Annotated in this window: 53 protein-coding genes (1 of these 53 cut by a window edge); 32 read left to right on the top strand and 21 right to left on the bottom strand. The window is 70.1% G+C overall.

Annotated elements, in window-relative coordinates:
- The 3 genes in view from AC1RTC_RS16650 to AC1RTC_RS16640 are tightly spaced (each overlapping or abutting the next) and all read left to right on the top strand, a layout consistent with a single transcriptional unit that may run on beyond the window.
- Positions 1–509, top strand: partial view of a TIGR03364 family FAD-dependent oxidoreductase gene (locus AC1RTC_RS16650; RefSeq protein WP_493157641.1) — the 3' end only. Its footprint begins 580 nt before the window's first position; the window shows 509 of its 1,089 coding nt (coding positions 581–1,089); the start codon falls outside the window, past its left edge; it ends in the stop codon at positions 507–509.
- Entirely contained in the window at positions 506–1,174 is a 669-nt protein-coding gene (locus AC1RTC_RS16645; RefSeq protein ID WP_493157639.1) for a phosphonatase-like hydrolase, read from the top strand. Before AC1RTC_RS16650 ends, AC1RTC_RS16645 begins: the two co-directional genes overlap by 4 nt.
- Positions 1,171–2,298, top strand: a complete 1,128-nt coding sequence (locus AC1RTC_RS16640) for an alcohol dehydrogenase catalytic domain-containing protein (protein ID WP_493157637.1) — start codon at positions 1,171–1,173, stop codon at positions 2,296–2,298. The genes AC1RTC_RS16645 and AC1RTC_RS16640 overlap by 4 nt, the downstream gene beginning before the upstream one ends.
- A gap of 158 nt (positions 2,299–2,456) precedes the next feature.
- On the opposite strand, the gene AC1RTC_RS16635 is transcribed toward AC1RTC_RS16640, so the two are convergent.
- Together AC1RTC_RS16635 and AC1RTC_RS16630 are read right to left on the bottom strand one after the other, a co-directional pair.
- On the bottom strand, positions 2,457–3,050 hold the full coding sequence (locus tag AC1RTC_RS16635; RefSeq protein ID WP_493157635.1) for a nucleoside/nucleotide kinase family protein: 594 nt from the start codon (positions 3,048–3,050) through the stop codon (positions 2,457–2,459).
- Positions 3,047–3,775 (bottom strand): SGNH/GDSL hydrolase family protein, encoded by a 729-nt coding sequence (locus AC1RTC_RS16630; protein ID WP_493157633.1) that lies wholly within the window; start codon positions 3,773–3,775, stop codon positions 3,047–3,049. The genes AC1RTC_RS16635 and AC1RTC_RS16630 overlap by 4 nt, the downstream gene beginning before the upstream one ends.
- Positions 3,776–3,822: 47 nt before the next feature.
- Between AC1RTC_RS16630 and AC1RTC_RS16625 the strand changes: the two genes are divergently transcribed.
- From AC1RTC_RS16625 to AC1RTC_RS16605, 5 genes are all read left to right on the top strand, one after another.
- Positions 3,823–4,098, top strand: coding sequence for a hypothetical protein (locus AC1RTC_RS16625; protein ID WP_493157631.1), 276 nt, complete (start codon positions 3,823–3,825; stop codon positions 4,096–4,098).
- 67 nt (positions 4,099–4,165) lie between these two features.
- Complete coding sequence (locus tag AC1RTC_RS16620) at positions 4,166–4,915, top strand: YidC/Oxa1 family membrane protein insertase (RefSeq protein ID WP_493157629.1); 750 nt, start codon at positions 4,166–4,168, stop codon at positions 4,913–4,915.
- Positions 4,916–4,961: 46 nt separating this feature from the next.
- Positions 4,962–5,975: a serine hydrolase domain-containing protein gene (locus AC1RTC_RS16615; RefSeq protein ID WP_493157628.1), complete on the top strand. Its 1,014-nt coding sequence runs from the start codon at positions 4,962–4,964 to the stop codon at positions 5,973–5,975.
- A 106-nt stretch (positions 5,976–6,081) separates the two neighbouring features.
- Complete coding sequence (locus AC1RTC_RS16610; RefSeq protein WP_493157626.1) at positions 6,082–7,083, top strand: response regulator; 1,002 nt, start codon at positions 6,082–6,084, stop codon at positions 7,081–7,083.
- Positions 7,084–7,143: 60 nt separating this feature from the next.
- Positions 7,144–8,244: a serine hydrolase domain-containing protein gene (locus AC1RTC_RS16605; protein ID WP_493157624.1), complete on the top strand. Its 1,101-nt coding sequence runs from the start codon at positions 7,144–7,146 to the stop codon at positions 8,242–8,244.
- Here AC1RTC_RS16605 and AC1RTC_RS16600 read toward each other — a convergent pair.
- From AC1RTC_RS16600 to purD, 6 genes are all read right to left on the bottom strand, one after another.
- On the bottom strand, positions 8,241–8,576 hold the full coding sequence (locus AC1RTC_RS16600) for a hypothetical protein (protein WP_493157623.1): 336 nt from the start codon (positions 8,574–8,576) through the stop codon (positions 8,241–8,243). The genes AC1RTC_RS16605 and AC1RTC_RS16600 overlap by 4 nt on opposite strands.
- Positions 8,576–9,028, bottom strand: coding sequence for a hypothetical protein (locus AC1RTC_RS16595; RefSeq protein WP_493157621.1), 453 nt, complete (start codon positions 9,026–9,028; stop codon positions 8,576–8,578). Before AC1RTC_RS16595 ends, AC1RTC_RS16600 begins: the two co-directional genes overlap by 1 nt.
- Positions 9,029–9,032: 4 nt before the next feature.
- Positions 9,033–9,893 (bottom strand): VOC family protein, encoded by an 861-nt coding sequence (locus AC1RTC_RS16590; RefSeq protein ID WP_493157619.1) that lies wholly within the window; start codon positions 9,891–9,893, stop codon positions 9,033–9,035.
- A 410-nt stretch (positions 9,894–10,303) separates the two neighbouring features.
- Positions 10,304–10,765, bottom strand: a complete 462-nt coding sequence (locus AC1RTC_RS16585) for a GNAT family N-acetyltransferase (protein WP_493157617.1) — start codon at positions 10,763–10,765, stop codon at positions 10,304–10,306.
- Positions 10,762–11,598, bottom strand: coding sequence for a phosphoribosylaminoimidazolesuccinocarboxamide synthase (locus AC1RTC_RS16580; RefSeq protein WP_493157615.1), 837 nt, complete (start codon positions 11,596–11,598; stop codon positions 10,762–10,764). Before AC1RTC_RS16580 ends, AC1RTC_RS16585 begins: the two co-directional genes overlap by 4 nt.
- A complete protein-coding gene (purD, locus tag AC1RTC_RS16575) occupies positions 11,595–12,839 on the bottom strand; it encodes a phosphoribosylamine--glycine ligase (protein ID WP_493157613.1) in 1,245 nt (414 codons plus the stop codon). The genes AC1RTC_RS16580 and purD overlap by 4 nt, the downstream gene beginning before the upstream one ends.
- 47 nt (positions 12,840–12,886) lie before the next feature.
- Here purD and AC1RTC_RS16570 point away from each other — a divergent pair, with 47 nt between their 5' ends.
- Genes AC1RTC_RS16570 through AC1RTC_RS16560 form a run of 3 tightly spaced genes read left to right on the top strand, consistent with a single transcriptional unit; the run spans position 12,887 to position 13,989 of the window.
- On the top strand, positions 12,887–13,342 hold the full coding sequence (locus AC1RTC_RS16570; RefSeq protein WP_493157612.1) for a hypothetical protein: 456 nt from the start codon (positions 12,887–12,889) through the stop codon (positions 13,340–13,342).
- Between the two features lie 9 nt (positions 13,343–13,351).
- Entirely contained in the window at positions 13,352–13,714 is a 363-nt protein-coding gene (locus AC1RTC_RS16565) for a sterol carrier family protein (protein ID WP_493157610.1), read from the top strand.
- A complete protein-coding gene (locus AC1RTC_RS16560) occupies positions 13,711–13,989 on the top strand; it encodes a hypothetical protein (protein ID WP_493157609.1) in 279 nt (92 codons plus the stop codon). The genes AC1RTC_RS16565 and AC1RTC_RS16560 overlap by 4 nt, the downstream gene beginning before the upstream one ends.
- A gap of 193 nt (positions 13,990–14,182) precedes the next feature.
- Here the strand turns inward: AC1RTC_RS16560 and purF are convergent, their stop codons facing one another.
- Complete coding sequence (gene purF, locus AC1RTC_RS16555; protein ID WP_493157607.1) at positions 14,183–15,640, bottom strand: amidophosphoribosyltransferase; 1,458 nt, start codon at positions 15,638–15,640, stop codon at positions 14,183–14,185.
- Positions 15,641–15,781: 141 nt separating this feature from the next.
- On the opposite strand from purF, the gene purM reads away from it, so the two are divergent.
- The gene (purM, locus tag AC1RTC_RS16550) at positions 15,782–16,882 is read left to right on the top strand and encodes a phosphoribosylformylglycinamidine cyclo-ligase (protein ID WP_493157606.1); all 1,101 of its coding nucleotides are present in this window, start codon (positions 15,782–15,784) and stop codon (positions 16,880–16,882) included.
- Between the two features lie 26 nt (positions 16,883–16,908).
- Here purM and AC1RTC_RS16545 read toward each other — a convergent pair whose 3' ends face one another.
- Positions 16,909–17,163, bottom strand: a complete 255-nt coding sequence (locus AC1RTC_RS16545; RefSeq protein WP_493157604.1) for a DUF3073 domain-containing protein — start codon at positions 17,161–17,163, stop codon at positions 16,909–16,911.
- Between the two features lie 157 nt (positions 17,164–17,320).
- Between AC1RTC_RS16545 and AC1RTC_RS16540 the strand changes: the two genes are divergently transcribed.
- The gene (locus AC1RTC_RS16540) at positions 17,321–18,427 is read left to right on the top strand and encodes an NAD(P)-binding domain-containing protein (RefSeq protein WP_493157602.1); all 1,107 of its coding nucleotides are present in this window, start codon (positions 17,321–17,323) and stop codon (positions 18,425–18,427) included.
- Here the strand turns inward: AC1RTC_RS16540 and AC1RTC_RS16535 are convergent.
- The gene (locus AC1RTC_RS16535; protein WP_493157600.1) at positions 18,424–20,451 is read right to left on the bottom strand and encodes a glycogen debranching N-terminal domain-containing protein; all 2,028 of its coding nucleotides are present in this window, start codon (positions 20,449–20,451) and stop codon (positions 18,424–18,426) included. The genes AC1RTC_RS16540 and AC1RTC_RS16535 overlap by 4 nt on opposite strands.
- A 215-nt stretch (positions 20,452–20,666) precedes the next feature.
- On the opposite strand from AC1RTC_RS16535, the gene AC1RTC_RS16530 reads away from it, so the two are divergent.
- From AC1RTC_RS16530 to AC1RTC_RS16505, 6 genes are all read left to right on the top strand, one after another.
- Positions 20,667–21,785, top strand: a complete 1,119-nt coding sequence (locus tag AC1RTC_RS16530) for a LacI family DNA-binding transcriptional regulator (protein WP_493157598.1) — start codon at positions 20,667–20,669, stop codon at positions 21,783–21,785.
- Positions 21,782–23,005: a sugar ABC transporter substrate-binding protein gene (locus AC1RTC_RS16525; protein ID WP_493157596.1), complete on the top strand. Its 1,224-nt coding sequence runs from the start codon at positions 21,782–21,784 to the stop codon at positions 23,003–23,005. The genes AC1RTC_RS16530 and AC1RTC_RS16525 overlap by 4 nt, the downstream gene beginning before the upstream one ends.
- A gap of 93 nt (positions 23,006–23,098) precedes the next feature.
- Positions 23,099–24,160, top strand: coding sequence for a carbohydrate ABC transporter permease (locus AC1RTC_RS16520; protein WP_493157594.1), 1,062 nt, complete (start codon positions 23,099–23,101; stop codon positions 24,158–24,160).
- Positions 24,157–25,059: a carbohydrate ABC transporter permease gene (locus AC1RTC_RS16515; RefSeq protein WP_493157592.1), complete on the top strand. Its 903-nt coding sequence runs from the start codon at positions 24,157–24,159 to the stop codon at positions 25,057–25,059. The genes AC1RTC_RS16520 and AC1RTC_RS16515 overlap by 4 nt, the downstream gene beginning before the upstream one ends.
- A 231-nt stretch (positions 25,060–25,290) precedes the next feature.
- Positions 25,291–25,839, top strand: a complete 549-nt coding sequence (locus AC1RTC_RS16510) for a signal peptidase II (protein WP_493157590.1) — start codon at positions 25,291–25,293, stop codon at positions 25,837–25,839.
- A 4-nt stretch (positions 25,840–25,843) separates the two neighbouring features.
- Entirely contained in the window at positions 25,844–26,995 is a 1,152-nt protein-coding gene (locus tag AC1RTC_RS16505) for an AAA family ATPase (RefSeq protein ID WP_493157588.1), read from the top strand.
- Between the two features lie 118 nt (positions 26,996–27,113).
- Here the strand turns inward: AC1RTC_RS16505 and AC1RTC_RS16500 are convergent, their stop codons facing one another.
- From AC1RTC_RS16500 to AC1RTC_RS16490, 3 genes are read right to left on the bottom strand one after another with little or no spacing between them, the layout of a single operon-like run.
- Positions 27,114–27,461, bottom strand: a complete 348-nt coding sequence (locus tag AC1RTC_RS16500) for a fluoride efflux transporter FluC (protein WP_493157586.1) — start codon at positions 27,459–27,461, stop codon at positions 27,114–27,116.
- On the bottom strand, positions 27,458–27,877 hold the full coding sequence (locus AC1RTC_RS16495) for a fluoride efflux transporter FluC (protein ID WP_493157585.1): 420 nt from the start codon (positions 27,875–27,877) through the stop codon (positions 27,458–27,460). Before AC1RTC_RS16495 ends, AC1RTC_RS16500 begins: the two co-directional genes overlap by 4 nt.
- Positions 27,874–30,048 (bottom strand): APC family permease, encoded by a 2,175-nt coding sequence (locus AC1RTC_RS16490; protein ID WP_493157583.1) that lies wholly within the window; start codon positions 30,046–30,048, stop codon positions 27,874–27,876. The genes AC1RTC_RS16495 and AC1RTC_RS16490 overlap by 4 nt, the downstream gene beginning before the upstream one ends.
- Positions 30,049–30,111: 63 nt before the next feature.
- On the opposite strand from AC1RTC_RS16490, the gene AC1RTC_RS16485 reads away from it, so the two are divergent.
- A complete protein-coding gene (locus AC1RTC_RS16485; protein WP_493157581.1) occupies positions 30,112–30,753 on the top strand; it encodes a hypothetical protein in 642 nt (213 codons plus the stop codon).
- A gap of 54 nt (positions 30,754–30,807) precedes the next feature.
- Here the strand turns inward: AC1RTC_RS16485 and AC1RTC_RS16480 are convergent, their stop codons facing one another.
- Together AC1RTC_RS16480 and AC1RTC_RS16475 are read right to left on the bottom strand one after the other, a co-directional pair.
- A complete protein-coding gene (locus tag AC1RTC_RS16480) occupies positions 30,808–31,425 on the bottom strand; it encodes a PadR family transcriptional regulator (protein ID WP_493157579.1) in 618 nt (205 codons plus the stop codon).
- Positions 31,422–32,222, bottom strand: a complete 801-nt coding sequence (locus AC1RTC_RS16475) for a DUF4097 family beta strand repeat-containing protein (protein ID WP_493157577.1) — start codon at positions 32,220–32,222, stop codon at positions 31,422–31,424. Before AC1RTC_RS16475 ends, AC1RTC_RS16480 begins: the two co-directional genes overlap by 4 nt.
- Positions 32,223–32,778: 556 nt before the next feature.
- On the opposite strand from AC1RTC_RS16475, the gene AC1RTC_RS16470 reads away from it, so the two are divergent.
- On the top strand, positions 32,779–33,537 hold the full coding sequence (locus AC1RTC_RS16470) for a MerR family transcriptional regulator (RefSeq protein WP_493157575.1): 759 nt from the start codon (positions 32,779–32,781) through the stop codon (positions 33,535–33,537).
- Between the two features lie 90 nt (positions 33,538–33,627).
- On the opposite strand, the gene yczE is transcribed toward AC1RTC_RS16470, so the two are convergent.
- Positions 33,628–34,239, bottom strand: coding sequence for a membrane protein YczE (gene yczE, locus AC1RTC_RS16465; RefSeq protein WP_493157684.1), 612 nt, complete (start codon positions 34,237–34,239; stop codon positions 33,628–33,630).
- Positions 34,240–34,319: 80 nt separating this feature from the next.
- Here yczE and yczR point away from each other — a divergent pair, with 80 nt between their 5' ends.
- Positions 34,320–35,735: a MocR-like transcription factor YczR gene (gene yczR, locus AC1RTC_RS16460; RefSeq protein WP_493157573.1), complete on the top strand. Its 1,416-nt coding sequence runs from the start codon at positions 34,320–34,322 to the stop codon at positions 35,733–35,735.
- Positions 35,736–35,833: 98 nt separating this feature from the next.
- A complete protein-coding gene (locus AC1RTC_RS16455; RefSeq protein WP_493157571.1) occupies positions 35,834–39,151 on the top strand; it encodes an efflux RND transporter permease subunit in 3,318 nt (1,105 codons plus the stop codon).
- Positions 39,152–39,220: 69 nt separating this feature from the next.
- On the opposite strand, the gene AC1RTC_RS16450 is transcribed toward AC1RTC_RS16455, so the two are convergent.
- Together AC1RTC_RS16450 and AC1RTC_RS16445 are read right to left on the bottom strand one after the other, a co-directional pair.
- Positions 39,221–39,673, bottom strand: a complete 453-nt coding sequence (locus tag AC1RTC_RS16450; RefSeq protein ID WP_493157569.1) for a GNAT family N-acetyltransferase — start codon at positions 39,671–39,673, stop codon at positions 39,221–39,223.
- A gap of 4 nt (positions 39,674–39,677) precedes the next feature.
- A complete protein-coding gene (locus AC1RTC_RS16445) occupies positions 39,678–40,661 on the bottom strand; it encodes an alpha/beta hydrolase (RefSeq protein WP_493157567.1) in 984 nt (327 codons plus the stop codon).
- Positions 40,662–40,910: 249 nt separating this feature from the next.
- Between AC1RTC_RS16445 and AC1RTC_RS16440 the strand changes: the two genes are divergently transcribed.
- The 6 genes from AC1RTC_RS16440 (at position 40,911) to AC1RTC_RS16415 (ending at position 51,155) form a co-directional block, all read left to right on the top strand.
- A complete protein-coding gene (locus AC1RTC_RS16440; RefSeq protein ID WP_493157565.1) occupies positions 40,911–43,031 on the top strand; it encodes a DEAD/DEAH box helicase in 2,121 nt (706 codons plus the stop codon).
- A gap of 214 nt (positions 43,032–43,245) precedes the next feature.
- Positions 43,246–43,662 (top strand): VanZ family protein, encoded by a 417-nt coding sequence (locus AC1RTC_RS16435; RefSeq protein WP_493157563.1) that lies wholly within the window; start codon positions 43,246–43,248, stop codon positions 43,660–43,662.
- Between the two features lie 127 nt (positions 43,663–43,789).
- Complete coding sequence (locus AC1RTC_RS16430) at positions 43,790–48,025, top strand: ExeM/NucH family extracellular endonuclease (protein ID WP_493157561.1); 4,236 nt, start codon at positions 43,790–43,792, stop codon at positions 48,023–48,025.
- A gap of 63 nt (positions 48,026–48,088) precedes the next feature.
- Positions 48,089–49,900, top strand: a complete 1,812-nt coding sequence (gene recQ / locus AC1RTC_RS16425) for a DNA helicase RecQ (RefSeq protein WP_493157560.1) — start codon at positions 48,089–48,091, stop codon at positions 49,898–49,900.
- Positions 49,901–49,953: 53 nt separating this feature from the next.
- Complete coding sequence (locus AC1RTC_RS16420) at positions 49,954–50,583, top strand: hypothetical protein (RefSeq protein WP_493157558.1); 630 nt, start codon at positions 49,954–49,956, stop codon at positions 50,581–50,583.
- Positions 50,584–50,606: 23 nt separating this feature from the next.
- Positions 50,607–51,155: a TetR/AcrR family transcriptional regulator gene (locus tag AC1RTC_RS16415; protein WP_493157556.1), complete on the top strand. Its 549-nt coding sequence runs from the start codon at positions 50,607–50,609 to the stop codon at positions 51,153–51,155.
- A gap of 1 nt (position 51,156) precedes the next feature.
- Here AC1RTC_RS16415 and AC1RTC_RS16410 read toward each other — a convergent pair whose 3' ends face one another.
- Entirely contained in the window at positions 51,157–52,356 is a 1,200-nt protein-coding gene (locus tag AC1RTC_RS16410) for a hypothetical protein (RefSeq protein ID WP_493157554.1), read from the bottom strand.
- The gene (locus AC1RTC_RS16405) at positions 52,353–52,670 is read right to left on the bottom strand and encodes a PadR family transcriptional regulator (RefSeq protein WP_493157553.1); all 318 of its coding nucleotides are present in this window, start codon (positions 52,668–52,670) and stop codon (positions 52,353–52,355) included. The genes AC1RTC_RS16410 and AC1RTC_RS16405 overlap by 4 nt, the downstream gene beginning before the upstream one ends.
- 104 nt (positions 52,671–52,774) lie before the next feature.
- Here AC1RTC_RS16405 and AC1RTC_RS16400 point away from each other — a divergent pair, with 104 nt between their 5' ends.
- From AC1RTC_RS16400 to AC1RTC_RS16390, 3 genes are all read left to right on the top strand, one after another.
- Positions 52,775–53,581 carry an SDR family NAD(P)-dependent oxidoreductase gene (locus tag AC1RTC_RS16400; RefSeq protein WP_493157551.1) on the top strand — a complete coding sequence of 269 codons (807 nt, stop codon included), beginning with the start codon at positions 52,775–52,777 and terminating at the stop codon, positions 53,579–53,581.
- Positions 53,582–53,853: 272 nt separating this feature from the next.
- Complete coding sequence (locus AC1RTC_RS16395; RefSeq protein ID WP_493157549.1) at positions 53,854–55,917, top strand: acyl-CoA dehydrogenase family protein; 2,064 nt, start codon at positions 53,854–53,856, stop codon at positions 55,915–55,917.
- Positions 55,914–56,642, top strand: coding sequence for a lysophospholipid acyltransferase family protein (locus AC1RTC_RS16390; RefSeq protein WP_493157547.1), 729 nt, complete (start codon positions 55,914–55,916; stop codon positions 56,640–56,642). Before AC1RTC_RS16395 ends, AC1RTC_RS16390 begins: the two co-directional genes overlap by 4 nt.
- Positions 56,643–56,863: the final 221 nt, after the last annotated feature.

The following is a 56,863-nucleotide window of genomic DNA, read 5'->3' as shown; positions in this document are numbered from 1 at the left end:
CCGAACTGCACGGCGTGCTGCGCTGCAGCCTCGACATGCTGCTCGCGGAGGGCGTCGGCCTGGGCATCCCGCTGCTCACCGGCTCGTCGATGCTGCGCTACTCGGCGTTCGCGTCGACGGCGGCCGCGGTCGGGATGCGCGCCCGCTACGAGCGCGAGCACCCCGAGTTCATCGAGCGGGACATCAACCAGATGTACACCGAGCGGCCGGACGGCACCCTCGTCGTCGGCGACACCCACGTGCGCGGCACCGCGGTCTCGCCGTTCCAGGACGAGGAGTCGTTCGCCGTGCTCGAGCGCATCACCGCAGAGCTCTTCGGGCGGCCCGTGCGGGTGCGCGAGCGCTGGCAGGGCGTCTACGCCTCGGCGCCAGAGGACTTCCTCATCGAGGCACCCGCGGACGGCGTCCGGGTCGTCGCGGTGACCACCGGCATCGGAATGACCACGGGCCTCGGGCTCGGGGACTCCGTCGTGACTCAATTGTTCGGCAACCCAGGAGGAGCATCATGACCACCGCACACTACGAGCTCGTTGTGCTCGACATGGCAGGGACCACCGTCGTCGATGACGGACTTGTCGAGGGCGCGTTCGCCCGCGCGTGGGACCGCGTGCGCGCGACCGACGAGGGCCGCGAGGAGGCGATCGCCCACGTGCGCGCGACCATGGGCCAGTCGAAGATCGCCGTGTTCCGTGCGATCGCCGACGAGGAGACCGCACAGGCGCTCAACGCCGCCTTCGAGGACTCCCTGCGCCAGCTCATCGACGAGGGCAGGTGCGAGGCCATCCCCGGTGCCGAGGACACCATCGCCGTCCTGCGCGAGCGAGGCCTGAAGATCGCCTTCACTACCGGGTTCTCCCGCCCGACCACCGACGCGATCCTCGCCGTGCTCGGCTGGACCGACCTCGTGGACGTCGTCCTCACGCCCGCCGACGCCGGCCGGGGCCGCCCCGCGCCCGACCTCGCGCTCACGGCCCTCATCCGCACCGGGACGAGCGCCGTGTCGGCGATGATCGTCGTGGGCGACACCGAGTCCGACGCGGCCAGCGGCCGTGCGGCGGGCGCGGGCCTCGTCGTCGGCGTGCTCACCGGCTCGCGCGACGAGGAGTCGCTGCGCGCCGCCGGTGCCGACGAGGTCATCGCGAGCATCGTCGACCTCCCCGCACTGCTGCCGTGACCGTCGCGGCGACCGTGCGCCCCACCGCTCGAGTGAGCGGTGACATGTACGCGCTCGCCTTCCGGGGCACCGGACTGCCGTTCGAGCAGATCGCCGTGCCCGACGTCGTCCTGCACCACGGCGAGGCCCTCGTCGCGATCGAGCTCGCCACGATCTGCGGCTCCGACCTGCACACCATCGACGGGGCCCGGCACGCCGACACCCCGCTCGTCCTCGGGCACGAGCAGGTCGGCCGGGTCGTTGCACTCGGGCCCGGCCGGGCGCCGCGGACCGTGGACGGCCGCGCCGTCACCGTCGGCATGCGCGTGGTCTGGGGAGTGGCCGTCGACTGCGGCCGCTGCCGCTACTGCCGCCTCGGGCTCCCGCAGAAGTGCGCCACGCTGCGCAAGTACGGGCACGAGCGCATGCAGCGGGGGTGGGAGCTCTCGGGCGGCTTCGCGAGCCACGCGCACCTGCTGGCGCGCACGCCGATCGTCGCGGTCGCGGAGGACCTGCCCGCCACCCTGCTCGCCCCAGCCTCGTGCGCCACGGCGACGGTCATGGCCGCGCTCGCGGCGGCGGAGGGCATCCGCCGCCTCGCCGGCAGCGTGGTCGCCATCTCAGGCTGCGGGATGCTCGGACTCACCGCGATCGCCGCGGCCGCCGCCCGGGGCGCCACGGTGATCGCGAGCGACCCCGACACCGACCGCCGTGCAGACGCGCGCGCCTTCGGTGCAGCCGCTGTCGCCGACGGGACTCTCGAGGGCTGGCGCGCGGCGTTCCGCGAGGTTCCCGCCGCGCGGCACGGCTACGGCGCGGCGCTCGACCTCTCCGGCGCGCCGGCCGCGGTGCAGGGGCTGCTCGAGCTCGGCGACATCGGCGCGGTGCTCGTCCTGGTCGGCAGCGTCTTCCCGGCCGGCCGCGTGACCGTCGACCCCGAGACCGTGGTGCGGCGGATGCTCACGGTCCGCGGTGTGCACAACTACGCCCCCGAGCACCTGCTCGAGGCGGTGCGGTTCCTCGAGGGCGCCGACGCGGCGGCGTTCGCCGGGCTTGTCGGGCCGGTGCATCCCCTCGCCGACATCGGCCTCGCGCTCGCCGCCGCCCGCTCGCACGTGTCCGCGAGGACCGGCCTGGCGGGTTGAGTAGCGCGCCCTGGCGCGCGTATCGAAACCAGCCGTACGAGGTTTCGATACGGGCGCTAGAGCGCCCTACTCAACCGGCCTTACCGGGTTTCGATACGGGCGCTAGGGCGCCCTACTCAACCGGCCTTACCGGGTTTCGATACGGGCGCTAGGGCGCCCTACTCAACCAGCCGGATCACGTGGTCGGCGAGGCCCGCGGTCTCGGCGACGAGGAGCGCGTTGCGCTCGTCCGGTCCGAGGGACCAGGCGCGCGCGGCATCCGGGCTCTTGCCGAAGCGGACGTGGCGCGCGATCAGCCGCTCGACCCGCACGTCGTGGTCGACCTCCACGACGAACGTCACGTCGAGCAGCTCGCGCACCGCCGGCCAGTGCAGCAGGTAGTTCCCCTCGACCACCACGGTGCGAAATGCAGGAGATATCGCGATCGCGCCGGGCACTGGCTCCTCGATCTCGCGGTTGAAGCCCGGAGCGAGCACCGTGTCTCCTGCATTTCGTACCCGGGTGAGGGCCGCCACGAACCCGTCCACGTCGAAGGTGTCGGGCGCGCCCATCCGCTCGCGGCGGCCGAGCTCCACGAGCCGGGCCTGCGGGAGGTGGAATCCGTCCATCGGCAGCAGCACCGCACTCGGCAGCGCGCCGGCGAGCGCCTCCGCGATCGTGGACTTGCCCGCGCCGGGCGGCCCCGCGATGCCCACGAGAGACCGGCCGCTCGGTATCGCCTCGAGAACCTCGGCGATCGAGGTGAGGATCACAGCACGCCCGCCGCGGCCGCGTCCTCGATGGCGAACTCCGCCCAGTCGCGGTACCCGCTGGCGCTCGGGTGGAACAGGTCGGCCGCGAAGAACCCGGGCGTGTACTCGGGCGGCGGCGGCGACATGTGCACGCCCGGGGTGGTGGCGACTATCGCCCGCGCCTCGTCCTCGAGGCTGCGCGAGTGCAGGTAGAGGTTCCACCGCAGCGGGTTGGGCAGCAGCTCGAACTGCCCGAACGCGGGCAGCGACGACACGAGCACGAGCGGGCTCACCTCCCGGAGGCGGGTCAGCAGATTCCGGATGTCGCGCCCGAACGCCCGGCGCGAGCGCAGACCGAGGGCATCGTTGGCCCCGATGGAGAGGAACACGATGTCGACGGGCTCGGACGTGGCGTCGCTCAGGTAGTCCGAGATGAGGTCACGGGAGGTCGCGCCGTTCCGGCCCAGAGCGCGCCAGGCTACCCCGCGGCCCGTGCGGGCGGCGAGCTCCCGTGCCAGGTTGCCCGGCAGGGCCTCGTCCTGGGTCGCGGCGCCCACGCCAGCAACAGTGGAGTCGCCGAGCAGCAGAAGCCGCAGCGGCTCGGGCCCCGTGAGCTCTCCGTGCCAGGGCTGTGCGGCATCCGGCAGCCTCGGGGTGTCCCGCCGCAGCCGACGACCCTGCACGACGAGCACGGGAGCGGCGGGCACCATGGCCAGCCGGCTCGCCCGCCGCAGCACAGACTTCATCCCGTCAGAGTATCGACCGCCGACGGCGTCGGGGGTAGCGTCGAGGCGTGGGCATTCTGATGGAACGTGCCGCCGCGCTCGCGGCCGTGCTGTTCCTCGCGCTCGCGCTCACCACGGAGCCCGCCGCCATCGTCGCGGCCGTGGCCACCGTGGTGCTCCTCACCGCCATGGCGGCCCTGGTTGTCGGCTCGCGCGAGGTGACGGTCGGCTCCCGGGCGCACGCGCACCGCGAGGCGATGACGAGCCTGCCCGCGCCGGCACACCCGTCCACCGCGGGACGCCCGCGCACCCGAGCCCCTTCGACGGCGGTACCGGCCACCTAGTCCGCTCGAAAGCCGATGCGGCGTGGCCAGATGCCACCCCCATCCCTACTTTCGAAGGACTCTTCCTGTGGACCTCTTTGCCTTTCCTCCTCTCGCCGCCCTGCTCCACCTCGTCTACTCGCTCGTGGGCGGCCTCGCCGCGCTCGTAACCCCCTTGGCCGGTTCCGCGGCCGCCGCGCTCGCGGTCGTCGTGCTCACCCTCGTCGTCCGAACGCTCCTCATCCCCGTCTCCATCTCGCAGGTGAAGGCCGAGTGGCACCGCCGGCGGATCGCGCCCAAGCTGAAGGCGCTGCAGGACAGGTACAAGGCGAAGCCGCAGGTGCTCCAGGAGAAGACGATGGCCCTGTACAAGGCGGAGAACGTGTCGCCGTTCGCGGGCTTCCTGCCGACGCTGCTGCAGGCGCCCGTCGTGTCCCTGGTGTACGCGCTGTTCCTGCATCCGACCATCGCGGGCGAGCCGAACACGCTGCTCACAGCTCAGCTCGGGCCGGTCACTCTCGGCAGCTCCGCCTTCACGGCGGGCTGGCCGGGAGTGCTCGTCTTCCTCGCCCTTTTCGCCGTGATGTCCGTGGTGGCGTGGCTCTCGCGGCGCACCGCCCAGCGGCTCGCGCTGCCCGGCACGGATACCACGGGGCTCCTGCCGCGGATCCTGAGCTGGCTGCCCTTCATCAGCGTGGTGTTCGCCGCCTTCGTCCCCCTCGCGGCGGCGCTCTACCTCGCCACCACCACCGCGTGGACCCTCGTCGAGCGCGCCCTCCTGCGCCGGCGCTACTGGGGCGACCCCGGAGTCGCCGGAGCGGTGGCTCAGGCCGGTTGACCTGGCCGCCCGCGGCCGTATCGAAACCCTTGGATAAACTCCCGGCATGGATACCACCGGCCTCGACGCCTTCCTCGACGACAACGACTTCACGGGGGTCGTGCTGGTGAAGGAGGGCAATCGCACCGTGTACGAGGCGGCCCGCGGCCTCGCGACCAGGCGCTGGGGCATCCCGAACGCACTCGACACCCGCTTCGACACCGCCTCGATCACGAAGCTGTTCACCAGCGTCGCCGTGCTCCAGCAGGTGGCGAAGGGGAACCTCGACCTCGAGACGTCGATCCACCACTACGTCGACCTCGAGGGCACCACGATCGGCACCGACGTGACCCTCCTCCACCTCCTCACCCACACGAGCGGCATCGCCGACGACGCGGACGAGGAGGCGGGGGAGTCGTACGAGGATCTCTTCATACAGACACCCAACTACTCCCTGATCGAGACCAAGGACTACCTCCCGCAGTTCGCTCACAAGCCCCCGCTCGCCAAGGCTGGGGAGGACTGCCGCTACTGCAACGTCGGCTACATACTTGCGGGGCTGGCCCTGGAGAAGGTGACCGGGATGCCCTATCGCCAGTACGTCTTCGACGAGGTGTTCACGCGGTCGGGCATGAACGACTCGGGCTTCTACGACCGCCGCGACGCCGCACCGCGGGTCGCCGAGGGCTGGGACCGGGATGCCGACGGCACCTGGTTCCAGAACATCTACAGCTACCCGCCCATCGGTAGCCCGGCGGACGGCGCCCATGTCACCGCCGCCGATCTCGTGCGCTTCCTGCAGGCCGTCCGCAACGGCGAGCTGCTCGACGCCGAGCACACCGAGGAGTTCTTCGTGCCTCAGGTCGAGCACGACGAGGAGACCATGTACGGCTTCGGCCTCGAGTTCGACATGAACGAGGACGGCACGGTGCGCTCGTACTACAAGGACGGTGTGAACGTCGGCGCCTCGGGCATCGTGCGCCACTACCTCGAGGAGGGACTGGACATCGCGGTGCTCTCGAACAACGAGGACGCGGCGTGGCCCGTGGTCCGCGAGATCGACGAGCGGCTCGGGGGTTAGAGCAGAGAAGCTGCCTCTGGCGCTACGGTGCCGTTCAGAATAATGTGAGTCCATGTCATCTAATTTTCGGGAGAGTGCGCAGATCAAGCAGCATCCCAATGGCCGTGTGCTGCGCGCCGGTTTCGTCGCGATGCTCGCGGGGACGATCGTGTGCCTGCTGATCCCGATCCTCGCTGGAGTGGGTCTCTCGTGGTGGCCGTCAGTGCAGCTAGTGGCGTACATGTTGGCGGCGGGGGCGGTGTCGGGCGTTGTGGGATTCATATTCGGTGTTCCGCGGGCTCGCGCAGAGGCGGGCGGTGTACAGCCGGTCGCTGGGGACGCCAACAAGGTTCGGTTCGAAGCAAACTCAAACCTCGAGCAGATCTCCGACTGGCTGACGAAGCTTCTAGTCGGGGCAGGCCTAGTGCAACTGGCTGTTCTGCCCAGCTTCCTCCAGAAGCTCGGGGACTACTTGGGCGTATCACTGGGATTTCCCGGGGGCCAGCAAGCGGCAGTCGCTGTCGTCCTCTATGGCGCAGGCGTTGGCTTCCTCATCCTCTATTTGTGGGCGCGACTGAGATTGCGAGTGCTCCTGGAGCGAAGCGAGGTTGAGGCAAAGGACCAGTGGGAGGAGATCAAGAACGCGATTCTCACAGAGGAACGGGCCGCATTCACACCGCGCAACCCCGATGCGGCCGCGCGATCTGTCAATCATGCCTCCGTTCTCGCCAAGAACGCCTCCAGCTTCTCACCCGTTCTGTGGGTCGACGACCACCCCGAGAACAACCGCGGGCTCGTTGCCGCCCTTCGCGATTCTGGCATTGAGGTGACACAAGTCGGGACCACAGACGAGGCCGCTGAGCAGATCGAACGACGGTTCTACGGGCTCGCCATCACCGACTACGGCAGGCAGGAGCGCGGCAAGTTCATCGAGGACGCGGGACTTCGTTTCATCAAGCGCATCAAGAAGTCGCATCCTCGTCTAACAGTCGTTGTCTATAGTGGCTGGAACGGTCTCGCTCACCGTGACGACCTCATCGAAGCTGGCGCGATAGCTGTGACGGCGTCGCCCAGCGAGCTCTTCGAGTTGGTTGTCACCGCTCTCACGTCGACGTCGCGACCGGCCTAGGCTCCCGATCTCCGGGCACTTCCCGTTTCGCGGGAACTGCGTGCCCCGTAGCCTTGCCCCGTGGGGATCTCGCGACGAGCAGTGCCATTAGTGCTCGCCGCGGCCGCCGTGGTGGCTGCGGGGGCTGGTGCGATCCTGCTGCTCGCCCCGTCGCCCGCGCCCGCGGAGATCGCCGCCCGATCCCTCGCCGAGGTCGACCCGCACGCCGTGCAGTCCCGCGAGAGCAGCGAGGCCGTCACGGCGCTCGTGCCCGCAGACCAGCCGGGATGCTCGGCAGCCGTCGGCCGCAACGGAGCCGTGCTCTGGGCCGGGGCATCCGGACTCGCCGACCTCGCCGCCAAGACGCCAGTCACGACCGAGACCCGCTTCGACATGGCGTCGGTGTCGAAGCAGTTCACCGCCACGGCCGTCCTGATGCTGCAGCGCGATGGGCTGCTCAGCCTCAGCGACCCGGTCGACGCCTATGTGGACGGGCTGCCGTCCTGGGGTGCCACGATCACGCTCGACCAGCTCATGCACCACACCAGCCGCATCCCCGACTACTGGGTGGAGCTAGACGACATCGGCATCGGGTTCTCGGACGCGGCGGACCAGGCCGCGACCGTCGACGCGATCCGGCGAGAGGACGAGCTCGAGGAGGGCGAGGGATACGCCTACTCGAACTCCAACTACGTGCTGCTCGCCGCTGTCGTCGAGCGGGTGAGCGGCCAGTCGCTCGCAGACTTCCTCGCGGAGCGGATCTTCGGCCCGCTCGACCTCGACATGGTCCTCGCACCCACTCTCCACGCGCCCGACATCGCCCTGTCGTACGACGACGACCTCTCGCTGCAAGAGTCGGGCTGGACGTCGTACGGCCACACCGGCATCATCACTACGCCGTCGGATCTGGCGCGCTGGGGCGACCAGTACCGCGCCGGCACCATCATCCAGGACGACCACGAGACCGGCGCCGTGGTGAACAGCGCGGAGACCGGTGAGCGGTACGGCGCCGGCATGTACATCACCGTGGCGGGCGGCCTCAACCACCAGGGGCGGATGGGCGGGTTCATCTCCGACTTCCAGGTCTCGCCCGACCGACACACCACGATCGCCGTCATGTGCAACGGCCACTTGTCGAACCGGAACGGCCTAGCGAGCGCCCTCTGGGAGATCTGGGGCTAGCGCGCCCGCTTCCACTCCGCCCGCTCGAGGAAGGCGAGCAGGTTCTCCTTCACGCGGCGGCGCTGCGGCATGTGGCCGCGCAGCCCGACGCGCTTGGAGGTGTTGTAGATTCCGCCCGCCTCGAACCGGCGCGGGCCGGTGGGCTGCGCGGGCTTGGTCTCCGTGATCGTGAAGGTGCGGGATGCCCCATCCAGCGCCGCGGTCAGCGCGTACTCGGGGTCGGCGGGGTCGGCCACGACGATCGAGCTGCCGACGACGGTGTGGCGGTACGCGGCATCCGGAGTATTGAGGCTGTCGACCCGGGCGAGGAGGTCGTCGAGGGAGGTCGCCATCAGCCGAAGAGGCCCTTCTTGTGGGTCCAGCCGTTGGCCTCGAGGAAGGCGAACAGGGGCGTCTTGATGCGGCTGGTGTCGAACGACCAGGCCAGCACGGGCGAGATGCCCTCGTCGGTCTTGTTGATGCCGCCCAGCTCGAAGCTGAACTCCTTCTTGCTGGTCTTGCCCGAGAAGCCGCTGGTGCCGAAGCTGATGCCGCCGCCGCCCACGGACATGCCGCTCGACTTCTCGCGGTCCTTGTACTTGTAGGTGCTCTTTTTCTCGTCGAAGTCCACGGTGATCGAGTACTTCTTGTCGATCGTCTTGAACTCTTTCGGGTAGAGCGACTTGGCGCGAACGATGTCCCACTTGCCGACGATCGAGTCGCCCTTCACCTCGAACGTGAACGGCTGGGCGGGGTCGTTCAGGGTGGGCACCTGAGCGAGCAGGTCCTTGAGGGGTGTGGTCATGTGCTCAGACTACGGCGCTGACCCTGATCAGATTCGCCCACGGGTCGTCGAAGCTCACGGTGCGCCCGTCGTCGCGGGTCTGGATGCCGTAGTGCCCGAGCCGCTCGGCGAGTGCAGCGACGTCGTCCGCCGTGGGCACGTCGATGTCGATACGGCCGAGGCCGAGGGCTGGGAGGCGGGGGCCGGCGCCCTTGCTGTTCCACGTGTTCATCGCAAGGTGGTGGTGGTAGCCGCCGGCGCTCACGAAGACAGCCGACCCGGGAATCTCCACAGTCTTGTCGAACCCGAGCTTGTCGACGTAGAACTCGCTCGCCGACTGCACGTCGCCGACCTGCAGGTGCACGTGCCCGACCTGCGCACCGCCGATGAGGGGCTGCTCGACGGCCTCCGGGGTGAGGTGCTCCTGCAGGAACGCGTTCGGGTCGAGGTAGAGGGTGCCCATCTCGAGCGTGCCGTGCACCCAGCTCCAGGCGCTGCGCTCCCGGTCCCAGTACAGCTCGACGCCGTTGCCCTCGGGGTCGGTGAAGTAGAACGCCTTGCTCACGAGGTGGTCGGAGCTGCCCGTGAACGTGTTCGGGTACTTCTGCGCGACCGAGTAGACCGCGGCCGCGAGGGCCTCCTCGGTCTCGAACAGGATGGCGGTGTGGAACAGCCCGGCGTCGCGGGGGCTCGCGTGCTTCAGCTCGGGGGCGTGCTCGAGGATCATCACGGGAGTCGTCCCGCGGCCGAGCGTCACGGTGGGGCCGTCCTCCGACAGCACCTGGAGCGCCACTGCGTCGCGGTAGTACGCGGTCATCGCGTCGAGATTGCCCACCCGGAGGGTGACGGGGCCCATGGCCGTGTCGGCCGCCAGCTTTTCGCTCATGGAGTCCTCAACTTAGTTGTTGCTACAAGTATTCCCCGCGTCGCACGGCTCACAGCGGGGGGGTCCCGCGCGTTCACCGTTTGTAGGACGTTATCGGGTCGCGCACAGGCGTCCTACAAACGGTGAACGTTTGCGCTGCGGCGTTGCGGGGTTGCTGCGTGAATGGTTTCGTGCCGAGTGCCGAGTGCCGAGTGCCGAGTGCCGAGTGCCGAGTGCCGAGTGCCGAGTGCCGAGTGCCGTGACGTGTGAAACGTGCCGCGTGCGCGTGCCGTGCGCCGCCGGGTGGGCGGGCACATGTCAACGCCGCAGCGGGCCATCCTCGCGCCGCACGGGCCACAGCACGAGGATGGCCCGCCGTCTGGGGCAGCGGGCCATCACGGTGTATCCGTAGCCGAGGGCGAAACGGTTTGCTACAGCGCCTTCGCGTAGCAGAGCGAGTGCGCCGAGCCGACGTAGTAGCCGAAGTTCGGGATGCGCGTGAACCCCTCCCGCTCGTAGAACCGCGCGGCATCGGGCTGCTCGGTGCCGGTCTCGAGCACGAGGCGGGCGTAGCCGTGCTCCCGTCCGAACTCCTCGAGGCGGGAGAGCAGCGCGACCGAGGTGCCGGTGCCACGGTGCTCGGGGAGCACGTACATCCGCTTCACCTCGGCCTCCGTGTCGCCGAGGCCCGTGGCATCCCGCTCACGGAGCCCGGCGCAGCCGATCGCGGTGTCGCCCTCGTACGCGACGAAGAAGGCGACGATGTCCTCGGAGGTCGGCGCGGGCCCGGGCTCGGAGTCGGGGTTGCCATAGCGGCGCTCGATCTCGGCCCGCTGCTGCGAGCGCAGTTCAACGGAGTCGGGGTGGTTGAACGAAACCTGCTTGACGATCACTTGCCGGTGAGCCTCTCGATGAGCTCGCGGTAGCGCGCGGCGGTCTGCGAGACGATCTCGGGCGGAAGCGACGGCGGGGTGCCGGTCTTGTCCCAGTTCGCGGCGAGCCAGTCGCGCACGATCTGCTTGTCGAAGCTCAGGCCGCGTCGGCCGGCGTCATACTCGGCCTCGTCCCAGTAGCGGCTGCTGTCCGAGGTGAGCACTTCGTCGGCGAGGGTGAGGGCTCCCGACGCGGGGTCCGCGCCGAACTCGAACTTGGTGTCGGCGAGGATGACGCCGCGCTCCTCCGCGATCGCGGAGGCCTTCGCGAACACGCGGAGCGAGGCATCCCGCAGCGCTGCTGCCGCCTCGAGGCCGACGAGCTCGACGGTCCGCTCGAAGGTGATGTTCTCGTCGTGCTCGCCCATCGGCGCCTTCCAGGCGGGCGTGTAGATCGGCTCGGGCAGCCGGTCGCCGTCGGAGAGCCCGTCGGGCAGCGGCACGCCGCACACGGTCTGCGTCTCGCGGTACTCCGCCCAGCCGCTGCCGGTGAGGTACCCGCGGACCACGCACTCGACCGGGTACATCTCCAGGGTCTTCGCGAGGATCGCGCGCCCGGCGAACTCCTCCGGGATGTCGCCGGAAACCAGGTGGTTCGGCACGTCGTCGAGCTGTGCGAACCACCACAGGCTGAGCTCGGTCAAGAGCGCGCCCTTGCCGGGGATGCCGGGCGAGAGCACGTGGTCGAACGCCGAGACTCGGTCGCTCGCGACCATGAGCACGACTCCGGGATGCTCGGCCGCCGTGTAGAGGTCGCGAACCTTGCCGGAGTAGGTGTGCTCCCACTCGGTCACTCGGCGACCCGCTTCGCGATGTCCGTGCGGAAGTGGCCGCCCTCGAGCGTGATCGTGCCGAGCGCGGCGTAGGCCTTTGCGCGGGCGGCGGTGAAGTCGGGCCCCGTCGCCACGACGCTCAGCACGCGGCCGCCGGTGGCGACGAACTCGCCGTGCACGAGGGCGGTGGCGGCGTGGGCGACAGTCACGTCCTCCACATCGGCGAGGCCGTAGATCTGGCGCCCGGTGATGGGCTGCTCGGGGTATCCCTCGCTCGCCAGCACCACCGTCACGGCCACGTCGTCGCTGAACTCGGGCCGGGGGAGCGACCCGAGCTCGCCCGTCGACGCCGCGTACAGCAGGCCGCTCAGCGGCGTCACGAGGCGCGGCAGGACGACCTGCGTCTCCGGGTCGCCGAACCGGGCGTTGAATTCGATGACCCGGATGCCCTTGTCGGCGGTCACGATGAGCCCGCAGTACAGCAGGCCGATGAACGGGGTGTGCTCGCTCGCGAGCTGGCGGACCGTGGGGATCGCGATCGTGTCGATCACCTCGTCCACGAAGCCCTCCGGCAGCCACGGCAGCGGCGAGTACGCCCCCATGCCGCCGGTGTTCGGGCCGAGGTCGCCGTCGAGGGCGCGCTTGTAGTCCTGCGCGGGCGAGAGCGGGAGGACTGTGTGGCCGTCGCTCAGCAGGAAGAGGGAGACCTCCTGGCCGTCGAGGAACTCCTCCACGAGCACGGCGCCGTGCCCGAGCCAGTAGTCGGCGTGGGCGACTGCGGCGTCGCGGTCCTCGGTGACAAGGACGCCCTTGCCGGCAGCGAGTCCGTCCGCCTTCACGACATAGGGGGCGCCGTACTCGTCGATGGCGGCGACCGCCTCGGCGAGGGAGCCCGCGCGCGTGGCCCTGCCCGTGGGGACGCCCGCGGCATCCATGATCCGCTTTGCGAAGGTCTTGCTGCCCTCGAGCTGCGCCGCGGCCTTGCCGGGCCCGAACACGGCGATGCCGCGCTGGCGCAGCGCGTCGGCGACGCCCGCGACCAGCGGGGCCTCGGGGCCGATGATGACGAGCTCGATGTCGTTGTCGAGCGCGAACTGGCTCACGATGTCGGCGCGGGTCGGGTCGAGCGCCACGACCGGCACGACCGCCGCGATGCCCGCGTTGCCGGGGGCGGCGGTGATCTCGTGCCGCTGCGCCTCGCCGAGAAGCGAGGTGATGATGGCGTGCTCGCGCGCACCGGAGCCGAGGACGAGAATTCGCACGGGGTCAACCCTAGCGAGGGCGGTGCAGTGTCGGCACAATGTGTGTCGTGACCGCGAAGCAGACCCCCCGAATCCCCGGCGAGCAGAAGTTCTGGGTGGTGATCCACTGGTTCGCGGTGCTGCAGACCCTCTACCTCGTCGAGGAGGCGATCGTGGGCGGGGCGCCGGCGACGAACACGCTGATCGTCATCATCGCCGCGCTCGCCACGATCATCGTCGCCGTGTTCGCCACCGTGCTCTCCCGCCGCCGTCTTCCGACGCAGCTGTTCATCAAGTGGACCGCCACCGGGCGGGTCATCGCCGTGGGGTGGACGTTCATCGGCCTCGTACTGTTCGTGGTCCCCGTTCTGAGCGCACTCCTGGACTTCGAGCTGGGCAACGTCGACTGGACCGGCGGGCTCATCGGCGCCGTCGGCTCGGTCTCGTTCCTCGCCGCGGTCGGCCCCGGCTACTCCGACCTCCGCGAGGCGCTCGCGCACAAGGACGAGCCGGTCGCGGCCTAACGTAGGAGCATGCCCCCCAAGCGCATCCCCGCCGCCGTCGGCCAGGCCGCCGTGCGCGCGGCCGACCGCGATCGCGAGACGACGGCGACCGCCGTGCGCTGGCTGCTGCAGGTGCTGGCGGAGACCGCCGAGGGCAACACCGTCGAGGTGCGCGTCCCGCCGTTCGGCGCCGTGCAGGCGATCGAGGGACCGCGCCACACGCGCGGCACCCCGCCCAACGTGATCGAGACGGATGCCGCGACCTGGCTCGCCCTCGCCACGGGCTCGCTCTCGTGGGCCGACGCGACCGCGCAGGGTGTCATCTCGGCCTCGGGCACCCGCGCCGACCTCACCGCGTACCTGCCGCTCGCGTGGGAGACAATAGAAGCGTGAGCGAGCCGACGACTGACCGGGTGACGGTGCGCCGCGCCCCCAAGATCCCCGCCTTCATGTTCGTGGGAGCCGTGGTCGGAGTTCTCGTGACGCTTATCCTCACGTCGCTGTTCCCCGCCGACCCGGCGATCGGGTTCGGCACCCTGTTCGCCTACTTCGCGCTCTACGGCGTGACGGCCGGCGTCGTGCTCGGCGCCGTGGTCGGCATCATCCTCGACCGGGTCTCGGCGCGGCGCGCTAAGACCGTAACGGTCGAGGTCACGACTGCGGATTGAGTGAGGCGCTCTGGCGCCTGTATCGAAATCGGCGGGGGTTTCGATACGAGCGCCAGAGCGCTCTACTCAACCCGCGACTGTCGAAATCGGCGGGGGTTTCGATACGAGGGCTAGAGCGCTCTACTCAACCCGCGACTGTCGAAATCGGCGGGGGTTTCGATACGAGCGCCAGAGCGCTCTACTCAACCCGCGACTAGCTGAGCTGGTTGCGCTCCACCCAGTCGAGGTACTCGGGCGTCACCGTGCCGGTCACGTAGTCGCCGGTGAAGCAGCTCATGTCGAGGCCCGTGACATCCGAGCCCTCCAGGATCGCCGCCTGCATGTCGGCGACCTCCTGGTAGATGAGGTAGTCGCTGCCGAGCTCCGTGTTGATCTCGGGGATCTTGCGGCCGTGGGCGACGAGCTCGTGCCGCGACGGCATGTTGATGCCGTAGACGTGGGGGAACCGCACGGGCGGCGCGGCCGACGTGAACGTGACCTTGTTGGCGCCGGCCTCGCGGGCCATCTGCACGATCTCCTTGGAGGTCGTGCCGCGCACGATCGAGTCGTCGACGATGAGGATGTTCTTGCCCTTGAACTCCGTCGACATCGCGTTGAGCTTCTGCTTGACGCTCTTCTTGCGCTCCGCCTGGCCCGGCATGATGAAAGTGCGGCCGACGTAGCGGTTCTTGTAGAAGCCCTCGCGGTACTCGACGCCGAGCTTCTGCGCGACCTGCATGGCGGCGGGGCGCGACGAGTCGGGGATCGGCATGACGACGTCGATGTCGCCCATGGGCGTGTACTTGGCGATCGTGTCGGCGAGGCGGTTGCCGAGGCGCAGGCGCGCCTCGTAGACCGAGATGCCGTTCATGACGGAGTCGGGGCGGGCAAGGTACACGTACTCGAACGAGCACGGCAGCAGCACGGGGCTCTTGGCGCACTGGCGGCTGGTCATGACGCCGTCCGCCGTGATGTAGACGGCCTCGCCCGGCGCGACATCGCGGACCAGCTCGTAGCCCGCACTCTCGAGCACGAGCGACTCGGATGCCACGATCCACTCCTCGCCCGTGAATCCCGTCTGCCGGCGGCCCAGCACGAGCGGCCGGATGCCGAACGGGTCGCGGAACGCGAGCAGGCCGTGACCGGCGATGAGCGCGATCGCGGCGTAGGAGCCCTCGACCCGCTCGTGCAGGCGGGAGATGGCGCCGAACACCTGGTCGGGGTCGAGGTCGGTGCCGGAGATCTGCTCCTGCAGCTCGTTGGCGAGCACGTTGACGAGCAGCTCGGTGTCACTCGAGGTGTTGAGATGGCGGCGGTCGACGTTGAACAGCTCGGCGGTGAGCTCTCGCGTGTTCGTGAGGTTGCCGTTGTGGATGAGGGTGATGCCGTAGGGCGCGTTCACGTAGAACGGCTGCGCCTCCTCCTCATTGGCGGCGTTGCCCTTCGTGGCGTAGCGCACGTGGCCGAGGCCCATGTTGCCGAGGAGGCTGCGCATGTCGCGCGTGCGGTACGCCTCGCGCACCTGGCCCTTGGCCTTCTGCATGTGCAGGGTGCTGCCGTCGGCGGTCGCGATGCCGGTGGAGTCCTGGCCGCGGTGCTGCAAGAGGAGGAGCGCGTCATAGACCTGCTGGTTGACGGGCTGGGATGAGACGATGCCGACGATTCCGCACATGCGTGGTCGAGACTCCCGGAGGTTCGAGTACCCGCGCGGGTACAACCCAGTTTCTCACACTGGGCCGGACGATGCGGGTTCGCGGCCCCGCCCCGTCCGGTGCACGATGAGCCGTCGTGGGCAGCCCGGTACGCTTGACCCGTGACTGAAGACTCCTCCGCCAGCTATCGCGCCGCGGGAGTCGACACCGCCGCCGGCGACCTCGCCGTAGAACTCATGAAGGCCGCCGTCTCGAAGACCCACGGCCCCGAGGTGTTCGGCGGTGTCGGCGGCTTCGCCGGGCTCTTCGACGTGTCGTTCCTGAAGAGCTTCGACCGGCCCCTGCTCGCCACGAGCACCGACGGTGTCGGCACGAAGGTCGCGATCGCCCAGGCGCTCGACAAGCACGACACGATCGGCCAGGACCTGGTCGGGATGGTCGTCGACGACATCGTGGTGGTGGGCGCGCGCCCCCTGCTCATGACGGACTACATCGCGTGCGGCAGAGTGGTTCCGGCCCGCATCGCGGACATCGTGGCCGGCATCGCCCGCGCCTGCTCGGAGACGGGCACGGCGCTCGTCGGGGGCGAGACGGCCGAGCATCCCGGGCTTCTCGGTCCTGACGACTACGACGTGGCCGGCGCTGCCGTCGGCGCCGTCGAGGCGGGGAGCCTCCTCGGCGCGCACCTCGTCGCGGAGGGCGACGTGGTTGTCGCTCTCGCGTCGTCGGGCCTGCACAGCAACGGCTTCTCGCTCGTGCGGCACATCCTGAGCACCCGCGGCATCGGCTACACCGACCGGTCGGACGAGCTCGGCGGCGTCGTCGGCGAGGCGCTCCTCGAGCCGACCCGCCTGTACACGGCGCCCCTGCTCGACCTGCTGCCGGCGGGCGGAATCCACGCCATCAGCCACGTGACGGGCGGCGGCATCGCCGCGAACCTCGCCCGCGTGCTGCCGAAGGGCTCGTGGGTCGAGTTCGAGCGGTCGACCTGGTCGCCGCCGACGGTGTTCCGGGTGCTGTCGGAGTGGGCCGGTTCCACCCTCGAGAGCGCCGAGGGCACGTGGAACCTGGGCGTGGGCATGATCCTGGTGGTGGCTCCGGATGCCGCGGCTCAGGTCATCGCGCGACTCAGCGGCGGCGGCATCCCGTCGTGGGAAGCCGGTCGGGTCGTGGTGGGGAGCCTCCCCGATGCGCACTTCGAGCAGGGAGCGAAGGGCGTTGACGGCGGCGCCGTGCGCCTTACCGGGTCCTTTGCCAGCTAGGCGCCGTTGAATCAGGCACCGTTGAGCTAGGCGCTCTTCGACTCGTCCTCATCGTCGTCGCCCTCGTACTGGGCGGCATAGGTGTCGACGTACTCGTCGTCATCCTCGACGGCGGCAGCGCCGGCGAACTCGGGCCACTTCTCGAGGTCCTCGGCGAGGCGAGGGTCGCTGGCGGTACCGCCGAGCTCCTTCGCGAGTGCTCCGTAGTTGGTGTCCGGGCTGAAGTACTTGAGGTCTCGGGCGACCTTGGTGTGCTTTGCCTTTTGACGGCCGCGTCCCATGCGAGACCCCCTCAGATGTCTGTCCCGATGCGCCGAGGGCATCCAGGGAACGAGCGGACAGGGATTGGTAGAAAACTAACGAGCAGTTTAGCATGCGGCCTCCGTCCGACCTTGGCCGTTCTCCACGACAACCTGCTGCGCCCGGTAACGTTGTCGGGTGGCAACCGCGAATACCGACACCTCCGTTGTCGTGATCGGCGCTGGCCAAGCGGGGCTCTCGGTCTCGTACTATCTCAAGCGCCTCGGGCTCGACCCCGGCAACGACTTCGTCGTGCTCGACCGCGGGCCCGGTACGGGCGGCGCGTGGCAGTTCCGGTGGGAGGCCCTGCGTATCGGGTCGGCCCACCGCATCAACGACCTTCCGGGCCTCGACGAGCTGGGCCTGAGCTTCGAGACCGCCGACCGGCACGCCCCCGCGAAGGACGTCGTCGCCGACTACTACCGGCAGTACGAGGCGCACTTCGGCCTCCAGGTCGTGCGCCCGGCGGACGTGCTCTCCGTCGAGAACTTCGGCACCGATCTCGTCGTGAACTTCGACCTCGACGGCGACGAGAAGGAGGTCACGACGGTGACCGTCGTGAACGCGACCGGCACGTGGGGCGCGCCGTTCATCCCGTGGTACCCGGGGCTGAAGTCGTTCGAGGGCAAGCACCTCCACACCAACGACTACAAGAGCGCCGAGGAGTTCGCGGGCCAGAGCGTCGTCGTGGTCGGCGGCGGCACCTCCGCGATCGGCTTCCTGCTCGAGCTCGAGAACGTCGCGGCGCAGACCACCTGGGTGAGCCGGCGGCCCATCGACTTCCTCGAGGACGGCGAGCTGAACCTCGAGGCCCGCAAGGAGGCGGTGGTCGCTCAGGACGAGGCCGCCCGCGCGGGCCGCGCGCTTCCGAGCATCGTGAGCGGCACGGGCGTTCCGCGCACACGCCGGATCCAGGCCGGCATCGAGCGCGGAGTGCTCACCCCGCGCCCCATGTTCGAGTCCATCGAGCCGAACGGCGTGCGCTGGGCCGACGGCGCATTCCAGCAGGCGGATGCGATCATCTGGTCGACCGGGTTCCGCCCCGAACTGCGCCACCTGTCGCCGCTCAAGCTGCGCGAGAAGGAGGGCGGCGTGGTCGTCGCCCAGGGCGCGTCGTGGAAGGACCCGCGTATATTCTTCGCGGGGTATGGACCCCAGGCCTCGACGATCGGCGCCAACCGCGCGGGGCGCCTGATCGCCCGGCAGGTCATCGCCACGCTCAGCAAGCTGTCGGCGAGCCGCTAGCCGACGACGAGCGGCAGCGACCCGCCGAGCACCTCGCCGCTGGCCCCCACAACCACCTGCCCGCGCTCGCCGTCGAAGACGAGCCCGTCGATCGTGAGCGCGCCCACCACCGCGGTGGGGGAGATTCCCAGCTCCCCGGCCTGCGCGTCCGGCCGCAGGCCCAGGATGCTCGACAGCACCGAGACCGCGGCGGCGGCGGACCAGGCCTGGGGGCGGCAGGCGGCGGGGTAGGGCACCGGGGCCGCCACGGCGGTGGCTGCGTCGCCGGAGTGCAGCTCGGGCATCCGGTAGTCGAAGCCGGATGCCGCGGCGAGCAGTCCGCGTACGAGCTCGTCGGCCTCGTCCCGGAAGCCGTCGCGCGCGAGCCCCGCGATGGCGATCGCCGTGTCGTGCGTCCACACACTGCCCCCGTGGTAGCTGAGCGGCCAGTAGCCCGCCGAGTCCGTGGACATGGTGCGCAGCCCGTAGCCGGAGTTGAGGGCCGGGCCCACCAGGCGGCGCGCGACCATGCCGGCCTGCCGCTCGTCGAGGATGCCCGTGCCGAGCACGTGCCCGAGGTTGCTCGTGACCGTGTCGACGGGCTTCTTGTCGGCGTCGAGCGCGATCGCGAGGTAGGCGCCGTCGGCGTCCTCGATCCAGAACGACTCGTGGAACCTCTCGCGCAGCCGGGCCGCCCAGGCGCGCCACGGGGCTCCGTCGCCGCCGAACGCGTCGAGCAGGTCGGCGCCGTGGGCAGCGGCCTCGTAGGCGTACGCCTGCACCTCGACGAGGGCGATCGGCCCGGTCGCGAGCGTGCCGTCGCGCCACTGCACGGAGTCGCCGGAGTCCTTCCAGCCCTGGTTGGAGAGACCCCGGCCGCTCTTGTCGGCGTACTCGAGCAGGCCGTCGCCGTCGGAGTCGCCGAAGTCGCGCATCCACTCCAGGGCGCGCTCGAGGTGCGGCAGCAGCTCGCGCACCAGCTCGTCGGGCAGCCCCCACTTCCACGCGTCGTGGAGCAGGCACACCCACAGGGCCGTCGCGTCGACGGTGCCGAAGTACAGGGGCGGCAGGTGGATGCCCTCACCGGGCATCACGAGATCGCCGCGGCGCAGCTCGTGCATGATCTTGCCGGGCTCCTCCGCCGTCTCGGGCACGTCGGCGGTGCCCTGCAGCCCCGCGAGGACCCGCAGTGTGTCGCCGGCGATCCGAGTGCCGAGCGGGAGCAGGAAGCGCGCGGCCCAGAGCGAGTCGCGGCCGAACAGCGTGAAGAACCAGGGCGCGCCCGCGGCGAGGAACTGCAGGTCGGGCTCGCGCGCGGTGACGAGGCGGAGGGCGTCGAGGTCGGCGAGGGCGCGGGCGGTCCACCGAGCGATCCGGTCGTCGCCCGCGGCAACGGCGGGAGTCGACCAGGGCGCCGCGCCGGGTGCTCCGCGGACGACGGCCAGGGCATCCCGAGCCTCGTACGACCACTCGACCGCGACCGAGCCGTGCGCCGGCACGACGACGGACCAGGCCAGGCTGCCGGCGGACACGGCGGCGCCGGGCGCCCGAAGCGAGACGGAGACGTCGCTGTTGGACCACGTTGCGCCGTCGTCCGAGAGCTCCACGGCCGGGGGCTGGTCCGAGCGGCCGGACTTCACGGTGTCCATGCCGGTGAGGTCGGCGGAGAAGGCGACGGCGATCTCGGTGCGGAGCTCGGCCCCCAGCCGCGAGCTGATCTCCAGGCGCTCCCGGATGCCCGTGGCGGTGGCCGTGCGGGTGTGCTCGGCCCGCACGCCGGGGTCGGGAGTGGGGTCGTCGAGCGCGCGCACGACGGAGACGAAGGTCGTGGCGTCCGCCCCGCGTGGAACTGTCGCGATGTGCTCGAGCGGCACGCCCGCGACGGTCACGGCCTGGGCGGAGACGAAGCGCACGTCGGAGAAGTAGAGCCCGTGGATGGGCTGGCCGCCGATCGATCCGTCGGCCGCCGACCACGCCTGGGTGGGGGCCCGCAGCACCACGGTCTCGCTGTGGAGGAGCGGCTGCCGGGGTGTCTCGGATGGCATTCGGTTGGCTCCTCGTTGATCCTTCGACGCGAATCCGGTTGACATTCGCGCCTAGGGAGGTAACGTAACACTCAGGATTTGATCGATCAAACTTCTGAGCAAGTTCGACCGAATCGGCAGAAGGTGCTCCACCGCGACCCGCGAAGCGCAGTTTCTGACGGCTCGGGCTCGGCGCTCGGGTTTGATCGTTCAAGAGAGCCAAGGGAGGCGCGAGGGTGGCACAACTGCCGACAGTCGAGGACGTCGCCCGCGCGGCGAACGTCTCGCGCCAGACAGTCTCGAACGTGCTCAACTCGCCCGAGATCGTCAAGCCCGAGACCCGCGGCCGCGTCGAGTCCGCGATCGCCGAGCTCGGCTATCGCCCCCATGCCTCCGCGCGCAGGCTCCGCACCCGCCAGTCGTCGACCATCGGCATCCGGCTCGACCCGCTCGTCAACGGCATCTCCGGCTCCATCCTCGACCGCTACCTGCACGCCCTCACCGAGCAGGCCGCGCAGCGCGGGATGCGCATCATGCTGTTCACCGCGACCGATCCCGTTGACGAGATAGAGCAGTACCGCAACTTGCGCGACGGCGCCGATGTCGACGCCTTCGTCGTGACCGCCACCCGGTATGAGGACCCGCGCATCGAGTGGCTCATCCGGGAGCGCGTTCCGTTCGTGGCATTCGGCCGCCCCTGGGGCGAGGACCTGGAGAGCCCCGACCGCCTGTGGGTCGACGTCGACGGATTCGCCGGCACCTACGATGCAACCCGCCACCTCATCGGCCGCGGCCTGCGCACCATCGGCTACCTCGGCTGGCCCGAGGGCTCGGGCACCGGTGACGAGCGCCGCAAGGGCTGGGCCGCCGCCATGACCGAGGAGTTCGGGTTCGACGAGGCGCAGCTGGATGCCCTCACCACCCGCACCGACGAGGGAGTGCCGCAGGCCCGCCGCCTCGTCGAGGACCTCTTCGCGACCGACCACGGACTCGACGCCCTCGTGTGCGTGAGCGACTCCCTCGCCCTCGGCGCGATGATGGCCGTCAACGAGGCCGGCCAGAAGTCGTTCCCCGTCATCGGCTTCGACAACACGCCCGTCGCCCAGGCCGTCGGCCTCTCCAGCGTCGAGCAGCAGCTCGACCAGGTCGCGGCGGCGACGCTGCAGCTCCTCATGGGTGCGACCGGCCGTCGCATCCTCCCCCACGGTGAGGCGGGTGCCGACACCCACCGCCTCATCGCCCCGAAGCTTGTCGTGCGCCGGTCGAGTCACCTGGCGCCCGCCGAGGAAATAAGCACCGAGGAAGAAGCCGGTCGCACCATCACCGGCAATCGCAATCGAGAGGAAAACCAATGAAGTACAGGAAATGGGGCGCAGCCCTGCTCGCCGCCGGCGTCGTTGCCGGCCTGGGAGCGTGTGCAAGCGGCGGCGGTGACTCGTCCGGTGAGACCAAGGAGCTGAGCATCCTCATCGGAACCAGTGGCGACGCGGAGACGCAGGCAGTGCAGTCCGCGGCCGACGCCTGGGCCAAGGACAACAACGCCAAGGTCGAGGTCGTGGTCGCGAGCGACCTGACCCAGCAGCTGAGCCAGGGCTTCGCCGGCGGCGACGCGCCCGACCTCTTCTACATGAGCTGGGACCAGTTCGCTACGTACGCGCAGAACGGCTACCTCGACGCGTACGCGGCAGACCTCCCCAACGCCGGCGACTTCTACCCGGCGCTGACCGACACCTTCACCTACGACGGCACCTTCACGTGCGCGCCGAAGGACTTCTCGACCCTCGGCCTCATCATCAACACCGACAAGTGGGCGGCGGCGGGCCTGACGGATGCCGACATCCCCACCGATTGGGACAGCCTCGAGGCAGCCGCCACGAAGCTCACCACCGCCGACACCGTCGGCCTGTCCTTCGGCCTCGAGTACGCGCGCGCCGGAGTCTTCATGAACCAGGCGGGCGGCCAGCTCGTCGACGGTGACAAGGCAGTCGTCGACAGCCCCGAGAACCTCGCGGGCCTCGAGTACATCCAGAAGCTCCACGACGAGGGCGTGCTGAAGTGGCCGTCCGAGATCGACGCCGGCTGGTCCGGCGAGGCGCTCGGTGCAGGCAAGGCCGCCATGGTGATCGAGGGCCCGTGGATCAAGGGCATCGCCGGCGACTTCCCGGACACGAAGTACTCCTCCTACGAGCTGCCGGCGGGCCCCGCGGGCAAGTCGACGTTCACGTTCACGAACTGCTGGGGCATCCCCGCCAACTCGGACACGCGTGACGCCGCCGTCTCCCTCGTGGAGTTCCTGACCGCCGACGAGCAGCAGCTCGCGTTCGGCGACGCGTTCGGCGTCCTGCCGTCGACGGAGGGCGCTGCGGCGACCTACGCCGAGGCGCACCCGGAGAACGCGGCGTTCGTCGCGGGCAACGACTACGCGGTCAGCCCCGTGAACTTCGCGGGCTCGGCCACAGTCGTCAGCGACTTCAACGCGCAGCTCGCGAACCTCGCGGGCGGCGACGCGAAGGCGATCCTCGCCAGCTTCCAGGAGTCGCTGCAGGCGGCCCTGGATGAGGCGAACGGCAACTAGCACGGCTGGTTGAGCAGGCCGCCCGCGGCCGTATCGAAACCGGGTTTCGATACGGCCCTGGCGGGCCTGCTCATCCCACGAGGAAGGCGTCACATGAGCAAGGGAATCCGCGGGCCGGAAGGCCGCTACGGCTGGCTGTTCGTCGCGCCCGCCATCCTCATCATCGGCGTCTTCCTCGTGCTGCCGATCCTGCTCGCGCTCTACGTGAGCCTGAGCAACTGGAACGGCCTCGGCTCGCCGCTCGGCAACTCGAGCTTCGTGGGCGGCGTCAACTACCAGAAGGTGCTGGTCGACTCGGGGCTCGCCCAGCGCGACTTCGGCACGGCCATCCGGAACAATCTCTACTACGTGCTCTTCGTGGTGCCGCTGCAGACGGCCCTGAGCCTGTTCCTCGCGGTGCAGGTGAACCGCCGGCTGCTCAAGGGCCGCGGCTTCTTCCGCACCGCCTTCTACTTCCCGTCGGTGACGAGCTCCATCGCCATCACGACGATCTTCATCTTCCTGTTCACGTCGTCCGGCGCCGTGAACCAGGTGATCGGATGGTTCGGGGTGCAGGGCCCGAACTGGTTCTCCAACCCCTCCGGCATCTTCTCCCCGGTCACCGGGGGCGTGCCGGGCAAGGGGCCCCTCGGGCTGGACTGGGCCGCGTGGCTCTCCGGCCCGTCGGTGGCCATGTGCGTGCTGATCATCCTCGCGATCTTCACCACCTCCGGCACCTTCATGCTGCTGTTCCTGGCCGCCCTGCAGAACGTGGGCGCCGAGATCGAGGAAGCCGCCTCGGTCGACGGCGCCGGCCCGTTCCGCCGGTTCTTCTCGGTGACGCTGCCGATGCTCAAGCCGACCCTCTTCACCGTGCTCACTCTCGGGCTCATCGGCACCTGGCAGGTGTTCGACCAGATCTACCTCACCGGCGGCGGCGATCCGGGGAAGACGACGCTCACGCCCGCGTTCCTCGCGTACGACACGTCCTTCTACAACCTCAAGTGGGGCCAGGGCGCGGCGATCGCGTTCGTGCTGTTCGGCATCATCGTCGGGCTGACGCTGCTGCAGCGCTGGATCCTCCGCGACCGCGACCTCGGGGCATCCGGGGTCCGCAGGCAGAAACGAGCGCTCGCGCGGCTGATGCGCGACGCGGCGGCGGGAGCGAAGCGATGACCACGACCGAGGCCGCGGCAGCCGTGGCGACCGAGCAGGTGCGCGTGCCGAAGCGCCGCCACACGATCACGGCGGGCGCCCGCGCGACCATGGCGCTCACCTACGTGGTGCTGGGCCTGCTCGCCCTCATCTACATCTACCCGTTCCTCATCTCGGTGGCGTCGAGCTTCAAGACCGACGCGGACGCGACGCAGAACCCGCTGTCGCTGTTGCCCCAGACCTGGAGCTTCGCCGCCTACGAGCGTCTGTTCACCACGGTGCCGCTGCTGCAGTGGACGGCCAACTCCGCCCTCATCACGATCATCGTGACGGCGTGCCGGGTGTTCTTCGACTCGCTCGCCGGCTACGCCCTCTCCCGCTTGAAGTGGCGCGGGCAGACCGTGGTCTTCGCCGGGCTGATCGCGGTCATGGCCGTGCCCAACGTGGTGCTGCTCATCCCGCGCTTCCTGATCCTCAAGCAGCTCGGCCTCTACGACTCCTTCGCCGGCATGATCATCCCGATCGTCATCGACGCGGCGGGCATCTTCATCATGAAGCAGTTCTTCGAGTCGATCCCGGTGAGCGTGGAGGAGGCGGCCCGCATCGACGGCGCCGGCGTCTTCCGCACCTACTGGTCGATCGTGCTGCCGATGGCGCGGCCAGCCCTCATCACCCTGTTCATCCTGAGCTTCCAGGGCTCGTGGAACGAGTTCTCCCACTTCCTCATCTCGCGGCAGAGCGCGTCCCTCGACACCCTCACGACCGGTGTGGCGTCCCTCACGTCCGGCCAGCTCGGCAGCGGCAACCAGTACCCGCTGCAGCTCGCGGCCGCGGTGCTGATGTCGATCCCGGTGGCGACGATCTTCTTCATCTTCCAGAAGCGCATCCTCAGTACGAGCGAGGGCGGGGAGAAGGGCTGAGGTCTAGGTGGGTTGAGTAGTGCGCTCTGGCGCGCGTATCGAAACCCGCTTGAGTCAGATTTCGATACGGCCGCGGGCGGCCTACTCAACCCACCGGGTTTCGATACGGCCGCGGGCGGCCTACTCAACCCGCCGGGTTTCGATACGGCCGCGGGCGGCCTACTCAACCCGCCGGGTTTCGATACGGCCCTGGCGGCCTACTCAACCCGCCGGGTAGCCGATAATGGCCTAATGACCGACGCAGCTCCCCGCCCCTCACGCCGCCTCTACGCGGTGACGATCGGGCTCGCCCTGCTCGTGATCCTCGCCGACCAGGGCAGCAAGTTCTGGGCGGAGGCCAACCTCGAGGTCGGCAAACCGGTCCCGATCATCGGCGACCTGCTGCGCTTCCAGCTCATCTACAACCCGGGCGCCGCGTTCTCGATCGGCACCGGCTTCACGTGGATCTTCACCATCGTCGCGGGCATCGCCGTCATCGCGATCGCGATCTTCGCGTGGCGTGTGACGTCGCGCGCGTGGGCGATCCTCCTCGGCCTGCTCCTCGGCGGCGCGGCCACGCACTTCGGCGACCGCATGTTCCGCGAGCCCAGCCTCGGGCAGGGCCACGTTGTCGACTTCATCGGGTACGGCAACCTCTTCATCGGCAACGTCGCCGACATTGTGATCGTGGGATGCGGCGTGGCCGGCGTGATCCTCATGGCCCGCGGCATCCCGTTCCGTGCAAAGACGGCCGACGACCTCGTCGGGGCGGAGCCGGCCGAGGCTGGGCCGGCCGAGTAGCGTCGTGCTGACGACGCTCGCGATCGAGGGCTACCGCTCCCTTCGCCACGTCGTGGTGCCGCTCACGGGCCTGACCGTGATCACGGGGGCGAACGGGACCGGCAAGTCGAGCGTGTACCGGTCGCTGCGGCTGCTGGCCGAGGCATCCCGCAACGGCGCTATTGCTGCCCTCGCGCGGGAGGGCGGCCTGCCGAGCACCCTGTGGGCGGGCCCGGAGAACGGCACGCCGGACGGGATGCCCACCCAGGGCACCCGCCGGAAGGGCCCCGTCGCGCTGCGCCTGGGCTTCGCCAGCGACGAGTTCAGCTACGCGATCGACCTCGGGCTCCCGGTGCCGAGCGACAGGACGATGTTCGGCCGCGACCCCGAGATCAAGGTCGAGAGCGTGTGGAGCGGCCCGGTGCTCCGGCCCTCGACCCTTCTGACGGAGCGGCACGGCCCGCTCGTGCGCATCCGCGGCGCCGACGGCGAGTGGGCCCGCCACGAGACCGGTCTGCGGCCTTACGACAGCATGCTCGGCCACCTTGCAGACCCGCGCACGGCCCCCGAGCTGCTCGCCCTGCGCGAGCAGCTGCGGTCGTGGCGCTTCTACGACCACTTCCGCACGGATGCCACGGCTCCCGCCCGGACGCCGCAGGTGGGCACGCGCACGCCTGTCCTCGGTGCGGACGGCGCCGATCTCGCGGCCGCCCTGCAGACCGCGCGCGAGCTCGGCCCGCACGGAGCGCTCGACGCCGCCATCGGCCGCGCGTTCCCGGGCAGTGCCGTCGAGATCACCGACCACGACGGGCTGTTCGGCCTCGAGCTCCGGCAGCCGGGGCTGCTGAGGCCGCTCTCCGCCTCCGAGCTCTCCGACGGCACGCTGCGCTACCTGCTCTGGGTTGCCGCACTGCTGAGCCCACGGCCCCCCGCGCTGCTCGTTCTCAACGAGCCGGAGACGAGCCTGCATCCCGATCTCATCGAGCCTCTCGCCGGGCTCATCGCGAGCGCCGCCGGGAATTCGCAGGTGGTCGTCGTGTCGCACGCGCCGCGGCTGATCGCGGCCCTGGACGGACTCGGCGCGAGCCGCATCGAGCTGCTCAAGTCGCTCGGGGAGACGAGCGTCGTCGGCCAGGGGCCGCTCGACGAGCCGCAGTGGAGCTGGCCGAAGCGCTGAGCCGCCCTACCCGCCGCTCATGCGGTGGTTTCGGCGCCATGCGGGCTCCGATGCCTCCGCATGGTGCCGAAACCTCCGCATGGACGCGGAAGACCGTGAACGTCCGACGTTACGCCTGTCATAAGGCGAGAGCGGCCACCCCGAAGCCCAGGGCCGCCGCGCCGATGCCGAGCACGAGGTTCGCCGCCACGTTCAGCACCGCCACCCGCGCCTTGCCGTCCATCACGAGCTGGATGGTCTCGACGCCGAACGTGCTGAACGTCGTGAGGCCCCCGCAGAATCCGGTGAGGAGGATCATCCGGATGTCCCCGCTGGCGAGTGCGAGGAGCACACCGCCGATCGCCGAGCCGACGACATTGACGACGAGCACGGCCCCGACCGGCCGCGCGGCGAACGCCCGCGTGACGAGGAACCGCAGCGCGGCCCCGAGTGCCCCGGCGGCGAGGGTGACGAGGACGGCGGTCATTCGTCCGCGTCCGGAGAGGAGGGGCCAGGAGACACGGTGCCAGGGCCGCGACGGCCGAGCGAGAGCCCGAGCCAGGCCGCGCCGAGGCCGAGCACGAGGGTCAGGGCGAGGTAGCCGAGCGCGGGCATCCACTCGCCTGCCGCTGTCAGGGAGACGAGGGAGACGGCGAACGCCGAGAACGTGGTGAAGGAGCCGAGCAGTCCGGCGCCGAGCCCGGCTCGGAGCCAGGACGGCGCGACCGGCCAGAGGCGCGCCACGAGGGCGCCGAGGGCGAGCGCGCCGACGGTGTTGATGACGAGCGTCGAGAGCGGGAACGCCGTGTCGGAGTGGGGCACCGCCGTGTCGATCGCGAGGCGGAGCCCGGTGCCGAGCACACCGCCCACGAGGACGGCGGCGAGGTCACGGCCGAGGGTCACTCGCCGGTCGGCTTCTTCTTCGGCGCCGCCTTGGGCGCGGGCTTCTTCGCCGCGGGCTTCGCGGCGTCCGGCTTGGCAGCGTCTGCCGCGTCCGGCTTGGGCCGCACGAGGGTCGTGGTGCCGGCGCTCTTCGCGGGGGCGGCGCCCTTGTCACTCCGGGCCGGCGGCATGGGGCGGCGAGCGACGGGGCGGCGCGGCTCGCCGCGGCGGGCGTCACCGGGCAGCGGACGGCTGCGGCGGCCGTAGATCAAGGTCGAGGAGTCGAGCAGCCACGGCACGAGCGCGATGACGACGCCGTGCACGAGCGCGAGCTTCTGGCGGATGCGGCGCGCCTTGTGGTTGTGGAGGAGCGTCTCCCACCAGTGCCCGACGATGTACTGCGGGGTGTAGACCGTGACGACCTCGGAGCCGTGCTCCTCGCGGCGGTGCTTGATGTACTTGGCGAGCGGGGCGCTGATGTCGCGGTACGGCGACTCGAGGACGTTGAGCGGCACCTTGATGTTCTGCTCGACCCAGTCCTTCTCGAGCTGCTCCGTCGCGTCGTCGTCGATCGAGACGTGAACGGCCTCGATCGAGTCGTGGCGTGCGGCGATCGCGTAGTCCAGTGCCTTGAGGACGGGCTTCTGCATGCGGCCCACGAGCACGATGGCGTGGTCGCCCTTCGCGCCGAAGCGGGTGGTCGGGTCGGCCTCGATCTCCCGGTCGACGTCGCGGTAGTAGCGGTTCACACCGAGCATGAGCGTGAAGAGGATCGGCATGATGATGAACACGATCCACGCGCCGTGAGTGAACTTGGTCACCGTGACGATGATGAGCACGCTCGCGGTCATGACGGCACCGACGGCGTTGATGATCAGGCCCCGCCACACGGCTCCGCGGTCGTCACAGCCGCCCCGGAGCATCCGGAGCCAATGGCGCACCATGCCGGTCTGGCCGAGGGTGAACGAGACGAACACCCCGATGATGTACAGCTGGATGAGCGTGGTGACGTCGGCCTGGAAGACCACGAGGAGCACCACCGCAGCGATCGAGAGCGTGATGACGCCGTTGGAGAAGATCAGGCGGTCGCCGCGGGTGGCGAGCGACTTGGGCGCGTAGTGGTCGGTCGCGAGCACCGAGCCGAGAAGGGGGAAGCCGTTGAACGCGGTGTTCGCCGCGAGGAGGAGCACGGCCGCGGTTACGACCTGGATCAGGAAGAACGGCACCGAGTTGTTCCCGAAGGTCGACGAGGCCATCTGGGCGATCAGGCTGCGCTGCGGAGTGCCGTCGTCCGCGCAGGTCTGGAGGATCTTGAGCGCTTCGTCCGTGCAGTCCACGTAGTGCACGCCGGCGATGAGTGCGATGGCGACGAGGCCCGAGAAGAGCAGGATTGCCGTGGCGCCCATGGCCATGAGGGTCTTCTGCGCGTTCTTGACCTTCGGGCGGCGGAACGCCGGGACGCCGTTGGAGATCGCCTCGACGCCGGTGAGGGCCGCGCAGCCGCTCGCGAAGGCGCGCAGCAGCAGGAGGATGAACGCCGCCTTGGTGATGTCCTCCGACTGCACGACGATGTTCGCGCTCTCGGCGACGGGCGCGTCTCCCGAGAAGGTGCGCACCAGCGCGACGACGATCATGACGCCGATCGACCCGATGAAGAGGTAGGTGGGCACCGCGAACGCCTTGCCCGACTCGCGGACGCCGCGCAGGTTGACGGCGGCGAGCAGGATGACGAAGAACACCGCGATCTCGACCCGGTAGGGGTTGAGCATCGGCAGCGCCGAGATGATGTTGTCGACTCCGGATGCCACGGACACCGCGACCGTGAGAACGTAGTCGACCAGCAGGGCCGAGGCCACGACCAGGCCGGCCTTCTCGCCGAGGTTCTTGGACGCGACCTCGTAGTCGCCGCCGCCGCTCGGGTAGGCCTTGATGAGCTGGCGGTACGACAGCACGACGACGATGAGCAGGATGACGACGGCCGCCGCCACCCACGGCGCGAAGGAGAGGAACGCGAGCCCGCCCAGCAGCAGGATCATGAGGAGCTCCTGCGGCGCGTAGGCCACGGAGGAGAGCGGGTCGCTCGCGAAGATGGGGAGCGCGAGGTGCTTGGGGAGCAGTTGTCCCTCGAGCTTCTCGGAGGCCAGGGGCTCGCCGATCAGCCAGCGCTTGGGCGACCGAGCTTCGTTTGTCACGAGGGGCGAGCCTACTCCACGCGGTCAACGTGTCAACTCGCTTGCCACACCTAGAATTCCCCCATGCCCGAAACTCGCCGCCGCCGTCGTTGGCCGTGGATCGTCGCCGGGGCCGTCGTCGTGGTGCTGGTCCCGGTGGCGGTCATCGCGATCCCGATCCTCACGCACCAGAACCAGGGCGTCTCCCACCAGGACGGCACGAGCATCCCGTGGCCCACGACGGTGACCGCGACGGGCGACGACGGCCGCACCCGCGAGCTGACCGTGATCGCGCCCGACCCGGGCGGCTCGATCGACACCCAGGCCCTCCTACCGGGCGACCGCCTGGTCGTGAGCGGCACGGGCTACGACGGCTCCCGCGGCATCTACGTGGCGATCTGCGTGATCCCGGATGACCCGGCCACCAAGCCCGGGCCCTGCATCGGCGGCGTGCCCGACCAGCAGCAGGAGGCGGTCGAGGCCGGCACCGTGCAGTACGGGCCGAGCAACTGGATCAACGACGACTGGGCGTGGAAGCTGTTCGGCGCCCGCAGCTACGACGATCTCGCCGCGGGCACCTTCACCGCCTATATCGAGGTGGGCGACCCGGCCGGCGACGGCTTCGACTGCACGAAGCAGGCGTGCGGGCTCTTCACCCGCAATGACCACACCGCCCTGAACGACCGGGTGCAGGACCTCTACATCCCGGTGAAGTTCGCCGGTTGAGTAGCGCGCTCTGGCGCGCGTGTCGAAACCCCGGGAGCGGCCAGCTCAACCCGCCTACTTCCCGAGGATGCCCTTGCGCAGGTCGTCCAGCCCGGACCGCAGCACGTCCACCGTCTCCTTGGTGAGCTCGTTGCCGCGCGCGATGCTCATCCGCAGCTCCGACCGCATCGCGGACCGGAACTCGTTGATCGCGGCCTCGGCCTGCTGCAGCTGCCCGCGGCTGGCGGAGTCGGGAGCGTCGGCGTGCACCGTGCGGCCCGCCTCACGGGCATCCGCCCGGGCTTCTCTCGCTGCCGCGGCGAGCTCGGCCTTGAGGGTGCGCATGGCGTCGTTGACCGACGACCGCACCTCGTCGGCGAGCCGGCGCACCGAGTCGGTGACGTCGTTCTCGATGTCGCCGAGCTCGCTCTCGCGGTCCGCGAGCTCGGAGCGCCCGGCCCCGGTGATCGCGTAGACGGTCTTGCGTCCGTCGGCCACCTTCGTGACGAGTCCCTCCTCCTCGAGCTTGGCGAGTCGCGGGTAGATCGTGCCGGCGCTCGGGATGTACGTACCGCCGAAGCGGTCGCTCAGTGCCTGCATGAGCTCGTAGCCGTGCATCCCCTCCGCCGACTCCGCGAGCAGGCTCAACAGGTAGAGGCGCAGATGGCCGTGCGCGAAGACCGGTGGCGTCATGCCGACACCTGGTGCAGCACCGAGATGCTGCCGGAGACGGTGTTCGCCTTGAACTCGAGCCACTGCTTGTCGAGCGTGCCGTACTTGCTGGTGTAGCTGCCGCGCACCCCGCTGATCTCCGCGTTGTCGAGCTGGATGCGGCCGCTCACCGTGTTGATCTTGTACTGCGCCGCGACGTCGCTGGCGAGCCGCGTGGTGATGCCGCCGCTGACCGTGTTGACGCGGATCTCGTCAGGGGCGCCGCTCACGTCGAGGAAGACGTCACCGCTCACCGTGTCGCCCGTGAAGCGCATGATCTCGCCGGACGCGGTCACGTCACCGCTGATCGTGTGGGCGCTGAGCTTGCCGTAGTGGTTGCGCACGGAGATCTCTCCGCTCACGCTGTTGAGCTGCACGTCGCCGTAGAGGCCGTCGATCACGACCTCTCCGCTCACGGTGCTGATGGAGGCATCCTCGGTCAGCCCGCTGATGAGGGCGCTCGCCGAGACCACGCCGAACTTGAGGGCGACATCGCGCGGCACTCTGATACTGATGTCGACGCGGGCCGAGCCGCGGAACGACTTGAACACGTCGATGAAGTTGTCCCACTTCCACTGCGCGTGGTCGATCTCGAGGGTGTCGCCCTCGACGGCCACCAGCAGGTCCTTGCCCGACACCGAGTGGACCTCGACGTGCACATGCGGCTCGTCGTGCCCGACGATGTTGACCTGGCCGGCGACGAGGCCGACCTTGAGCTTGCGGATGTTGTCGATGTCGATGACCTTCTGGCCGTCGATGAGCCACTTCTCCTGGGCCACGGTGGCCTCCCTTCTCGCGTTATATCGCGTTGATGTAGGTCACGTTATATCGCGTGTTGCGGCAAGTCAAGTTATATCGCGAGTTCCGCTCCGCGTGGGCGCCAGCCCGGGCCAGCCCGCGCCCGAGCCCGCGGCCGGAGCCCAGCCCCGGCCCGCGCCCGCCCGAGACCACGCCCGCCCAAGCCACGCGGACTTTTTGACACCATGCGGACCGCGCGGCGACCGCATGGTGTCGAAACCTCCGCGTGGGCACCCGGAGGGGAGGCCGGGGCGGGCGGAAGCGTGGGCCGGGGCGGGCGGAAGTGCGGGCCGAGCCCACGCGGACCTTTTGACACCGTGCGGACCGCGCGGCGACCGCATGGTGTCGAATCCTCCGCATGGGCATGCCGGAGGGATGGGGCGTCCGGAGGGAAGGGGATTCCGGAGGGAAGGGGATGCCGGAGGGAAGGGGATGGGCATCCGGAGGCCGGGCCGGGCCCGGGCGCAGCACCGGCTCCCCTTGACACTGACGCAGCGTCAACGTTTAGCGTGGTTGCAACAGGAAGGGAGGGAGCCGATGGACTGGTCGATCCAGGAGATCGCGCGGCTCGCCGGCACGACGTCCCGCACGCTGCGGCACTACGGCGACGTCGGCCTGCTCGAGCCGAGCAGGATCGGCGCCAACGGGTACCGCTACTACGACGAGCGGGCGCTGACGCGGCTGCAGCGGGTGCTGATGCTCCGCGACCTGGGGTTGGGCATCCCGGCCATCGCAGACGTGCTCGACGGCCAGCGCGACGACGCGCAGGCGCTCATGGCCCACCTTCACTGGCTGCAGCAGGAGAAGGAGAGGCTCGGCAGGCAGATCGCCGCAGTCGAGACGACGATCCTCAAGATGGAGGGAGGTGAACAACTGATGGCAGAAGAGATGCTCGATGGTTTCGACCACACCCAGTACAAGGACGAGGTCGAGGAGCGCTGGGGCAAGCAGGCGTACGCGGACAGCAGCCGCTGGTGGTCGGCGATGTCAAAGACAGAGCAGGCCGAGTGGATGCAGCTGCAGAAGCAGCTCGCGGCAGACTGGAGCGCGGCCGCCCAGGCGGGTGAAGACCCGTCAGGCGAGGCCGCCCAGGCGCTCGCGCAGCGGCACGCGGACTGGCTCCGCGGAGTCCCGAGCACGCCCGGCTACGGAAGCGGAGCGCCGGCGAAGGAGTACTTCGTGGGCCTCGGCGAGATGTACGCCGCCGACGAGCGCTTCGCGGCGAACTACGGCGGCACCGAGGGCGCGGCCTTCGTGCGCGACGCTATGCGCGTGTACGCGGAGAAGCACCTGTAGTGCGCGTGGGCACCCTTCGGTAGCCGTCCGTCAGGACGAGCCGGAGGGTGCCCGCGATCCCCGCGAGGGCGAGCAGCCCGAGGACGATCATCACGCGGGCACCCTCTCCCGCTCGGTAGAAGCTGCGGCCTCCGGCACCCGCAGCAGCGGCAGGGTGACGTTGACCATGGGGCCGATCAGCAGGGCGAAGGCGACCGTGCCGAGGCCCACGTTGCCGCCGAGCAGCCAGCCGATCGCGACCACCGTCACCTCGATCGAGGTGCGCACGATCCAGATCGGCCAGCCCGTGCGGCGGTGGATGCCCGTCATGAGCCCGTCGCGAGGGCCGGGGCCGAACCGCGCGCCGATGTACAGCCCGGTCGCGATGGCGAGCAGGACGAGCCCGCCCGCGAACAACAGGATGCGCGGCACGAGGTCCTCCGTCGTGGGCAGCACCCACAGCCCGACCTCGATGCTCGGGCCGATCAGCAGCACGTTCGCCACCGTGCCGATGCCCGGCTTCTGCCGGATCGGAATCCACAGCAGCAGCACGAGCGCGCCCACGACGTTGGTGATGACGGCGTAGTTGAGGCCGGTGTGCAGCACGATGCCCTGGCTCAGCACGTCCCACGGCGAGATGCCCACCGCGGCGCGGATCATCATCGCAATCGCGAAGCCGTAGGCGAACAGGCCGACGAGGAGCTGGGCCACTCGGCGGGTCATGAGCAGTGCTGGAGTCATGGGAGCAATCCAATTCCTCAATTGGACTGGGAACAAGATGCCAATTCCGCTATGGTGGCCGGATGAGTTCGCTATCCGCGCGTCAATTGGCCCTCCTGCTCCTGGGGTGGCGTGACGTCGGGGTGGCCTACACGGCGCTCGCCGACCGGATCCGGCTGCTCATCCTCGACGGCCGCGTCGCCTCCGGCACCCGCCTCCCCGCCGAGCGCGAGCTCGCCGCCCAGCTCGAGGTCAGCCGCACGACCGTGACCGCCGCCTACGCGGAGCTGCGCGACGCCGGGTACCTCTCGAGCGTGCGCGGCTCCGGCAGCGTCGCGCAGCTCCCGTTCCGCGCTCCGGGCCCCACCGAGTCGGTTCCGGGATACCTCGACTTCAGCAAGGCGACGATGCCGGCGATCCCCGGGGTGGTCGCGGCGGCCCAGCTGGCCGCCGAGCAGCTGCCCGCGTACCTGGGGGACTCCGGCTTCGACCCGGTGGGGATCCCGGCGCTCCGCGAGGCGCTCGCCGACCGCTACACGTCCCGCGGCCTGCCCACCACTCCCGACCAGCTCATGGTGACGATCGGCGCGCAGCACGCGATCGCCCTCATCGCCCGCACGATCATGGCGCGCGGCGACCGCGCCCTCATCGAGAACCCCACCTACCCGCACGCCCTCGACGCGCTCAAGGCCGCTGGCGCGCGCATCGCCCCGGTGAGCGTCACCTCCGACGGCGGCTGGGACGACATCGCGCTCGAGCAGGTCATCCAGCGCACGAGCCCGTCGCTCGGCTACCTCATGCCCGACTACCACAACCCCACCGGCGCCTCGATGCCCGACGAGCTGCGCGACCGGGTGCTCGGCCTCGCGGCGCACCACGGCACCACCCTCGTCGCCGACGAGACGATGGGCGAGCTCGGGTTCGACGGCCCCGCGCGCACGCTCCCGTTCGCCGCCCACGGCAGCGCCATCACCATCGGCTCGGTCGGCAAGAGCGTCTGGGGCGGGGTGCGCATCGGCTGGATCCGGGCCGACCGCACGGTCATCCAGCGCCTCGTCCGCGAGCGCTCCTCCGGCGATCTCGGCACTCCGCTGATCGAGCAGCTGATCGTCACGAACCTCCTGCGCGACTACGACGCGATCCTCGACTCGCGCCGTGCCTACCTCCGCGCCGGCCGCGACCGGATGGAGGCGCTGCTGGCCGCGCGGCTGCCCGAGTGGACGGTGCCGCACGTGCTCGGCGGCCTGACGGCGTGGGTCAACCTCGGGCATCCGGTCAGCTCGCAGCTGGCGCTCGCCGCCCGCAACGAGGGGCTCATCATCGCCGCCGGCCCGCGCTTCGGCATCGACGGCGCGTTCGAGCGGTTCCTGCGCATCCCGATCTCCTACTCCGCCGACGAGACAGAGCGCGGGGTGGATGCCCTGGCGCGGGCCTGGGCGGCGGTGGGCCGTCATCCCCTGCCGGAGACGAGCGCCGACCTCACCACCTCCGTGGTGTAATCCTCTCGGAGTACGCGCGCCGGGCCACTGCCGGGGGATAATTCGAAACACAGCACGCTGGCGTGCACCGACATGTCCTCGCAGCAGAGAGTAACCACGTGCATCTTTTCTCCGTCTTCAGCCTGCGCAACCGCGCGCTCATCGCGCTTGTCACGATCGTCATCGGCGTGTTCGGCGGCATCTCGCTCACCTCGCTCAAGCAGGAGCTCATCCCCTCGCTGAGCCTGCCGCAGATCTTCATCATCACGAGCTACCCGGGCGCCTCCCCGGCCGTCGTCGACAAGGACGTCTCGACTCCCATCGAGGCGGCGATCCAGGGCGTGGCGGGGCTCGAGTCCACCACCGCGACCTCGAGCGCCAACATCTCGAGCATCACCGCCGCGTTCTCCTACGGCACGAACATCGCCACTGCGGAGCAGAAGACCCAGCTCGCGATCAACCGCATCCAGTCGACGCTGCCCGACAGCGCCGAGACCCAGGTGCTCACGTTCAACTTCTCCGACCTGCCGGTCATCCAGATCGCGGTGTCGAGCGACCTCTCGCCCGACGACCTCTCCGCGAAGCTCGAGAACTCGACGATCGTCGAGCTCAAGAAGCTCGACGACGTGAGTGACGCGAGCCTGCTGGGCACCACGGCGCAGCGCGTCGTCATCACGCCGGACCCCGCCAAGCTGTTCGCCAACGGGCTCAGCAACCAGGCGATCCGCGACGCCCTCGACGACAACGGCGTGCTGCTGCCCGCCGGCCAGATCACCGAGGACGACAAGACCCTCACGGTCCAGGCCGGCACGCGCCTGGGCTCGGCGGACGACATCGCCGCCCTCCCGCTCCTCGGCGGCAGCTCCGGCTCGCTGCTGACCATCGCGGATGTCGCCACTGTCGCGGTGACTGACGACCCCGTGACCGGCATCTCGCGCGTGAACGGCGAGCCCGCCCTCACGATCGCCATCACGAAGACCCCGGCCGGCAACACGGTGGCCGTCTCCCAGGCGGTGCGCGACCTCATCCCGTCGCTCGAGAAGGCGCTGGGCGGGAACACGAAGTTCACGCTCGCCTTCGACCAGGCCCCGTTCATCGAGGAGTCGATCAACTCGCTCGCGACGGAGGGCCTCCTCGGGCTCGCGTTCGCCGTGATCGTGATCCTCCTCTTCCTGCTGTCGGTGCGCTCGACACTGGTGACCGCGATCTCGATCCCGGCCTCGGTGCTCATCACGTTCATCGGCATGCAGGCCGCCGGCTACACGCTCAACATCATCACGCTCGGCGCGCTCACCATCGCGATCGGGCGGGTGGTCGACGACTCCATCGTCGTCATCGAGAACATCAAGAGACACCTCTCTCTCGGGGAGGAGAAGCTCCCCGCCATCCTCACCGCGGTGCGGGAGGTGGCGGGCGCCGTGACGGCGTCCACGGCGACGACAGTGGCCGTGTTCCTGCCCATCGCGCTCGTCGGCGATATCACCGGCGAGCTGTTCCGGCCCTTCGCCCTCACGGTCACGATCGCGCTCGCGGCATCCCTCTTCGTCTCGCTCACGATCGTGCCGGTGCTCGCGTACTGGTTCCTCGGCAACAAGGCCGTGCACAAGCACGAGCCCGCCGGCATCGAGGAGGAGAAGCCCACGCGGCTGCAGAAGGGCTACCTGCCGGTCATCAACTGGACCCTCAAGCGGCCGGTCGCCACCATCCTCGTCGCCGTGCTGCTGCTCGGCGCGACCGGCGCGCTCGTGCCGTTCATGAAGACGAACTTCATCGGCGACAGCGGCCAGAACACGCTCACGGTCTCGCAGAAGCTCCCGCTCGGCGCGTCGCTCCAGGCCCGGGATGACGCGGCCAAGAAGGTCGAGTCGGCGCTGCTCGACGTCAAGGGCGTCGAGACCGTGCAGCTCTCGATCGGCTCCAGCGGCAACTCGCTCCGCTCCGCCTTCACGGGCTCCGGAGCCTCGACCTTCTCCCTCACCACCGACCCCGACGTCGACCAGGTGAAGCTCCAGGCCGCCGTCCGCAAGGCCGTCGAGAACATCGACGACGCGGGCGAGGTCACCCTCCAGGCCGCGGGCGGCGGATTCGCCTCCTCGAACATCGCCGTCAACATCACCGCGACGAGCGAGAAGGAGCTGCAGGAAGCCTCGGACAAGGTCCTGGCCGCGGTCAAGGATCTCGACGTGGTGGCCGAGGCGACGAGCAACCTCGCTGCCGACCTGCCGTTCATCGCCATCAACGTCGACCGCGACAAGGCGGCGGAGGCGGGCCTGAGCGAGATCGCGGTGGGCGGCATCGTCACCGCGGCGATGAACCCGAGCGCGGTCGGATCCGTCGTCATCGACGAGAAGACGCTCTCGATCTACATCCTCAACGACAGCGCCCCGACGACGATCCAGGAGCTCAAGGACTTCGTCATCCCCACCGCCACCGGCCCGCAGCCGCTGTCGAACATCGCGACTGTCGAGCAGCAGAACGGCCCCGCGAGCATCACGACGATCAAGGGCGTGCGCTCCGCGACGGTCACCGTCACGCCGTCGAGCGACAACGTCGGCACCGCCTCGCTCGAGGTGCAGAACGCCGTGGACGACGCGAAGCTCCCGGCCGGGGCGTCCGCCACCCTCGGCGGCGTCACCTCCCAGCAGAGCGACGCGTTCAGCCAGCTCGGGCTCGCGCTGCTCGTGGCGATCCTCATCGTCTACGTGGTGATGGTCGCGACGTTCAAGAGCCTGCGGCAGCCGCTGCTGCTCCTCGTCTCCGTGCCGTTCGCCGCGACCGGTGCGATCGCGCTGCAGGTCATCTCGGGCATCCCGCTCGGTGTCGCGTCCCTCATCGGCGTGCTCATGCTGATCGGCATCGTGGTCACCAACGCGATCGTGCTCGTCGACCTGATCAACCAGTACCGAGAGCGCGGGATGACCGTGCGCGAGTCGATCGTGCACGGCGCCTCGCGGCGCCTCCGCCCGATCCTCATGACCGCGACGGCGACGATCTTCGCGCTGCTGCCCCTCGGCATCGGACTGACCGGCAACGGCGGCTTCATCTCGCAGCCGCTGGCGATCATCGTGATCGGCGGCCTCGTGTCGTCCACGCTGCTCACGCTCATCGTGCTGCCCTCGCTGTACTACCTCGTCGAGGGCTCGCGCGAGCGCCGCGGCGAGCGGGGGCTGCAGCCGCTGCCCGCGTGGCAGGTCGTGATCGCGATCGTTGCGACCGTGCTCGGCGCGGCCTCCGTGGCGGCGGGCGTGTTCCTGCTGCGGTCCTCCGACACGCTCGACGCGAGCCTCCTCGACGGAACCCCGTTCGCCGACTTCGCCTCCGCCGGCCTCGCGTCGGCCGTCGTCGGCGCGGTGCTGCTCGCGGTGGCGGTCGTGATCGTGGCGGTGCGCGTGGTCTCCGACCGCCGCGCTTCTCGCGGGTTGAGTAGCGCCCTCTAGAGCGCGTATCGAAACCCCGCTCGCGGCGATCTGCGCGCGCGGGTTTCGATACGGCCGCGGACGGCCTACTCAACCCACGAGAGGCAGTTCCATGCACACGCTCGAGGCGGAGTCCGCGTACTCGCCGAACCTCGGGATGTGCACATAGCCGCGCCTCTCGTAGAGGGCGACAGCCGCGTCTGACCGGTTGCCGGTTTCGAGGCGGATGACGGCGGCGCCGGCATCCCGGGCATGCTCCTCCAGCACGTCGAGGAGCGCGCCGGCGAGACCCTGCCCGCGGGCGGCCTCGCTCACGAACAGGCGCTTGAGCTCGAACTCGGAGCCGTGCTGCACGAGCGCCGCCATCCCGAGCGCGTCACCGTCGACCCTGGCGACGAAGACGGTCACGCCGGGCTCCTCGAGCGCCTCGAGCGGGAGGATGAAGTTCTCCTCCGCGGGGTAGAGCGACTCCGCGAACGCCTCGCCCGCGCGCAGCAGCTCGGCGACGCCGGGGCTGCGCGGCGACTCGATCTCGATACTCATGCCCTCATTCTGTCGGGAGCGGGCTGGGCGCCGCTGCGAACGGGTCCCTCCCGAGCTTGTCTCGGAAGAACTCGACGATGCGCGAGCGCAGGTCGTCGTCGAGCATCGCGATCGAGTGCAGGGCGCCCGCCACGGTCACGTAGGTGGTGTCGACCCCGTGGTCGCGCAGCGCGGCGACGAGCTCGTCGGCCTGCGCGATCGAGATGAACTCCTCCGTCGAGTGCGCGACGAAGAACGGCGGGTCGGTCGCGTCGGCCAGGAAGACGGGGGATGCCTTCGCCGCACCCGGGCAGTCGGCGTAGTCGTCGCAGCCGAGGTAGTCGAGCACGACCTTCGCGAAGTCCTGGTTGTAGCTGTCGGTGACCCTGATCGGAGTGCGCAGGTCGACCGGCCCGCTCAGATCGGCGACGGCGGCGACGCGCGCGCCGTCGGTCCAGGGCCCGGATCCGACGGTCCCGAGCAGCGCGGAGAGGTTGCCGCCGGCCGACCCTCCGAAAGCGCCGATGCGCTCGGGGTCGAGGTTGTAGCGCTCCACCTGCGCGGGATCGCGGAGCCAGCGCACGGCGGCCTGCACGTCGTCGAGCTGTGCCGGGAAGGTGGCCGCGGGCACGAGCCGGTAGTTCACCGACACGGCCACGAAGCCCTCCGACGCGAACCACTGGCACACGCTGCGCCAGTTGATGTTGGCCTTGTCGCCGTGCTGCCAGCTGCCCCCGTGGATCACCACGATCGCGGCGCGCGGCGGTACCCCCGCCACGTCGCCCTCGGGCAGGCAGGCGTCGAGGAGGAGCGGCTCGCCGTCGGCGGTGCCGTAGGGGATGTCGGCGGCGACCGGGATGTCCGGGTAGCTCGTCGACTCGGGGTAGACGGCGGGGGAGGACGGTTCCACCGCCGTGGAGTCGGCGCCCGTGGGGCCGCACGCCGCGAGCGCGAGGAGGGCGGCTGCGGCGAGCGCGGCGGAGGCTGCGCGTGCGATGAGCCGTGTCATCCGGCCAAACCTAGTGCTTTGACCTGTGATGGAGTAACGTTGGCAAGTCGGCTCAAGACAGCGCCAATCGTGGCGCATGGGTTTGTAAGTCTTGCGGGCCGGATCACCAGCAGTCAGCTGGTGACATCACACGAATGTATGTGACGGCCTCGGTCAAAGACTGCCCGGGTATCCAGTAAGGCATGTTCTACGGTGCTTTACCTTCATGCGACTGTGTGCATTTCGAATACACAGAACCCGGAAAGAACTATGCCTAACTTCAGCAAGCCCTCCAGCGCCGGTAAGAGCACCGGAGGCAAGAAGCCCTACAAGTCCGCAGGCGCACCCAAGGGCGCGCAGCGCGAGGGCCACCGCGGCTTCCGCGCAGACCAGGCCGCCGTCGCTCCCAAGAAGCGCTGGACCCAGGATGACCGTGCCGCGCGCACCGGCGACCGCCCGACCGGCGCCGACCGCCGCCCGGACTGGAGCCCCCGCGACTCCAAGCCCGCGACCAACCGCGCCGACCGCCCGGCGTACGGCGACCGCCGCCCCGAGCGCCCCTCGTACGGCGACCGCCCGGCCGTCGAGCGCCCCTCGTACGGCGACCGCCCCGCCCGCACCTCGGGTGTCGGCGGCTCGAACAACGAGCGCCCGGCCCGCCCGGCGTACGGCGACCGCGCCGAGCGCCCCGCCTACAACGATCGCCCGGCCCGCACGGAGCGCCCGGCGTACAACCGCGACGAGCGTCCGGCCCGCCCCGCGTACAACCGCGACGAGCGTCCGGCCCGCCCCGCCTACAACCGCGACGACCGCGCGCCCCGCACGGAGCGCCCGGCCTACGGCAACGACCGCCCGGCACGTTCCTACGACCGCACGGAGCGCCCGGCCTACGGCAGCGACCGCCCGGCTCGTCCGGCCTACGACCGCACCGAGCGTCCCGCCCGCCCTTCGTACGACCGCGCAGACCGCCCGGCCCGCTCGTACGACCGCCCGGAGCGCCCGTCCTACGACCGTGCCGACCGGCCCGCGCGCAGCTACGACCGCGACGACCGCCCGGCCCGCCCCGCGTACAACCGCGACGACCGCGCTCCCCGCTCGTTCGACCGCGACGACCGCCCCGCCAAGCGCGAGAGCGACTTCTACACGCGTGCCACCACCAGCGGCCCGGTCGAGGACGTCGTGCTCGAGCGCCTCGAGGCTGCCGTCATCACCGCGAGCGACGTCGAGGGCGTGACCTTCGGCGACCTCGGTCTCGGCAACAACATCGTGCGCCAGCTGGCGTCGATGGGCGCTGAGGCGCCCTTCGCCATCCAGGCCGCCACCATCCCCGACGTGCTCGCCGGCAAGGACGTGCTCGGCCGCGGCAAGACCGGCTCCGGCAAGACCATCGCCTTCGGCGCCCCGCTCGTCGAGCGCCTCATGGAGAACAACGGAGGCAAGGACCGCCAGATGGGCCGCAAGCCCCGCGCGCTGATCCTCGCCCCCACCCGCGAGCTCGCCCAGCAGATCGACCGCACCGTGCAGCCCATCGCGCGCAGCGTCGGACTGTTCACGACGACCATCGTCGGCGGCGTGCCGCAGTACAAGCAGGTCTCGGCCCTCCAGCGCGGCGTCGACATCGTCATCGCCACCCCGGGCCGCGTCGAGGACCTCGTGGAGCAGGGTCGCCTCGACCTCTCCAACGTCTTCGTGACCGTGCTCGACGAGGCCGACCACATGTGCGACCTCGGGTTCCTCGAGCCCGTGCAGCGCATCCTCAAGGAGACGAAGGAGGGCGGCCAGAAGCTGCTCTTCTCCGCGACCCTCGACAAGGGCGTTGCCACTCTCGTCAACGAGTTCCTCGTCGACCCGGCCGTGCACGAGGTCGCCGGTGAGGACCAGGCGTCCTCCACGATCGACCACCGCGTGCTCCTCATCGAGCAGCGCGACAAGCGCGCCATCATCGAGCAGCTCGCTGCCGGCGACGGCAAGACGCTGATCTTCACGCGGACCCGCGCGTTCGCCGAGGAGATGAGCGACTACCTGGAGGACGCCGGGATCCCCGCGACGAGCCTGCACGGTGACCTCAACCAGTCGCGCCGCACGCGCAACCTGCAGCTGCTCACCAGCGGCCGGGTCAACGTGCTCGTCGCGACCGACGTCGCCGCCCGCGGCATCCACGTCGACGACATCTCGCTCGTCATCCAGGCCGACGCCCCCGAGGAGTACAAGACCTACCTGCACCGCTCGGGCCGCACGGGCCGCGCCGGCAAGCAGGGCACGGTCGTCACGCTCATCAACCGCAACCGCCGTCGCAAGATGGACGAGCTGCTCGGCCGCGCCGAGATCGACGCCAAGAGCGAGTACGCCGCTCCCGGCGACGCGCTGCTCGCCGAGCTCGCCGCTCTGTAAGGCGTGAGTAGGCCGCCCCGCGGCCGTATCGAAACCAGAAGGCGCCCAACCCTCCCGGGATGGGCGCCTTCTGCGTACCCGCTCCACCGTTGCGGAGGACGACACGCCGTCGTGTGCCCGGCGTTACCGCCCAGGCGGCGTGTCATCCTCCGCAACGAGGCCGGGGGAGCAACGAGGCCGGGGGAGCAACGAGGCCGGGGGAGAATGGGCACCCATGACCCGCCGCATCCTCGCCGTCGCGCTTGCCGCATACACCGCGTTCGTGCTCTTCGTGACGCTCACGCCGCGGATCCCCGGCACGAGCACGGTCGCGATCCTCGTGAACTCCGTGCTCGGGTACTTCCACGACCGCGGCCTGCTCGTCGGCGTCGGCTACGACGACGTCGAGTTCCTCGCGAACATCGGGATGTTCGTTCCGCTGGGCGTCCTCGCCGCGCTGGTGTGGCGCGCATGGTGGGTGCTGCCGATGGGCACGGCGCTCTCCGGCTTCGTCGAGCTCTACCAGTCCCTGCTGCTGCCGGGCCGCGTCGGCGAGTGGCGCGACGTGCTGTCGAACAGCATCGGCTTCCTGGTCGGGGCCGGCATCGTGCTCCTGGTCCGAGCGCGGAGGCGGCGAGTGTCCACACGGTGAAGCTTCGGTGCCCGTCCTCGACTTTCGAGCGCGGGCATGCCTATGGTGGACCTGACCCCCATTGGGGGTACACCCGACGCCTTGTTCTTCCCCTAGAGATTTTCCCTACAGAGGAGACCACCGAGTCATGTCACTTCATCGCATCCCCCGCAGCCTCGCCGCCGTAGCAGCAGCGACCGCCCTCGCCCTCGGGTTCACCGCCCTCACCGCCACCGCCGCGAACGCCCTCGTGGTCACCAACGTCATCGCCGATGTGCAGGGGGACGGCGCCACAACCCCGCTGAGCGGCGCGGTCGTGACGGTCCAGGGCGTGGTCACCGGCGACTACCGCAACTCCACGGCGAGCGGCTACCGCGGCTTCTACCTGCAGGATCCTGCGGGGGATGCCACGGACGCGCGCTCCGACGGCATCTTCGTGTTCTCGGCCAACGCCGACCCCGCCATCGCCCTCGGCGACCTGATCACGGTCACCGGCACCGCGGGCGAGTTCAACGGCCAGACGCAGATCACGGCCACGTCCAACGGCGCCTACACCGTCGTCACCGCCGGGGCCGGGGTCCCCGCGGCCACCGTGCTGCCCGACAGCGTCGTCGGCAGTGCGCGTGAGGCCTACGAGGGCATGCTCGTCACTCCGGAGAGTGCCTACCTCAGCTCGAGCCACCAGCTCTACAACTTCGGCACGCTGTGGCTGAACGTCGGCGGCCTCGCCGTGAAGGCGACCGAGACGACGGATGCCGGTGACGCCGCCCTCGCGATCGCCGCCGCCAACCGCGCCAACCGGCTTCTCGTCGATGACGGCTACAGCATCCAGATCAGCAACGGGGCGCACCCGGGCGGCCAGCCCTACTTCGACACGAGCACGGTCGTCCGCAACGGCGACCGGTTCGTCTCCCCGGCCGGCGGCATGATCCTCGGCTGGGGCTTCGACGACTGGCGCCTGCAGCCGCAGCGCCCGCTGAGCGACACCTCACCGGCGGAGTACGCGGCGTACGAGCCGACCTGGGAGTCGCTCAACCCCCGCACGGACGCCCCTGAGGAGGTCGGTGGCGACTTCTCCGTCGGCGCCTTCAACGTCTTCAACTACTTCACGACGTTCGGCGGGGATGCCCGCGGTGCAGACGACGCGGAGCACTTCGCGATCCAGCAGTCGAAGATCGTGGCCGCGATCAACGCCCTCGACGCCGACATCGTCGGCCTGATGGAGATCGAGAACTCGGTCAAGCTCGGCGAGGAGCCGGACGAGGCGCTCGGCAACCTCGTCGACGCGCTCAACGCGGACGCGGGCGAGGGCACCTGGGCTTACGTGCCCACCCCGGAGGTGCTGCTGGATGCCGCGACCACCGACTTCATCACCAACGCGATCATCTACAAGCCCGCCGTCGCCACCCCCGTCGGGGCGAGCACGGCGGACAGCGACGAGACGGTCTGGGACATCGCGCGCGAGCCGATCGCGCAGACCTTCGACGTCGACGGCAAGGTGCTCACGGTCGTCGCCAACCACTTCAAGTCGAAGAGCCCGCCCGAGGGCGGCGGCGCTGAGCCCGCCGACCTGCAGGGCTTCTTCAACGCCGAGCGGGTGGAGCAGGCCACGAGCCTCCTCGACTTCGTCACGGGCATCCAGGCGGACCCGGCCAAGGGCCCGGACGTGATGCTGCTGGGCGACTTCAACTCGTACCACGAGGAGGACCCGGCCCAGGTGCTCACGGGTGCCGGCTTCGTCGACCTCGTGCCGGACAACACGGACGAGTACACCTACACGTTCGACGGGGAGCTCGGCTCGCTCGACCACGCCTTCGCGTCCCCCTCGCTCGCGTCCGCCGTGACCGGCACCGACGTGTGGACGATCAACTCGCCCGAGTGGTCCGACCGCGGCTACGAGTTCGGCGCTGCCGAGTCGGGCACGCCGTTCCGCTCGAGCGACCACGATCCCGTGAAGGTCGGGCTGAGCGCCGCGCCGACGCCGGTCGACATCGACCTCGTGAGCGTCAACGACTTCCACGGCCGGCTCGAGGCCGCGCCGCCCATCGCCGGCGCCGCCGTGCTCGGCGGCATGGTCGACGCGTACCGCGCCGCGAACCCGAACACCCTGTTCGTCGGGGCCGGCGACTTCATCGGCGCCTCGACCTTCACCTCGTTCATCCAGCAGGACGAGCCCACCATCGAGGCGCTCAACGCCATCGGCCTCGACACGAGCGCCTTCGGCAACCACGAGTTCGACCAGGGCCGGGACGACGTGGACGGCCGCGTCGCCGACCTCGCCGACTGGGACTACCTCGCGGCGAACCTCTACGAGAAGGGCACCCAGACCCCCGCGTTCCAGGAGTACTTCCTCAAGCAGTTCGGGGATGTCACGATCGGCTTCGTCGGCGCGGTGACCGAGGAGCTGCCGAGCCTGGTCAGCCCCGACGGCATCGCGTCCCTGGACGTCGGGCCGGTGGTGCCCGCGGTCAACCGCGTCGCCGACCAGCTCAGCGACGGGGACGAGTCCAACGGCGAGGCCGATGTGGTCGTGCTCCTCGTGCACGAGGGCGCGACGACGACCGACATCGCGAGCGCCACGGACGACTCGCCCTTCGGCCAGATCGTGACCGGCGCCGACCAGAACGTCGACGCGATCATCTCCGGCCACACGCACCTCGCGTACGACCACGAGATCCCGATCCCGGGCACCGACAGGGTCCGCCCGGTGGTCTCCTCCGGCCAGTACGGCGAGAAGTACAGCCACATGTCGCTCTCGGTCGACCCCGAGTCCGGCGAGCTGCTGAGCATCTCGGCAGAGGTACTGCCGCTCGCGGGGGCCTTCGCGCCCGACCTCGAGGTGGCGCAGATCGTCGCTGACGCGGTCGCCGTCGCCAAGCAGCTCGGCGCCGTGAAGGTCGGCGAGATCACCGCCGACTTCAACCGGGCGAAGCAGACCGCGGCCGGCTCGGAGAACCGCGGCGGCGAGTCCACGCTCGGCAACTTCGTGGCCGACGTGCAGCTGGCGGCGACACAGGATGCCGGTGCCCAGATCGCGCTGATGAACCCGGGCGGCCTCCGCGCTGACCTGAAGTTCACCGGCACGGGCGCCACGGATCCGGACGGCAACCTCACCTTCGCGGAGGCCGCCGCCGTGCAGCCCTTCGCGAACACCCTCGTGACGCTCGACCTCACCGGGGCGCAGCTCAAGCAGGTGCTCGAGGAGCAGTGGCAGCCCGCGGGGGCGAGCCGCCCGTTCCTCAAGCTCGGCGTCTCCAGCGGGTTCGAGTACACATACGACCCCGCGGGTGCTGCGGGCGACCGTGTCGACGCGGTCTACCTCGACGGCGAGCCGATCGACCCGGCCGGCACGTACACCGTGACGGTCAACTCGTTCCTGGCCGCGGGAGGGGACAACTTCCTCACCCTCGCCGCGGGCACCAACAAGGCGGACTCGGGCAAGGTCGACCTCCAGAGCATGGTGGACTACTTCGAGGCCAACCCCACCGCGAGCCCCGACTACGCCCAGCGCGCCGTCGGCGTGACCCTCTCGGCACCGGATGCCGACGGGTACAGCAGCGGGGACGCGGTGACCGTGGGGCTCTCGTCCCTGCTGTTCAGCAACGGGGAGCCGAACGCCGGGACCGCGGTGGTGAGCGCCGGTGACACGGTGCTCGGCGAAGCAGCGATCGACCCCGCCATCGTCGACACGACGGACGAGGTCGGCCGGGCATCCGTGCCGATCACCGTGCCGGAGGGCACGCCCGCCGGGACGCTCGTCCTCACGGTGACGGTGCCGGAGACCGGGACCTCGATCGACGTGCCCCTCGAGGTCACCTCCGACCAGGAGGCGATCGAGAACGTCACGGCGCCGACCATCACGGGCCAGGCCCGCGTGGGCCGCACTCTCAGCACGGACGGCGGCACCTGGAGCGTCGACGACCCGTCGCTGGCGTACCAGTGGAGCCGCAACGGCACCGCGATCGAGGGCGCCACGGCGGCCACGTACACGGTGGTGGCCGCCGACGCCGGGGCTGAGCTGACGGTGACCGTCACCGCGAGCAAGGACGGCTACGCGAACGGCGTCGCCACCTCCGAGGCGGTCGACGTGCGCAAGGTGGCGAGCTCCACCTCGGCGTCCGCCTCGAGGTTGATCGTGCTGGGCAACCAGTCGCTCAACTACCGGGTGGCGGTCACGGGCGCGGGCGGCACGGTGCCGACGGGCGAGGTCGCGATCTACGACGGCAGCCGCAAGATGACCACGGTGCAGCTGGGCGCCGACGGCAAGGCGACAGTGCCCATCACGGGCCTCGGCCGCGGCATCCACCTGCTGACGGCGAAGTACCTCGGCAACGAGCAGGTTGCGGGCTCCACCAGCTGGCCCTCCCTCGTGCTCAAGCTCTGAGCGGTCCCACAGGATGAGCGGCAGGGTCGGCACCACGTCGGCCCTGCCGCTTACTGTTAAGCAATGACCCCCGCGCCCGAAGCACCTGAGAAGCTCGGTGTCCTCGAGAAGACGTTCGGGTACTCCTCGTTCCGCGGCCAGCAGGCCGACATCATCCAGACCGTCATCGACGGCGGCGACGCCCTTGTCCTCATGCCCACGGGCGGCGGCAAGTCGCTGTGCTACCAGATCCCCGCGCTGGTGCGCGAGGGCACGGGCGTGGTCATCTCCCCGCTCATCGCTCTGATGCAGGACCAGGTGGATGCCCTCTCCGCCGTCGGGGCGCGCGCCGCGTTCCTCAACTCGACGCAGTCCGCCGAGGAGCGCGCCCGCGTCGAGGCCGCCTTCCTCGCGGGCGAGCTCGACTTGCTCTACCTCGCGCCCGAGCGCCTCCGCGCCGCAGCGGGCCTGCTCGACCGCGGCACCATCGCCCTCTTCGCGATCGACGAGGCGCACTGCGTCTCGCAGTGGGGCCACGACTTCCGGCCGGAGTACCTGCAGCTGTCGATGCTGCACGAGCGCTGGCCCAGCGTGCCGCGCATCGCGCTCACGGCCACCGCCACCGAGCAGACCCGGCGCGAGATCGCCCAGCGCCTCGACCTCACCGGCGCGAGCCAGTTCGTATCGAGCTTCGACCGGCCCAACATCCAGTACCGCATCGAGGGCAAAGCGCAGCCGCTGCAGCAGCTTCTCTCCCTCCTGCGCGCCGAGCACGCCGGCGACGCGGGCATCGTCTACTGCCTCTCGCGGGCCTCCGTGGAGAAGACCGCCGAGTTCCTCATGGAGAACGGCATCCAGGCCCTGCCGTACCACGCGGGCCTCGACTCGGGCGTGCGCGCGCGCAACCAGTCGCGGTTCCTCCGGGAGGACGGCATGGTCATGGTCGCGACCATCGCCTTCGGCATGGGCATCGACAAGCCCGATGTGCGCTTCGTCGCCCACCTCGACCTGCCGAAGAGCGTCGAGGGCTACTACCAGGAGACGGGCCGCGCGGGCCGCGACGGCCTCCCGTCCACGGCGTGGCTCGCGTACGGCCTGCAGGATGTCGTGCAGCAGCGCCGCATGATCGACCAGTCGGAGGGCGACCTCGCCCACCGACGCCGCATGGGGGCGCACCTCGACGCGATGCTCGCGCTGTGCGAGACGGTCGAGTGCCGCCGGGTGCAGCTGCTCGGCTACTTCGGGCAGGTGTCCGAGCCGTGCGGCAACTGCGACACGTGCCTCTCGCCGCCCGAGACCTGGGACGGCACGGTGCCCGCCCAGAAGCTGCTCTCGACGATCGTCCGGCTCAAGCGCGAGCGAAACCAGAGCTACGGTGCCGGGCACGTGATCGACATCCTGCTCGGCAAGCAGACCCCCCGCGTCTCGCAGTACGGGCACGACTCGCTCGCGACATTCGGCATCGGGCAGGACGTCTCCGAGCAGGAGTGGCGGGGCGTCGTCCGCCAGCTGCTGGCCCAGGGGCTGCTCGCGGTGGAGGGCGAGTACGGCATCCTCGCGATCACCGAGTCCTCGGGCACCGTGCTGTCGGGCTCGCGCCCCGTGCTGCTGCGGCGCGAGGCGCCCAAGCGCTCGAAGGCGGCGAAGAAGGCCGTCGCGGCGCAGCTGCCGGAGGTCGCGCTGCCGCTGTTCGAGGCGCTGCGGGCGTGGCGCTCCGGCGAGGCCACAGCGCAGGGGGTTCCGGCGTACATCGTGTTCGGGGACGCGACCCTGCGAGGCATCTCCGTCACGCGCCCCTCGACCCTCGAGGAGCTCGGCACCATCACGGGCGTGGGCGAGAAGAAGCTCGAGCAGTACGGGGATGCCCTTCTCGCGGTCGTCGCAGCGGCGGAATAGTTACGCTGTTCCCCTACCTCCGGGCGGCACTACCGCGCACCTAGGCTGGCCGCGTGATCCGTCGACCGCTCCTGCTCGTGCCCCTGCTCGTGCTCGCGCTCTCGGCCTGCCAGCCGACGGTCACCGCCTCGACCTCGCCGCCGCCGACGACCGCCGCGACGAAGACCGCGACCGCGAGTGCCGCACCGACCGCCGCGCCGACCCCCACCTCCGAGCCGAAGCCGGTGCTCGACTCGATCTACGTGGACGGCGACGCACTGACGCTCACGGCCGCTGACGGCTCCGTGATCGCCTCCCTCGACTTCTTCCAGCCGCAGGCCGACGCGGTCGCCGCGCTCACCGACGCGCTGGGGTTCGCGCCCGCATCCGACTCGTCGAACTCGTCCCCGGCGTTCGACTTCGAGGGGCTGAAGATCGTGGGGCCCCCGATCGACGGCGGCCCGGGCTGGACGTTCCGCGTGAGCACTACGGTCGCGTCGGTGCGCGGCATCCCGATCACGACTGTCGGCGGTGCGGGGGTCGGCTCCGACGCGCAGAGTCTGGCGGCGGCCTACCCCAGCACCTCGCGCACGATCACCACGTGGCTGCAGATCGGCATCCCGAGCGGCAGCTACGGAGCGGTCCTCCGGGCCGACGACCCTGCCGGCGCCGTGACCTCGATGCTGGTGCCCGCGCCCGTGTAGCCCGCAGTCGTAGACTGCACCGGGTGAGCACGAGTCCCCGCAGCAACCGCGGCCCCGCCGCCGCCGCGGAGAACCGCGCGGCGATCATCCGCGCTGCGGGCGAGGTCTTCGCGGAGCAGGGTCTCGACGCGCCGTTCTCGGCGATCGCCAAGCGCGCCGGAGTGGGCCAGGGCAGCCTCTACCGCAACTTCCCGACGCGCCAGTCGCTGGCCTTCGTCGCGTTCGAGAACAACCTCGGCGAGATCGAGGCCGTCGTCGCCCGCGGCGGGACACTCGCCGACGTGCTGACGATGGTCTCGCAGCAGGCGAGCAGCTCGGTGGCCTTCATCGAGCTCATCGCGCGCCACCCGCACGACCCGCACGGCGCGCTGCTCGGCGCCCGCATCGCGGCGATCATCGAGTCGGTGGTGGAGGAGGGCCGCGCGACGGGCACGGTGCCCGCTCACTTCACCTCCGAGGATGTCATGCTCGCGATCCAGCTCGTCGCGGGCGGCGCCTCGATCGCGCTCCCGACAGACCGCGCGGCGCTGATCGACCAGGGGTGGCGGATGATGGGCATCCGGCTGGGCTGAGTCAGGCCAGGGCGACAACGATCTGGCGGCGCGGGGCGATCCAGCCGGTCGCGGCCGCCAGCAGCGCGGCGACCCCGGCGACGTAGATCAGCCCGCGGGCGGGAGCGGCGTCGAAGCGCGTACCGGGGAACGCGGTGAGAACGTCGTACCAGAGCGCCTGCCCGGCAGTGGACATGACCATGACCACCACCGCGAAGAGGGCGAGGCCGACGAGCGCTGCCCGCCCGGAGTCGCCCGCGCGCGGGTGCCGTGCGAGTACGAGGCCGACGACCAGGTAGCCGAGCGCGAGCACCGCTGCGGCCACCGCCCAGACCACGATGTCGCCGATGCCCGCGGAGCGCCCGACCACGGCGTAGATCTCCTCGAGCGGGCGCCCCGATGTCACCCACAGCGGCGTGAGCACGAGCGTGTCGAACACCCCGAAAGCGATGAACCCGAGCAGGGACAGCGTGGCGGCGATGAGGACGACTCTCGGCCGCAGACCTCGTCCCGGTGCGGCCGAGCGACGGCCGGCCCGCAGCCGCAGGAGCAGGCCCAGTGCCACGACAACGGCCACGGAGGTGAAGAGGTTCACGACGAAGAGCTGGTCGGCGACGAACGCCACGACCGCGGCGAGCGAGAGCGCAACGACGAATCCGGTGCGCATCCCTCCTCGCCAGGCGATGACCCCGAGCACGAAGGCGGTGATCAGCAGGGCGATGGCCAGGTAGGGAAGGTAACGGCTGCCGGGAATCGCATCCGAGATCACTACCGGAATCGTCGACCCCGCGGCGAAGATCACGAGGCCGGCGGTGGCGAGCGCGGCCGACGTGCGTGCGAGCCCCGTGCTGAGCCGCGCGGCGGCCCACAGCTGCACCAGTGCGACAAGCATGAGCACCAGCACGATGGGCAGCCAGCCGATGCCGACGTTCTCGAACGCGCCGCGCATGAGCGCTACGGCTCCGGTGGCGGCGACGAGCAGCAGCGCCCACCGAGCGTGCCGCTGGGAGAGCGCGGCACGGGGGACTCCCGCGATGGCCGGGTCGTCCCGGTCCAGCGTGAGGCTGAACACGACGGCACCGAGGGCAACGCGAGACGGCCGGATGCCCGCCTCAGGCGCCGCCGCGACATCCGCAGCCCACTCTTCCCGGTAGCGCTCCCGCATGCCGGCGGGCAGCGTGCCTGCCGCAAGCCGCGCGATGCGAGCCGCCCAGGCGCTCATGCGTCGACCTCCGAGACACGTGCGACCCGGACGGGGCCGCGGCGCCGGTATCCGGCCACCGCCTCGCGGGCGGCAACGGCGCCGTCGGCGGTGAGGAGGTACAGCCTGCGGCGGGGGCCCGGACGGTTGTCGGTGTCATCCCAGCGGGAGTCGACCCAGCCGAGTCGCTCAAGCCGCTCGAGCAGGGGATACACCGTGCCGGCGGGGCGAGTGGAGGACTTGATGATCTCGAGCCCCCACGTCGCGCCCGAGGCGTCGAGCAGGCAGGAGAGTACGTCGATCGTGGCGGGAGTAATGCGCGAGAGGGGCTCCATGGCCTAAATCTATCTATATAGAGATAGAGGGGCAACCCCCCTCTGGTACATACTTGATTCCTAACCGGACAGTGTTGTCCGCTACCCGAGAGAAAGGCTCAGCCATGCAGATCACCGACAAGGTCTTCGTCGTCACCGGAGGCGGCAACGGAATGGGGCGCGAGGTCGCCCTCCAGCTCATCGCGCGCGGCGCGCGGGTCGCCGCCGTCGACCTGAACGAGGCCGGACTCGCCGAGACCGCCGCCCTCGCCAAGGCAGGAGAGCGGCTCAGCACCCACGCGCTCAACGTGTCCGACCGCAAGGCGGTGCTCGCGCTCCCCGATGCCGTGGTCAAGGCGCACGGGCAGGTCGACGGCCTGTTCAACGTCGCCGGCATCATCCAGCCCTTCGTGAAGATCAACGAGCTCGACTTCGACGTGATCGAGCGCGTGATGAACGTGAACTTCTGGGGCGTCGTGAACATGTCGAAGGCGTTCCTGCCGCACCTGCTCGCGCGGCCGCAGTCGGGCCTGCTCAACGTCTCGAGCATGGGCGGGTTCCTCCCGGTCCCCGGCCAGGCGGCGTACGGAGCGAGCAAGGCAGCGGTGAAGCTCTTCACCGAGGCGCTCTTCGCCGAGACGCAGGGCACTCCGCTGAAGGTGACCGTCATCTTCCCCGGTGGCGTGGGCACGAACATCACCGCGAACTCCGGCGTCGACACGAGCCGCCTGGAGGCCGCGTCCGCGGGCGCCAAGGAGCGCAAGGTCACTACTCCGCAGGACGCCGGCCGGCAGATCATCGACGCCATGGAGAAGGGCGCCTACCGGGCGACCATTGGAGGGGATGCACGGTTCATGGACCGCTTCTCGCGCTTCTCGCCGCGCCGGGCCACGCTGCTCATCGCCAATCAGATGAAGGCGCTCCTCGGCTGAGCACCCCCACGCCCCTGCTCGCGCTACACCTTTCCACTCGCGCTACTGAAATAGCTGGCGCGCGCCGAGAAAGCTGTAGCGCGATCGCGGGTGCGGGCGGGAGGGCCGCGCGAGGGCGGCGGGAGGGCGGGCGCCCGAACAGCGCAACCCGACAAGGGCCGGGGCACAGGTTTGGATGTTTCCGCCAAAGGTGAGGGGACGGTCATCCCGCCGTATTGCAGGCTCTCTACGCACCGTTTCGCGGCCCGGGGGAGCGGACGTACCGTGACGATATGAGCCAGACCGTCGACCGCACCCCCAAGACTCCCGTCACCCAGCCCGCCGCCCCCGTCGTCGACGTCGCCGCGCTGGGCGAGCAGCTCATGGGCCGCTGGAAGGACATCCGGCGCACGTCCCGTGCGCTCTCGGCCCGGCCGGACCTCAAGCGCATCGAGGGGCAGACCCTCACCGAGCACCGCGAGCGCGTGATGGACCAGCTGCACCTGCTCGTGGAGGAGGGGGCCGTGCACCGCGCGTTCCCGAAGTCGGTGGGCGGCGAGGAGAACCACGGCGGCAACATCGCCGGCTTCGAAGAGCTCGTCCTGGCGGACCCGTCGCTGCAGATCAAGTCGGGCGTGCAGTGGGGCCTGTTCGGCGCCGCCGTCATGCACCTCGGCACCGAGCGGCACCACAAGGAGTTCCTCCCCGGGATCATGGATCTGAGCATCCCCGGGGCCTTCGCCATGACGGAGACGGGACACGGATCGGATGTCGCGGCCATCGGCACGACCGCGACCTACAACGTCGACTCACAGGAGTTCGTGCTGAACACCCCGTTCCGCGCGGCCTGGAAGGACTACCTCGGCAACGCGGCGGTGGACGGCCGCGCGGCGGTCGTCTTCGCGCAGCTCATCACCCGGGGCGTCAACCACGGCGTTCACGCGTTCTACGTGCCGATCCGCGACGACAACGGCTTCCTCCCGGGAATCGGGGGCGAGGACGACGGCCTCAAGGGCGGGCTCAACGGCATCGACAACGGCCGGCTGCACTTCACCGACGTCCGCGTGCCGCGGCTGAACCTCCTCAACCGCTACGGGGACGTGGCGGAGGACGGCGCCTACAGCTCGCCGATCGCGAGCCCCGGCCGCCGCTTCTTCACCATGCTCGGCACCCTCGTGCAGGGCCGCGTGTCCCTCGACGGCGCCGCCACCGTCGTGAGCAAGCTCGCCCTGACTATCGCGCTGACCTACGGAACGCAGCGCCGCCAGTTCACGGCCGCGAGCGACACCGATGAAGAGGTCATCCTCGACTACCAGCGCCACCAGCGCCGCCTGCTGCCGCGCCTCGCCACCACCTACGCTATGTCCTTCGCGCACGAGGTGTTCCTCGACAAGTTCGACGGCGTCTTCAGCGGCCGCACCGACACGGACGCCGACCGGCAGGACCTCGAGACCCTCGCCGCGGCGCTCAAGCCGCTCAGCACCTGGGCCGCGCTCGACATCCTGCAGGAGGCCCGCGAGGCCTGCGGCGGCTCCGGGTTCCTCGTGGAGAACAGGCTCACGAGCCTCCGCGCGGACATGGACATCTACGCGACGTTCGAGGGCGACAACAACGTGCTGCTGCAGCTCGTCGCCAAGCGGCTCCTCACCGACTACAGCCGCAAGTTCGCGCACGCGGATGCGGGGGCGCTCGCGGGCTACGTCGCAGGCCAGGTGAACGAGGCCGCGATCAACCGCACGGGCCTTCGCCGCCTCGCCCAGAGCGTGGTCGACTTCGGCTCGACGGCGCGGTCGGTCGGGTACGTCCGCGACACCGACTCGCAGCGCCAGCTGCTCACCGACCGCGTGCAGACCATGGTCGCCGAGATCGCCGGCCGCCTGCGCAACGCGAACAAGCTGCCCAAGATGGAGGCCGCGCAACTGTTCAACAGCAACCAGAACGCGCTCATCGAGGCGGCGCGCGCGCACGGCGAGCTGCTGCAGTGGGAGGCGTTCACCGACGGCGTCGAGGCCATCCAGGACGAGGGCACGCGCCAGGTACTCACCTGGCTTCGCGACCTGTTCGGGCTCGGGCTGATCGAGAAGAACGCGGCCTGGTACCTCATCCACGGCCGCATCTCGACGCAGCGCGCCCAGGCGATCACGGCGTACATCGACGACCGGCTGTTGCCCCGCCTTCGCGAGCACGTCCTCCCCCTCGTCGCGGCGTTCGAGTTCTCCCCCGAGCACATCGGCGCCCCGATCGCGCTCGGCCGGGAGAAGGAGCGTCAGGATGAGGCCATGCTCTACTACCGCGGGCTCCGTGAGGCCGGCACCGCGCCCCTCGACGAGAAGCACCAAGTACCCTTGACCAAGTGATCAAGTTCTTCGCCCGGGCGCTCCTGGCGCCATTGGCGAGGCTCCTGTTCCGCCCGAAGATCATCGGCAAGCAGAACGTGCCGCGCTCCGGCGCCGTCCTGATTGCGAGCAACCACCTGTCGTTCATCGACAGCGTCGTGATCACGCTCGTCGCGCCGCGGTCGGTCTCGTTCCTCGCCAAATCGGACTACTTCACCGGCACCGGCTTCAAGGGCCTGGTGTCGCGGCTCTTCTTCACGGGCATCGGGGCGATCGCGGTCGAGCGCTCCGCGGGGCAGGCGGCGCAGGATGCCCTCAACAGCGGTCTCGGAGTCCTCGAGCGCGGCGACGCCTTCGCCATCTACCCCGAGGGCACGCGCTCGCGGGACGGGCGGCTCTACCGCGGCCGCACCGGGGTGGCGTGGCTCGCCCTCACCTCCGGGGTCACCGTGATCCCGGTCGCGCTCACCGGCACGGAGAACATCCAGCCCCCCGGCTCCAGCCGCATCCGGCTCGCCCGCGTGACCGTGGAGTTCGGCATCCCGGTGCCCGTGGTCGGCAGCGCCGCCTCGGGGAAGGACCGCCGCAACGTCACGGACGACATCATGGAGGCGATCCAGCGGATGAGCGGCCAGGAGTTCGCCGACGAGTACAACGAGCCGCCGGCCGCGACCGCCGCGGGCCGTGCCCGTCGGGCGTTCCGGCAGCGCCTCCGCCGCGCGTTCCGCCGCGACGGCCGCCACTAGCGCGCCTGTGGGTTGAGTAAGGCGCTCTGGCGCCTGTATCGAAACCTGTGGGTTGAGTAGTGCGCTCTGGCGCGCGTATCGAAACCTGCGGGTTGAGTAGTGCGCTCTGGCGCGCGTATCGAAACCGGTTGTTCGACTGAGTGGTTTCGATACGGCCGCGGGCGGCCTACTCAACCCACCGGGTTTCGATACGGCCGCGGGCGGCCTACTCAACCCACCGG

It is taken from the genome of Rhodoglobus sp. GW821-FHT12B09 (assembly GCF_058809925.1).
The sequence above is the reverse complement of the archived record's forward strand: the minus strand, read 5'-3'. Positions and strand labels throughout refer to the sequence as shown.

Coding starts and splice junctions, on each gene's coding strand:
- AC1RTC_RS16405 (WP_493157553.1), bottom strand. CDS start 52,670: ATGGAGCCCCTCTCGCGCATTACTCCCGCCACGATCGACGTACTCTCC.
- AC1RTC_RS16595 (WP_493157621.1), bottom strand. CDS start 9,028: ATGACCACACCCCTCAAGGACCTGCTCGCTCAGGTGCCCACCCTGAAC.
- yczR (WP_493157573.1), top strand. CDS start 34,320: ATGAGTTCGCTATCCGCGCGTCAATTGGCCCTCCTGCTCCTGGGGTGG.
- AC1RTC_RS16630 (WP_493157633.1), bottom strand. CDS start 3,775: ATGAAGTCTGTGCTGCGGCGGGCGAGCCGGCTGGCCATGGTGCCCGCC.
- AC1RTC_RS16565 (WP_493157610.1), top strand. CDS start 13,352: ATGCCCCCCAAGCGCATCCCCGCCGCCGTCGGCCAGGCCGCCGTGCGC.
- AC1RTC_RS16615 (WP_493157628.1), top strand. CDS start 4,962: ATGGATACCACCGGCCTCGACGCCTTCCTCGACGACAACGACTTCACG.
- AC1RTC_RS16645 (WP_493157639.1), top strand. CDS start 506: ATGACCACCGCACACTACGAGCTCGTTGTGCTCGACATGGCAGGGACC.
- AC1RTC_RS16515 (WP_493157592.1), top strand. CDS start 24,157: ATGACCACGACCGAGGCCGCGGCAGCCGTGGCGACCGAGCAGGTGCGC.
- AC1RTC_RS16545 (WP_493157604.1), bottom strand. CDS start 17,163: ATGGGACGCGGCCGTCAAAAGGCAAAGCACACCAAGGTCGCCCGAGAC.
- AC1RTC_RS16525 (WP_493157596.1), top strand. CDS start 21,782: ATGAAGTACAGGAAATGGGGCGCAGCCCTGCTCGCCGCCGGCGTCGTT.
- AC1RTC_RS16445 (WP_493157567.1), bottom strand. CDS start 40,661: ATGACACGGCTCATCGCACGCGCAGCCTCCGCCGCGCTCGCCGCAGCC.
- AC1RTC_RS16485 (WP_493157581.1), top strand. CDS start 30,112: ATGCCCGAAACTCGCCGCCGCCGTCGTTGGCCGTGGATCGTCGCCGGG.
- AC1RTC_RS16600 (WP_493157623.1), bottom strand. CDS start 8,576: ATGGCGACCTCCCTCGACGACCTCCTCGCCCGGGTCGACAGCCTCAAT.
- AC1RTC_RS16395 (WP_493157549.1), top strand. CDS start 53,854: ATGAGCCAGACCGTCGACCGCACCCCCAAGACTCCCGTCACCCAGCCC.
- AC1RTC_RS16510 (WP_493157590.1), top strand. CDS start 25,291: ATGACCGACGCAGCTCCCCGCCCCTCACGCCGCCTCTACGCGGTGACG.
- yczE (WP_493157684.1), bottom strand. CDS start 34,239: ATGACCCGCCGAGTGGCCCAGCTCCTCGTCGGCCTGTTCGCCTACGGC.
- AC1RTC_RS16500 (WP_493157586.1), bottom strand. CDS start 27,461: ATGACCGCCGTCCTCGTCACCCTCGCCGCCGGGGCACTCGGGGCCGCG.
- AC1RTC_RS16520 (WP_493157594.1), top strand. CDS start 23,099: ATGAGCAAGGGAATCCGCGGGCCGGAAGGCCGCTACGGCTGGCTGTTC.
- AC1RTC_RS16410 (WP_493157554.1), bottom strand. CDS start 52,356: ATGAGCGCCTGGGCGGCTCGCATCGCGCGGCTTGCGGCAGGCACGCTG.
- AC1RTC_RS16450 (WP_493157569.1), bottom strand. CDS start 39,673: ATGAGTATCGAGATCGAGTCGCCGCGCAGCCCCGGCGTCGCCGAGCTG.
- AC1RTC_RS16430 (WP_493157561.1), top strand. CDS start 43,790: ATGTCACTTCATCGCATCCCCCGCAGCCTCGCCGCCGTAGCAGCAGCG.
- AC1RTC_RS16590 (WP_493157619.1), bottom strand. CDS start 9,893: ATGAGCGAAAAGCTGGCGGCCGACACGGCCATGGGCCCCGTCACCCTC.
- purF (WP_493157607.1), bottom strand. CDS start 15,640: ATGTGCGGAATCGTCGGCATCGTCTCATCCCAGCCCGTCAACCAGCAG.
- AC1RTC_RS16535 (WP_493157600.1), bottom strand. CDS start 20,451: ATGCCATCCGAGACACCCCGGCAGCCGCTCCTCCACAGCGAGACCGTG.
- AC1RTC_RS16470 (WP_493157575.1), top strand. CDS start 32,779: ATGGACTGGTCGATCCAGGAGATCGCGCGGCTCGCCGGCACGACGTCC.
- AC1RTC_RS16435 (WP_493157563.1), top strand. CDS start 43,246: ATGACCCGCCGCATCCTCGCCGTCGCGCTTGCCGCATACACCGCGTTC.
- AC1RTC_RS16480 (WP_493157579.1), bottom strand. CDS start 31,425: ATGACGCCACCGGTCTTCGCGCACGGCCATCTGCGCCTCTACCTGTTG.
- AC1RTC_RS16400 (WP_493157551.1), top strand. CDS start 52,775: ATGCAGATCACCGACAAGGTCTTCGTCGTCACCGGAGGCGGCAACGGA.
- recQ (WP_493157560.1), top strand. CDS start 48,089: ATGACCCCCGCGCCCGAAGCACCTGAGAAGCTCGGTGTCCTCGAGAAG.
- AC1RTC_RS16440 (WP_493157565.1), top strand. CDS start 40,911: ATGCCTAACTTCAGCAAGCCCTCCAGCGCCGGTAAGAGCACCGGAGGC.